This is a genomic window from Actinospica durhamensis (assembly GCF_018139695.1).
In the GTDB taxonomy this organism is placed as follows: domain Bacteria; phylum Actinomycetota; class Actinomycetes; order Streptomycetales; family Catenulisporaceae; genus Actinospica; species Actinospica durhamensis.
In genome coordinates this window covers 1-42,975 of the sequence record NZ_JAGSOG010000042.1, presented here as the reverse complement: position 1 = coordinate 42,975, position 42,975 = coordinate 1, and the positions used below count along the sequence as shown (strand labels likewise).

The 42,975-nt window shown below is 72.4% G+C and carries 37 protein-coding genes; 18 read left to right on the top strand and 19 right to left on the bottom strand.

Annotated features, from left to right (window positions below):
- Positions 1-67 precede the first annotated feature (67 nt).
- The 5 genes from KDL01_RS11550 (at position 68) to KDL01_RS11530 (ending at position 5,515) form a co-directional block, all read left to right on the top strand.
- Positions 68-601, top strand: a complete 534-nt coding sequence (locus KDL01_RS11550) for a carboxymuconolactone decarboxylase family protein (protein ID WP_212528422.1) — start codon at positions 68-70, stop codon at positions 599-601.
- Positions 602-659: 58 nt separating this feature from the next.
- Complete coding sequence (locus KDL01_RS11545; protein ID WP_212528421.1) at positions 660-1,925, top strand: neutral/alkaline non-lysosomal ceramidase N-terminal domain-containing protein; 1,266 nt, start codon at positions 660-662, stop codon at positions 1,923-1,925.
- Positions 1,922-3,178, top strand: coding sequence for a hypothetical protein (locus KDL01_RS11540; protein WP_212528420.1), 1,257 nt, complete (start codon positions 1,922-1,924; stop codon positions 3,176-3,178). The genes KDL01_RS11545 and KDL01_RS11540 overlap by 4 nt, the downstream gene beginning before the upstream one ends.
- A gap of 143 nt (positions 3,179-3,321) precedes the next feature.
- Positions 3,322-5,097, top strand: a complete 1,776-nt coding sequence (locus KDL01_RS11535) for a carboxylesterase/lipase family protein (protein WP_212528419.1) — start codon at positions 3,322-3,324, stop codon at positions 5,095-5,097.
- 109 nt (positions 5,098-5,206) lie between these two features.
- On the top strand, positions 5,207-5,515 hold the full coding sequence (locus KDL01_RS11530) for a DUF6199 family natural product biosynthesis protein (protein ID WP_212528418.1): 309 nt from the start codon (positions 5,207-5,209) through the stop codon (positions 5,513-5,515).
- 22 nt (positions 5,516-5,537) lie between these two features.
- Here the strand turns inward: KDL01_RS11530 and KDL01_RS11525 are convergent, their stop codons facing one another.
- The gene (locus KDL01_RS11525; RefSeq protein WP_212528417.1) at positions 5,538-6,161 is read right to left on the bottom strand and encodes a TetR/AcrR family transcriptional regulator; all 624 of its coding nucleotides are present in this window, start codon (positions 6,159-6,161) and stop codon (positions 5,538-5,540) included.
- A 126-nt stretch (positions 6,162-6,287) separates the two neighbouring features.
- Between KDL01_RS11525 and KDL01_RS11520 the strand changes: the two genes are divergently transcribed.
- From KDL01_RS11520 to KDL01_RS11510, 3 genes are all read left to right on the top strand, one after another.
- Positions 6,288-8,540: an MMPL family transporter gene (locus tag KDL01_RS11520; RefSeq protein WP_212528416.1), complete on the top strand. Its 2,253-nt coding sequence runs from the start codon at positions 6,288-6,290 to the stop codon at positions 8,538-8,540.
- Positions 8,541-8,923: 383 nt separating this feature from the next.
- Positions 8,924-10,180 (top strand): IS256 family transposase, encoded by a 1,257-nt coding sequence (locus KDL01_RS11515; RefSeq protein ID WP_438801957.1) that lies wholly within the window; start codon positions 8,924-8,926, stop codon positions 10,178-10,180.
- Between the two features lie 320 nt (positions 10,181-10,500).
- Positions 10,501-11,199 (top strand): response regulator transcription factor, encoded by a 699-nt coding sequence (locus KDL01_RS11510; RefSeq protein ID WP_212528414.1) that lies wholly within the window; start codon positions 10,501-10,503, stop codon positions 11,197-11,199.
- Between the two features lie 48 nt (positions 11,200-11,247).
- On the opposite strand, the gene rfbB is transcribed toward KDL01_RS11510, so the two are convergent.
- Complete coding sequence (gene rfbB / locus KDL01_RS11505) at positions 11,248-12,243, bottom strand: dTDP-glucose 4,6-dehydratase (protein WP_212528413.1); 996 nt, start codon at positions 12,241-12,243, stop codon at positions 11,248-11,250.
- A gap of 168 nt (positions 12,244-12,411) precedes the next feature.
- Here rfbB and KDL01_RS11500 point away from each other — a divergent pair, with 168 nt between their 5' ends.
- A complete protein-coding gene (locus tag KDL01_RS11500; protein ID WP_212528412.1) occupies positions 12,412-14,070 on the top strand; it encodes a serine/threonine-protein kinase in 1,659 nt (552 codons plus the stop codon).
- A gap of 27 nt (positions 14,071-14,097) precedes the next feature.
- On the opposite strand, the gene KDL01_RS11495 is transcribed toward KDL01_RS11500, so the two are convergent.
- From KDL01_RS11495 to KDL01_RS11460, 8 genes are all read right to left on the bottom strand, one after another.
- Entirely contained in the window at positions 14,098-15,291 is a 1,194-nt protein-coding gene (locus KDL01_RS11495) for a serine/threonine-protein kinase (protein WP_212528411.1), read from the bottom strand.
- Between the two features lie 50 nt (positions 15,292-15,341).
- Positions 15,342-15,890 carry a GTP-binding protein gene (locus tag KDL01_RS11490; protein WP_368861550.1) on the bottom strand — a complete coding sequence of 183 codons (549 nt, stop codon included), beginning with the start codon at positions 15,888-15,890 and terminating at the stop codon, positions 15,342-15,344.
- Between the two features lie 106 nt (positions 15,891-15,996).
- Positions 15,997-16,449, bottom strand: a complete 453-nt coding sequence (locus KDL01_RS11485) for a DUF742 domain-containing protein (protein WP_212528410.1) — start codon at positions 16,447-16,449, stop codon at positions 15,997-15,999.
- A gap of 14 nt (positions 16,450-16,463) precedes the next feature.
- On the bottom strand, positions 16,464-16,892 hold the full coding sequence (locus KDL01_RS11480) for a roadblock/LC7 domain-containing protein (RefSeq protein ID WP_307846248.1): 429 nt from the start codon (positions 16,890-16,892) through the stop codon (positions 16,464-16,466).
- Between the two features lie 4 nt (positions 16,893-16,896).
- On the bottom strand, positions 16,897-19,329 hold the full coding sequence (locus tag KDL01_RS11475; protein ID WP_212528409.1) for a sensor histidine kinase: 2,433 nt from the start codon (positions 19,327-19,329) through the stop codon (positions 16,897-16,899).
- 269 nt (positions 19,330-19,598) lie between these two features.
- On the bottom strand, positions 19,599-19,967 hold the full coding sequence (gene crcB, locus KDL01_RS11470) for a fluoride efflux transporter CrcB (RefSeq protein ID WP_212528408.1): 369 nt from the start codon (positions 19,965-19,967) through the stop codon (positions 19,599-19,601).
- Complete coding sequence (locus tag KDL01_RS11465) at positions 19,967-20,566, bottom strand: fluoride efflux transporter FluC (RefSeq protein ID WP_212528407.1); 600 nt, start codon at positions 20,564-20,566, stop codon at positions 19,967-19,969. The genes crcB and KDL01_RS11465 overlap by 1 nt, the downstream gene beginning before the upstream one ends.
- A 154-nt stretch (positions 20,567-20,720) precedes the next feature.
- The gene (locus KDL01_RS11460) at positions 20,721-22,763 is read right to left on the bottom strand and encodes a heavy metal translocating P-type ATPase (protein ID WP_212528406.1); all 2,043 of its coding nucleotides are present in this window, start codon (positions 22,761-22,763) and stop codon (positions 20,721-20,723) included.
- Positions 22,764-22,853: 90 nt separating this feature from the next.
- On the opposite strand from KDL01_RS11460, the gene KDL01_RS11455 reads away from it, so the two are divergent.
- Positions 22,854-23,261 carry an ArsR/SmtB family transcription factor gene (locus KDL01_RS11455; protein ID WP_212528405.1) on the top strand — a complete coding sequence of 136 codons (408 nt, stop codon included), beginning with the start codon at positions 22,854-22,856 and terminating at the stop codon, positions 23,259-23,261.
- 40 nt (positions 23,262-23,301) lie between these two features.
- On the opposite strand, the gene KDL01_RS11450 is transcribed toward KDL01_RS11455, so the two are convergent.
- Together KDL01_RS11450 and KDL01_RS11445 are read right to left on the bottom strand one after the other, a co-directional pair.
- Entirely contained in the window at positions 23,302-23,805 is a 504-nt protein-coding gene (locus KDL01_RS11450) for a hypothetical protein (RefSeq protein WP_212528404.1), read from the bottom strand.
- Positions 23,786-24,307 (bottom strand): COG4315 family predicted lipoprotein, encoded by a 522-nt coding sequence (locus KDL01_RS11445; RefSeq protein ID WP_212528403.1) that lies wholly within the window; start codon positions 24,305-24,307, stop codon positions 23,786-23,788. The genes KDL01_RS11450 and KDL01_RS11445 overlap by 20 nt, the downstream gene beginning before the upstream one ends.
- A gap of 394 nt (positions 24,308-24,701) precedes the next feature.
- Here KDL01_RS11445 and KDL01_RS11440 point away from each other — a divergent pair, with 394 nt between their 5' ends.
- The gene (locus KDL01_RS11440; protein WP_212528402.1) at positions 24,702-25,292 is read left to right on the top strand and encodes a TMEM165/GDT1 family protein; all 591 of its coding nucleotides are present in this window, start codon (positions 24,702-24,704) and stop codon (positions 25,290-25,292) included.
- Between the two features lie 46 nt (positions 25,293-25,338).
- Here KDL01_RS11440 and KDL01_RS11435 read toward each other — a convergent pair whose 3' ends face one another.
- Positions 25,339-26,361, bottom strand: a complete 1,023-nt coding sequence (locus tag KDL01_RS11435; protein WP_212528401.1) for a Ppx/GppA phosphatase family protein — start codon at positions 26,359-26,361, stop codon at positions 25,339-25,341.
- 166 nt (positions 26,362-26,527) lie between these two features.
- Here KDL01_RS11435 and KDL01_RS11430 point away from each other — a divergent pair, with 166 nt between their 5' ends.
- Positions 26,528-27,499: a hypothetical protein gene (locus KDL01_RS11430; protein ID WP_212528400.1), complete on the top strand. Its 972-nt coding sequence runs from the start codon at positions 26,528-26,530 to the stop codon at positions 27,497-27,499.
- Between the two features lie 36 nt (positions 27,500-27,535).
- On the opposite strand, the gene KDL01_RS11425 is transcribed toward KDL01_RS11430, so the two are convergent.
- From KDL01_RS11425 to KDL01_RS11415, 3 genes are read right to left on the bottom strand one after another with little or no spacing between them, the layout of a single operon-like run.
- A complete protein-coding gene (locus KDL01_RS11425) occupies positions 27,536-28,276 on the bottom strand; it encodes a succinate dehydrogenase/fumarate reductase iron-sulfur subunit (RefSeq protein WP_212528399.1) in 741 nt (246 codons plus the stop codon).
- Positions 28,273-30,213, bottom strand: coding sequence for a fumarate reductase/succinate dehydrogenase flavoprotein subunit (locus KDL01_RS11420; protein WP_212528398.1), 1,941 nt, complete (start codon positions 30,211-30,213; stop codon positions 28,273-28,275). Before KDL01_RS11420 ends, KDL01_RS11425 begins: the two co-directional genes overlap by 4 nt.
- Position 30,214: 1 nt before the next feature.
- Positions 30,215-30,928 (bottom strand): succinate dehydrogenase cytochrome b subunit, encoded by a 714-nt coding sequence (locus KDL01_RS11415; protein ID WP_307846245.1) that lies wholly within the window; start codon positions 30,926-30,928, stop codon positions 30,215-30,217.
- A 91-nt stretch (positions 30,929-31,019) separates the two neighbouring features.
- Here KDL01_RS11415 and KDL01_RS11410 point away from each other — a divergent pair, with 91 nt between their 5' ends.
- The 5 genes from KDL01_RS11410 to KDL01_RS11390 all read left to right on the top strand — a co-directional run bounded on the left by KDL01_RS11410 (position 31,020) and on the right by KDL01_RS11390 (position 36,397).
- The gene (locus tag KDL01_RS11410; protein ID WP_212528397.1) at positions 31,020-31,967 is read left to right on the top strand and encodes a LysR family transcriptional regulator; all 948 of its coding nucleotides are present in this window, start codon (positions 31,020-31,022) and stop codon (positions 31,965-31,967) included.
- A 106-nt stretch (positions 31,968-32,073) separates the two neighbouring features.
- Positions 32,074-32,874, top strand: a complete 801-nt coding sequence (locus KDL01_RS11405) for an NUDIX hydrolase (RefSeq protein ID WP_212528396.1) — start codon at positions 32,074-32,076, stop codon at positions 32,872-32,874.
- Between the two features lie 76 nt (positions 32,875-32,950).
- Positions 32,951-34,615 carry an AMP-binding protein gene (locus KDL01_RS11400; protein ID WP_212528395.1) on the top strand — a complete coding sequence of 555 codons (1,665 nt, stop codon included), beginning with the start codon at positions 32,951-32,953 and terminating at the stop codon, positions 34,613-34,615.
- Positions 34,616-34,690: 75 nt separating this feature from the next.
- On the top strand, positions 34,691-35,611 hold the full coding sequence (locus KDL01_RS11395) for a GNAT family N-acetyltransferase (RefSeq protein WP_212528394.1): 921 nt from the start codon (positions 34,691-34,693) through the stop codon (positions 35,609-35,611).
- Positions 35,612-35,890: 279 nt separating this feature from the next.
- On the top strand, positions 35,891-36,397 hold the full coding sequence (locus tag KDL01_RS11390; protein WP_212528393.1) for a hypothetical protein: 507 nt from the start codon (positions 35,891-35,893) through the stop codon (positions 36,395-36,397).
- Between the two features lie 42 nt (positions 36,398-36,439).
- On the opposite strand, the gene KDL01_RS11385 is transcribed toward KDL01_RS11390, so the two are convergent.
- Positions 36,440-39,616, bottom strand: coding sequence for a hypothetical protein (locus KDL01_RS11385; RefSeq protein ID WP_212528392.1), 3,177 nt, complete (start codon positions 39,614-39,616; stop codon positions 36,440-36,442).
- An 86-nt stretch (positions 39,617-39,702) separates the two neighbouring features.
- On the opposite strand from KDL01_RS11385, the gene KDL01_RS11380 reads away from it, so the two are divergent.
- A complete protein-coding gene (locus KDL01_RS11380; protein WP_212528391.1) occupies positions 39,703-41,112 on the top strand; it encodes a serine hydrolase domain-containing protein in 1,410 nt (469 codons plus the stop codon).
- Positions 41,113-41,148: 36 nt separating this feature from the next.
- Here KDL01_RS11380 and KDL01_RS11375 read toward each other — a convergent pair whose 3' ends face one another.
- Together KDL01_RS11375 and KDL01_RS11370 are read right to left on the bottom strand one after the other, a co-directional pair.
- Entirely contained in the window at positions 41,149-41,910 is a 762-nt protein-coding gene (locus KDL01_RS11375) for a carbohydrate ABC transporter permease (protein ID WP_368861549.1), read from the bottom strand.
- Between the two features lie 125 nt (positions 41,911-42,035).
- A partial coding sequence (locus tag KDL01_RS11370) for a carbohydrate ABC transporter permease (protein WP_212528389.1) occupies positions 42,036-42,975 on the bottom strand: 940 nt, incomplete at its 5' end.

Here is a 42,975-nt window from a genome sequence, read left to right as displayed (position 1 = left end):
CCCCCGAACCCCCGAGCACTCAAGCCCTGAGTCCCGAACCCCCGCCATCTCGAATCCGGAGAACCCCGTGCGCCTCAATCCCCTCGACGACGCCGCGCCGCCGGGCCCGCTCACCAGCCGGCCCGGCGGCGCGCGCGGTCCGTTCCAGGTCCTGTTGCGCAGCCCCGAACTGGGTGTGCGGATGGAGCAACTCAGTTCGTTCTGCATCACGGAGTCCGCGCTGCCGCCGCGGCTGCGGGAACTGGCGTTGCTCGAGGCCGCGCGCGCCTTCGACGCCCCGCACTCGTGGCACGCGCACGTCGGCAAGGGCCGGGAGGCCGGGCTGGACGGCGACGCGCTCGAGCGGCTCGGCCGGGGCGAGGAGCCCGGTTTCCCGCGCGCGGACGAGCAGGCAGTGCACGAATTCGCCGTGCGGCTGCTGCACCACCACGCCGTGGACGACGCGCTCTACGCACAGGCGCTCGGCCACCTCGGCGAGCATGCGCTGGTCGACCTGGTCGGCTGCCTCGGCACCTTCACCGCCCTGGCCATGCTGCTCAACGCGTTCGAGGTGGACCTGCCGGTCGGCGCGTCACCCGCGTTCGCCCGACCATCCGTTTGATATTCGATCTGTACGAAAGCGGCTGCCGCCCGTCAGCCACCGCACCCAGGAGCCACCCTTGCCCACCACTTCCACGACGCCCTCCCCCGAGCACCCCGCGCTGCGCGTCGGCGCGGCCAAGGTGGACATCACCCCGCAGGACCTGACCGCGCTGCACCCGATGGGCCGGCCGTTCGAGCGGATCCACGATCCGATCCACCTGCGCGCCGTCGTCGCCCACGACGGCACCACCGAGGTCGCGCTGATCAGCCTCGACCTGGTCGAGGCCGGCGACATGACGCCGGTGCGCCGGCGCATCGAGGACGAACTGGGCATCGCCTTCGCGCACATCCTCATCACCGCGACGCACACGCACAGCGCGCCGCGCATCGGCGAGGTGAGCCCGGGCGCACTGGCGCACGCCGGTTCGCCGGAGTCGCTGGTCTACACCGAGCGGGTCTACGACGCGATGCTCGCCGCGCTGCGGTCCGCGCGCGCCGCGGCCCGCCCGGCCCGGGTCGGCGCCGGGGTCGGGAGCGCCGACGTGAACGTGAACCGCGAGGCGTACCTGGGCGGCGGGTGGACCCTGGGCGTGAACCCGGACGGGCCCTCGGACAAGGCAGTGCGCGTCGTGCGCTTCGAAGACCTCGAAGGCCGGCCGATCGCGCTGCTGCTGAACTACTCCGTCCACCCCACCTCCGTGCTCGGCACCGGTGAGCTCAGCGCGGATCTGGCCGGGGCCGCGTGCCGCCACGTCGAAGAGTGCTTCGACGACGCGCTCGTCTGCCTCTGGACGCCCGGCACCATCGGCGACCAGGGGCCGCGGATCGACCTAGGGCTGCCCTGGGGCGCGGTGCCCGACGCGCGCCAGAGCGCCCGCGCCTACCGGGCGATGGAGGCCCAGGGGCTGATGGTGGGAGCCGAGGCGGTCCGGGTGGCCGAGGGCATCGCCGTCGGCGCGGGCGCGCACGCCGTGCGGATCCACGCCGGGCAGCGGGAGGTGGCGCTGCCGGCCAAGCCAGGGTCGGACGTGATGGAGAGCATGCGCCAGGAGCCGACCGAGACGGTGCCCTTGCGCCTGGCCGTGATCCGGATCGGCGAGATCCTGCTGGCCGGGGTCTCCGGCGAGGTGGTGACGGAGATCGGCCGGCGGCTGCGCGCCGCCTCGCCGTTCACGCACACGCTGCTGATCTCCATCGCCAACGACCGCATCGGCTACATCGCCGACGACGCGCGGTTCGACCGACCTGTGCACTCGGTGCGCGGTTGCCCGATCGTGCGCGGACACGCCGAGGACAGCATCGTCGAGGGCGTACTCGCGCTGGCCGCGGAAGGCGTCCGATGACGCTGCGGGCCGGGGCGGGCCGGGCCTGCATAGCCATTCCCGCCGCGGCTCTGCCCTTCGACGGCTTCCACGCCGTGCACGATCCCCTCTCGGCCCGGGTGCTCGTCCTCGACGACGGCCCCACCCGCGTCGCGCTCGCTGTGCTGGACCAGACCTCCGTGTTCGAGCACCAGCTGGCCCGGATGCTCACCCTGCTGCACGAGGTGACCGGCGCGGCGGTCGAGCACTGCCTCGTCGTGGCCAGCCACACCTTCTGCGCCCCGCACGTCTTCCCGCCCGGCCGGCTCGCCGGGGTCGAGGAGAAACGCAATGCCCTGATCAGCGCCGCGGTGGACGACGCGGTGCGGCGGGCCGCGGCGGACGCGGCCGCGACGCTGCGCCCCGCGCGGCTCGGTGTCGGGCACGGGGTGTGCCGGGTCAACGTCAACCGGGACGTGCCCACGCCCGAGGGCTGGTGGCTCGGCGCCGACGACGGCGGCCCGAGCGACCACACCCTCAGCGTGCTGCGCATCGACGACGCCCGCGGCCGCCCGCTGGCGCTGGTGTTGAACTACGCCGTGCAGTCCTCGGTGATGCAGCTGACCGCGCAGCCCGGCGGCCCGCGCGAGATCAGCGCGGACCTCGCCGGGGCCGCGTGCCGCGAGATCGAGGAGACCTACGGCGGCGAGGCGGTCGCGCTGTTCCTGCCCGGTGCGGCAGGCGACCAGGCCCCCTACCTGACCGCCGGCGATCCGGTCGCGGCGCGCGTGCTGTTGGCGGCGCTCGGATCCCGCCTGGCCCAGGAGGCGCTGCGGGCCGCCGAGGCCGTCACGACCGAGGACGCAGACTCGGGCGCCGACTCGGGCGCGGGCACCGGCGACGCGGCCGGCCCGCTGAGCGTGACCAGCGAGCGGATGCGGGTCAGGGCCCAGACTCCGCCGCCCGGACTGCACGCCCTGCGCCCCACCCGCGGCTACGACTACCGCCCGGACGGCGACACCGACGCGCTGGTCACGCTGCTGCGGATCGGCGATCTGACCATCGCGGGCCTGCAGGCCGAGCTCGGCGCCCGCACCGGTCTCGCGGTCAAGGCGGCCTCCACCGCCCCGGTGACCTGGATCGCCACGATGGTCAACGGCGGGGCGAAGTACATGGCGGATCAGGACAGTTACGACCGCTGCACCTACGAGGCGATGAACTCGCGCTACGCGCGGGGCACGGCCGAACTCGTCGCGGCCCGCCTCGAGGCGCTGCTGAGCGGCTCCGCCGGCTGACCGCGGCCGACCGCGCTCCCCCACGGCTCCGGGCGGCCTCGACCGTCCGGTGATCACAGAACCCTTATTTCCTTCGCAGGCGGGACCGGGCACAGCGTCGTGCGCGCGGCGTCCTTCCCTCCGCTTTCACCTGGGAGAAATCAGTGAGCTTGCGAAACGAATCCCCGGCCGAGACCCCGCCCGAGACCCCCTCGCTCGGCCGCCGCGGCTTCCTCGGCGGCGCCGCCGGGGTCGCGGCCGGAGCCGTGCTGTTCGACACCGCCGCGGCCGGACCGGCCTCGGCGTCCACCTCGACCTCTCACTCCGACCCCGCGGCCTCGCGCCCCGTGCGCACCGAATCCGGCTGGGTCAGCGGCGTCGCGGCGGGCGTGGCCGGAGTGAGCGTCTACCGCGGCATCCCGTATGCCGCCTCGACCGCCGGACCGAACCGGTGGCGCGCGCCGCGGCCCGCGCCGTCCTGGTCCGGCGTGCGCGCGGCGGACTCCTGGGGGCCGGCCTGCCCGCAGCCGGTCGACGGCATCCCGGCCGACCAGGTGCCCGAACTGAGCGAGGACTGCCTCAACCTGAACGTCTGGACCGGGTCCTCGAGCACTGATTCGGGCCCCGACCAGGGCTCGGGCGGACGGCGTCCGGTGTTCGTCTGGATCTACGGCGGGCGCAACTCCGCGATGTGGTCCGGGCAGCCGATCTACGACGGCGCGACGCTGGCGGGCAAGGGCGTGGTGGTGGTGACCTTCAACCACCGCGTCGGGCCGTTCGGCGACCTCGCGCTGCCGGAGCTCAGCGCCGAGTCGGGCCACGGCGGGTCGGGCAACTGGGGAGTGCTCGACAGCGTGGCCGCGCTCGCGTGGGTGCACCGCAACATCGCCGCGTTCGGCGGCGACCCGGACCGGGTGACCCTGGCCGGCTGGTCGCACGGCTCCTCGTTCACCAATATCCTGATGATCTCGAAGCTGGCCCGCGGCCTGTTCCACCGGGCCCTGCTCTCCTCCGGCGTGCAGTACACCAAGGACCCCTCGCTCGGGCACGTGGCCGGCGGCTACTCCACCCTCGCCTCCGCCGAGGCGAACGGCACCGCGTTCGCCGCGCTCATGGGCGCCGACTCGCTGGCCGGGCTGCGCGCGCTGAGCGCCGAGGACATCGTGCAGACGGTGTTCGCCCCGGGCGCGCCGAGTCAGGGCACGAACTTCGGCAACGTGCTGGACGGCTACGTGCTGCCGACGACCTACACCGAGGCCATGCACCCCGGCCGCGAGGTCGACGTCCCGGTGCTGACCGGCAACTGCAAGGACGAGAACGGCGCCTCCCCCACGTTCACCATCTCCGTCGCCGACTACCAGAGCTTCGCGGCGAGCACCTTCGGCGACCAGGCCGCGCGGTTCCTCGCGCTCTACCCGGCCGCGACCGACGCCGAGGCGGCGGAGCAGTACTGCCGGTACGCCGACGACGAGGAGCGGGTCTCGACCTTCCTGTGGGGCACCCAGTTCCGCCTCGACGCGCGCAACACCAGCCCGATCCACACCTACTGGTGGACCCAGGTCCCGCCCGGCACCGACACCACCAACCCGATCACCCCGGGCCAGGACGCCGCCGAACTCGGCGCCTACCACGGGTCAGACCTCTACTACATCTTCGGCGGCCTTTCCGGCACCGACCGCCCGTGGACGGCGAAGGACTACGAGGTCGCCGACGCGATGTCCACCTACGTGGCCAACTTCGCCGCCGCCGGAGACCCCAACACCCCCGCCCGCGCCGCGCACGGCCACGGCCGAGCCCTGCCCGCCTGGCCCGAGCTGCGCACCACCGTCCCGCAGGTGATGGAGCTCGGCACCGCGCTCGAGCCGATCGGCGCGGCGGACAGCGCGGCCAAGTACGCGTTCCTCAAGTCCTACCTGGAGTCGCAGACCACGGCGTACTAAGGCGAGTCTCAATACCGGTGCAGAGCCGGCCGTCGACGGCCGGCTCTGCACCGGCCGTCCCGCCGGCCAAGCCGGCGACGGCGGACCGGACGAGCCGACGGAGATGTCGGTGCTTGCCGATCTCCATGCGGGCAACTTGACCGGCATGATGGGAATGCTCGCCCAGGCGCGGCCCGAAGCGATGTCGATGCCACACACTCCGAGCGGCTGGCTCAGCTTCGGGGTGTGCTTCATCGCCATAGGGCTCATGCACGTCGTCTTTCCGCGCTTCATGTGGCGCATACGCGGGAACCGCCGGGGTCCGGACGTCCCGTTTCCGTCCGACGCCGCGCTCACCCGACACCGATGGCTCGGCGCCGCACTGGCCGCCGTGGGGGTGGTCGTCACCGTGCTCACGGCAAGCAACACACTGAGATAGACGCGAGCTGCCGGCAGCCGCCCTACGCGGGCAGCTCGGACGGCTCCGCCGCGTCCGTCCGCGCCGAGCGCATCAGGGTACGCAGAACGTGCATGAACTCGTCGTGCAGCTGCGGCTGCTCGGCCTTGTGCATGCTGGTGAACAGGTACTGGGTGAGCGCGGCCCCGGCGGCGGCGCTGATGACACCGCGCAGCGGGTGGCCGTCGGGCAGGCCCACCTCCGCCTTGAAGGCCGGGCCGGCGAAGGCCACCACCTCGCTGAGCTCGGTGCTGCCCAGCGACCGCAGGTCCGGGTTGGCCTCGAACATCGCGCTGTTGAGCGCGGCGAGCTCCGGGTCGAGGTGTTCGCGCTCGGAGGTGAGCCACCGGTCCACCGCGTCGGTGAAGTTCAGGCCCGGGTCCTCCTTGAACACCGCGAGTAGCCGGCCGATCACCTCGTTGGCCAGCGAGAGCGCGACGTCGGCCTTCGAGGAGAAGTACATCGTCACGGTACGGGGCGCGACCTCGGCCTCGGCGGCGATGTCGGCGATGGTGGCGTGGTCGTAGCCGCGCTCGGCGAACAGGCGCATGGCGGTCCGGCGGATCAGCTCCCGGCGCTTGGCCTTGGAGCGCTCACGCAGGGACGACATCGTCTCGGGGGCTGCCATGAGCACGATTATAGCCCGGGACGCAAATTTGCCATGGACTGCAATTAGACTATCGTGGGCATTAATGCAGTCCGTTGTCGAGCGCCTCGCGCCGCCGGATCTCCTGCCCGTGACTCTGGGGAGCCCATGTCCCGTTATCTCTACCGCCTGGCCCGGTGGTGCTACCGGCACCGGTGGACCACCCTGTCCGCCTGGGGCGCGCTCGTCATCCTCGCCGTGGTGCTCGCCAGCGCCCTCGGCGGCAAGACCACCGACTCCCTGACCATCCCCGGGACGCAGTCCCAGCAGGCCGTCACGGTGCTCGAGCAGAAGCTGCCCGCCGCGTCCGGCACGACGACCCAGGTGGTGTTCGCGGACGAGAACGGGACCGTGACCACGGCCGCGCACAAGGCCGGGGTGGAGGCGACGCTCAAGGAACTCAAGGCCCTGCCTCAGGTCGTGTCCGTCTCCGACCCCTACGCCACGGGCACGGTCTCCCCGGACCAGAAGGTGGCCCTGGCCACCGTCACCTACAGCGTCACCGGCCCAGGCGACGTGAAGTCCACCACCGTCGACGGCCTCGAGACCGCCGCGCACGACGCGCAGCAGGCCGGCGTCCAGGTCGCCTTCAGCGGCGCGGTCTACCCGCAGGCCGCAGCGGTCAACAGCGAGGCCATCGGCGTCATCATCGCCCTCGTCGTACTCGTGCTGACCTTCGGCTCGCTCCTGGTCGGCGGCATGCCGCTGGTCACCGCCATCGCCGGCGTGGTCATCTCGATGATGGGCGTCACGATCCTCGCGGCGTTCACCGACATCGCCTCCGCCTCGACCTCGGTCGCGACCATGCTGGGGCTCTCCTGCGCGATCGACTACGCGCTGTTCATCCTGTCCAGGACCCGCACCAACACCGCGGCCGGACACTCCCCCGAGGAGGCCGTGGGCCGGGCCGCCGGCACCGCCGGATCCTCGGTGGTCTTCGCCGGCCTCAGCGTGATGATCGCGCTGTGCGGCATGTCCGTCGTCGGCATCCCGTTCCTGACCGTCATGGGCCTGACCGCCGCGGCCACCGTCGGCCTCGCCCTGCTGGTCGCGCTCACCCTGCTGCCCGCGCTGATCGGCTTCTCCGGGAACCGCATCACCCGCTACAGCCGCCTGCCGCTGCTGCGCCGCGCCCGCACCGCCACGACGACGGCGGTGCGCGAGCCGGAGAAGCTCACCGGAACGCGCTGGGCGAACTGGGTGGTGCGCCGCCGCTGGCCGGTGCTCATCCTCGGCGTGCTGATCCTCGGCCTGGTGGCCCTGCCCTTCAGCAAGATGGACCTCGGGCTGCCGGGGGCCGACGCCCGTCCCACCACGGACACCTCCCGCGTCGCCTACGACCTGACCACCGAGCACTTCGGGGCCGGCTACAACGGCACCCTGACCGTGGTGGCCCAGGACGTGACCAAGCCCGCCACCGCCGCCGAGGTCGCCTCGACCCTGGCCAAGGTCGACGGCGTGGTCTCCGCGAAGGTCGCGGCCGTCACCAACGGCATCGCGGTCATCTCGGTGGTGCCCTCCACCGGGCCGAACGACGCCGCCACGGCAAACCTGGTGCACACCATCCGGGACGACTCGGGCGCGATAGCCTCGGCCACCGGCGCGCAGATCCTGGTGGGCGGCCAGACCGCCACCGACATCGACGTCTCGGCCAAGCTCTCCCAGGCCCTGCCGATCTTCCTGGGCACCGTCGTGGTGCTGGCGTTCCTGCTGCTGACCTTCGCCTTCCGCACCATCCTGGTCCCGCTCAAGTCCATCCTGGGCTTCCTGCTCTCCGCGGGAGCCGCCCTCGGCGCACAGGTCGCGGTGTTCCAGTGGGGCTGGGGCAAGCAGCTGCTGGGCATCGCCCCGACCCAGACACTCAGCTTCCTGCCGGTGATCCTGCTGGCCATCATGTTCGGCCTGTCCAGCGACTACGAGATCTTCGTGGTCTCGCGGATCAAGGAGCACTACACCCGCACCGGCAACGCCCGCGAGGCCGCGATCCACGGCACCGGCCAGTCCGCCCGGGTGGTCACCGCGGCGGCGCTGATCATGGCCTCGATCTTCGCCTCGTTCCTGTTCGCCAGCGACCCGATGATCAAGTCGATCGGCTTCAGCTTCGCCGTCGGCGTGCTCGTGGACGCCTTCGTGGTCCGGCTCGCCCTGGTCCCCGCGGTCATGGCCATCGTCGGCGACAAGATCTGGTACCACCCCCGCTGGTTCGCCCGCCTCGTCCCCGACGCCGACATCGAGGGCGAACGCCTCGAAGCCGAACTCGCCCAGGAGGCGGCTTCCGCTGCGGCCGCTGAGGCCGAGGCTGCTGATGCGGGCGTCCTGCTGCCCGGCCAGCGCGAGCAGACGAGCGACGTCGCCAGGTAGGCGCCACACCGCACCACAGCCGTCGTCCCCGGCCCGCTTACCTGCGGGTTCCGGGGACGACGGCTGTGGTGCGTTAATCCTTTGATTTACGAGGTGGCACCGGTTTGGAATGTCGTGGTGGTGGTGTTGGTGCTGGGGTATTTCTGGTCGGGGTCTATCAGATTCGCGGTGCGGTCCAACCTGTGATCGTTGGGTGGCGGAGGTCTGGCGTTATCTGGTGTTCGATTGCGTTGTGTGGGGGTCGTCGCATGCTGGTTGATAGGTGCTGGTGACTGTGTGTCAGAAAGGCGGCTGTCGGCATGGCGAAGACGTTTCCCTCTCCTCTGCCTCCTGTGCCTGTGGGCAAGGAGAGCCCGGCGGAGCGTAAGAAGCGGCGCGAGTCGATGGAGATGTACGGCGGGGGCGGTCTGCAGGGTGACCTGGACCGGATCGCGCAGCTGCTCCTCGAGCGGGCGCTGCGCGAGGGGCTGGAGCTGACCGGGCCCGAGGGGGTGCTCGGGAGACTGACCAAGTCCTTGTTGGAGACGGCCGGGCGCGCCGAGCTCGAGCACCACCTGGGCGCGGGGTGGCATGCGGATGAGGTGGACGGGTCGGGTAACCGGCGCAACGGCACCCGCCGACGCACGGTGATCACTGAGGCCGGGGCGATCGAGGTTCAGATGCCGCGTGACCGGGCCGGCACGTACGAGCCGACGATCCTGCCCAAGGGCGCCAGGCGCCTGGACGGGTTCGACCGGCAGGTCCTGGACCTGTACGCGAAGGGCCTGACGATGGGCGAGACCCAGGCGCACCTGGCCGACTTCTACCACACCGAGGTCTCCACCGAGCTGATCTCCGCGGTCACCGACGCCGTGCTCGAGGAGCTCAAGGACTGGCACAACCGCCCGCTTGACTCGATCTACCCGGTCCTGTTCGTGGACTGTATCCATGTCAAGGTCAGAGACGGCGCGGTCGCCTCCCGCCCGATATACCTGGTGATCGGCATCACCATGGACGGGGCGCGCGAGATCCTCGGGATCTGGGCCGGCACCGGCGGCGAGGCCGCCTCCTACTGGGCCCAGGTACTCGGGGAGGTCAAGAACAGGGGCGTGCGCGACGCTTTGATCGTCTGCTGCGACGGACTGACCGGCCTGGACCAGGCCATCGAGGGCACCTGGCCCCAGGCCAAGGTCCAGCGGTGCGTCGTGCACATCACCCGCGCCGCGCTGCGCTACGTCCCGGCCAACCAGATGGCCAAGGTCGCAGCCGGGCTGCGCACCGTTTATGACGCCGCAACCCTTGAGGCCGCCGAGATGCGCCTTTCCGAGTTCGCCGCCGAGTTCAGCCCGCTCTACCCGGCCGCCGTCGCGTCGGTACGCGACGCGTGGGCCGGGATGATCGCGTTCTTCGACCTGCCCCGCGAGGTCCGCAAAATGATCTACACGACAAACATGATCGAATCCTTCAACGCCAGGGTGCGTTCGGCCGTCACCCGCCACGGCCACTTCCCGAACGAGACCGCCGCCAGGAAGGTCGTCTACCTCGTGGTCAGAGGCCACGGCGGCTGGCCCAAGCGCTCCGACCCCGCCAAGCGCGTGAACAACTGGAAGATGGCCCTGAACCAGCTCGTCCTGCACTTCGGCGAACGCTTGACCCTGTAGCGACCTGTCGGCGCCGCAATTCACCACGGCCGGGCCGCGCCCTGACGGGCGCGGCCCGGCCGACGCATCTCACGGAACCATCTGTATACGAATCTCAAAAGTCGATCAGCATGCCGCCCGGTGAGCAGGCCGTTCGAACACACTGCGGCCTACTTCGTAACCACTCCACTCATCAGACCGCACCGCAGATCTGATAGACCCAAACCTTGTCGGTGCCCGAGAGCAAGCCCCGGCCCCGCCGCCGTGAGGGCGGCGGGTCGGGGTCTGCCGCGGTGCGGCCGGAGTCCACTCTCGAAGCGAAGGGAAGAAGGAGTACCCCGATGCCCAGGGTTCTCATCGTCGACGACGAGCCGCACCTGCTGAACGCGTTGCGCATCAACCTGGCGGCCCGGCACTACGAGGTCGTGATGGCGACCGACGGGCGCGACGCGCTGGCCGCCGCCGCTCGGCACGCGCCCGACCTGATCCTGCTCGACATCGTGCTGCGGGACATGAGCGGGCTCACCGTCATCCGGGGCCTGCGCGGGTGGACCAAGGTGCCGATCCTGGTGCTGTCCGGGCTGGCCGAGCCGCACGAGCAGGTGGCCACACTCGACGCGGGCGCGGACGACTTCGTCTCGAAGCCGTTCGCGATGGAGGAGCTCATGGCCCGGATCAGGGCCCTGCTGCGCCGGGCGGAGGAGCAGCGCACCGTCGCGCACGAGGTGATCGTGGGCAACCACGTCGTGGACATGGTCGCCAAGACCGTGGTGCGCGCCGAGGAGGCACCGGTCACGGCGCCGCCGACCGTGCACCTGACCAAGACCGAGTGGGCCGTGCTCGAGGTGCTGGTGCGCAACCCCGGCCGGGTCGTGCCCACCGTGAAGCTGCTCCAGGACGTGTGGGGGGCGGCGTACACGAAGGAGACCGGTTCGCTGCGGTTCTACATGGCCAAGCTGCGCAAGAAGCTCGAGCCGACGCCCGCCCGGCCTCAGCAGTTGATCACCGAGGCCGGTCTCGGCTACCGGTTCCAGCCCTAGCCCGGAACCGTGACGCGCCGGCCTCCAGCCCGGTTCGGAGCCGCCGGGTCACCTGCCGATCTGCGCGTACACCTCTTCGGTGGCGTGCTTCGCGCTCGTCCACCAGTCGCGGTGGTCGCTGTACCAGGCCACGGTCGCCTCGAGGCCGGCCTCGAGGTCCTGGTAGCGCGGGCTCCAGCCCAGCTCGTCGGTGATCTTGGACGGGTCGATGGCGTAGCGCACGTCGTGGCCGGGGCGGTCCGAGACGAAGTCGAACCAGTCTTCGGGCTTGCCCGTCACCCGCAGCAGCGCGCGCACGATGGTGAGGTTGTCGACCTCGCACTCGGCACCGATCAGGTAGGTCTCGCCGACGGTGCCCTTCTCGATGATCGCCTGCACCGCGCTGTTGTGGTCCTCCACGTGGATCCAGTCGCGCACGTTCGTGCCCGCGCCGTACAGCTTGGGCCGCACGCCGTCCAGGATGTTCGTGATCTGGCGCGGGATGAACTTCTCCACGTGCTGGCGCGGGCCGTAGTTGTTCGAGCAGTTGGAGATCGTCGCGCGGATCCCGAACGAGCGCGCCCACGCGCGCACCAGGTGGTCGGCGCTCGCCTTCGTGGCCGAGTAGGGGCTCGAGGGGCGGTAACGGGTCTCCTCGGTGAATCGGGCCGGATCGTCGAGCGCGAGGTCGCCGAACACCTCGTCGGTGGAGATGTGGTGCAGCCGGACGTCGTGCCGGCGCACGGCCTCGAGCAGGTTCCAGGTCCCGATCACGTTCGACTGCAGGAACGGCGTCGGGTCGTTGAGCGAATTGTCGTTGTGGCTCTCGGCGGCGAAGTTGACCACGACGTCGGCGCGGGCGACCAGCTCTTCGGTCACCGCGGCGTCCGCGGTCGAGCCCACGACGAACTCGATGCGGTCGGCCACGGGGTCCAGGCTCGCGCGGTTGGCCGCGTAGTTCAGCGAGTCGAGGACCGTGACGTGGGCCTCGGACTGTTCCGCGAGAGTCTGCAGAACGTAGTTCGAGCCGATGAAACCCGCTCCACCGGTGACCAGGACTCTCATGTCCGCGCTCCCTCACTGTGATCGTTGACCTGCGGCCGCACGATTCTCGCACAGCCGCCTGAGGCCGTCCGCCCGGGCACCGCTCCCGTGCCCGGGCTGCCATACTTGGCCACGCACATCCCGCGTCCGGAAATCCAACGAGCCGTCAGATACAAGGGGTGGGGGGCCGTGACCGCGCCGTTCGAAGGCTTCTCACAGCTCGAGCCGGGGGCACCGACCGAGGTGGGCCGCTACCAGCTCTACGCGCGGCTCGGCGCGGGCGGGATGGGCCAGGTGTTCCTCTCCTTCCTGCCGGGCGGGCGGCCGGTGGCGCTGAAGGTGGTGCGCGCGGAGTTCTCGGCGGACCCGGAGTTCCGCCGCCGGTTCGCCCAGGAGGCGCGCGCGGCCCAGCAGGTCAACGGGATCCACATCGCCCAGCTGCTGGACGCCGACCCGACCGCGGCCACGCCGTGGCTGGCGACGGCGTACATTCCGGGGCCCTCGCTGCTCGAGGCGGTCCGCCTGCACGGGCCGCTGCCGGTGGCCTCGGTAAGGCTGCTGGTGGCCGGGATCGCCCAGGCGCTCGACGCGATCCACGCGGCCGGGCTGATCCACCGGGATCTCAAGCCCGCCAACGTGATCCTGGCCGCGGACGGGCCGCGGGTGATCGACTTCGGCATCGCCCGCGCGGCCGACGCGACCACCGCGTCGCTGACCGGCAAGCGGGTCGGCTCGCCGCAGTACATGGCGCCGGAGCAGATCCGCGGCATGCCGGCGACGCCGGCGCTGGACGTGTTCGCGCTCGGCGCGCTCGCCTACTTCGCCGCGACCGGGCGGGCCGCGTTCGGCGAGGGCGAGGATCTCGCGGTGATCTTCCGCATCGTGCAGGAGGCGCCCGACCTGACCGGCGCGCCGCCCGAGCTGGCCCAGCTGATCGGCGCCTGCCTGGCCAAGGATCCGGCCGCACGGCCGGACACCGCCGCGATTCTGCGAGCTACCCAGGTCACCGCGGCGGAGGCGACGAACGCCGGGGCGACGGGGGCGGGCTGGCTGCCGCCGGTGCTGGCGCAGACGATCGTGGCGCGCACGAACGCGATCGCCGCGCTCGCCGCCCCGCCGCCGCCGGTACCGCAGCCGACCGTGCCGATGCCGCCGGGCGGGTTCGCCACCGGGACCCGGCAGCTGCCCGCGGCCGCCCGCCCGCTCGGCGCGCGGCTGAAGGTGGGCGCGATCACGCTCGCGTTCGGCGTGCTGATCGGGGCGGTGGCCGCCCTGGCCGTGTTCCGCTCGCCCGGCAACGGGAACACGGCCGATTCGGGCCCCGGCACGCCGACCCCGTCGATCTCCTCGCCCGCCGGCTCAGGTCCGGTGGCGACGGACGGATCCTCGACGCCGGCGACGCTCGCCACCGGGCCGCAGGTCGGCACGGGCGAGGCGCTGGGCACCGGATCCGCGCTGCCGAACGCGGGCAGCGACACGATCCAGTGGCAGGGTTCGATCACGTTCGGCAAGAACGGGGTGAGCTTCGACGACATCCCGCCGAACACCTCGCCCATGTACTCGGACCTGTCCTACGTGGACAGCTCCAACTCGTCCTCGGGCTACAACTTCGCCGCCTCCTGGGGGATGGCGCCGTGGACCGGCTCCGGAGTGCCGAGCCGCGCCCAGTGCGCCTCCCTGATCAACGGCTCGAGCGAGCAGGGCCTGGTCGCCCCGGACAATGCCCTGATCTGCGTCAAGTCCCTCGACTCCCGGCCGGCGCTGGTGCAGATCCAGAGCGTGGACACCACGAACGGCATCGTCTCGGCGTACGCGCGGGTCTGGGCGCAGCCGATGAACAACCAGTGAGTCCTGACCGGACCGTGCCCGGCCCGCTCAGCTGCGCGCCTGCTGGAACCGGCGCAGCGCCCGGACCAGTTCGTCGTGCGGTCCCAGCGCCTGCTCGGCCTGTTCGAGCAGCCGCACCAGGCGCAGCGCGCAGCTGACGCCCTCGCCGCGGGCGTAGCCGGCCCGCACCCGGCCGAACTCGGCGGCGAAGCGGGCGGTGTCCCGGGCGTAGCCGGCGGCGTCCAGGCTGCGGCCGACGGCGGCGAATCCCCGGTCTGCCTCGGCGTACCGGCCCAGGTTCAGCAGCTGCTCGGCCGCCTGCAACTGCGCCTTGGCCAGCGTCGGCGGCGTGGGCTCGGCATCCAGCGGCTCGGGGCGGGTGACGGCCTGGCTTTCGCCCGAACGCAGCTCGGTCAGGGACCGGCGCACCTCGGACACCCGGGGACGGGCGTCCCCGGACTTGTCCATCATGGCCTCGATCAGCGCGGCCAGCGGCGCGGGCACGTCCCGGCGCACCTCGGCGATCGGCGTGGCCTGCTCGTACTGCACCCGGTAGGCGGCCACGTCCCAGCCGCCCTGTCCGGCGAACGGGGAGCCGCCGGCCAGCATCGCGTAGAGCACGGTGCCGAAGGAGAACACGTCCCAGGTCGGGGCGGCGTCCTCGCCCCGACACTGTTCCGGGGCGGCGTAGACCGGCGTGCCGACCATCGCGCCGGAACGGGTGATCTTGGTCAGGTCGGGTTCGAGCACCGCGGCGATGCCGAAGTCGCAGACCTTGACCGTCTCCCCGTCCAGGACGAGGTTGGAGGGCTTGAGATCCCGGTGCACCACCGGTTCGGCGCGCTGGTGCAGGTACTCGACCGCCGCCGCGGTCTGCACGCCGTAGTCGAGCACCCGGCCGATCGGCAGCACCACCTCGGAGCGCTGCAGCGTGCCGAGGTCGGGGCCGGCCAGCAGTTCCATCACGACGTACGGGGCGTCCTCGTGCGCGCCGCGGTCGTGCACGGTGACGATGTTGGGGTGGCGCAGCGAGGCCATCACCCGCGCCTCCCGGTCGAACCGGGCGAAGAACTCGGCGGCGATGCGCTGTTCGGCGAACTCCGGCGCTCGCAGCACCTTGACGGCGACGGCCCGGTCCAGGCTCTCGTCCCTGGCCCGGTAGACCTCGCCGTAGCCGCCGCGCCCGATCCGCTCGACCAGCCGGTAGCGCTCCCCCAGCGCCAGGCCGACGCTCAGCTCCATAAGCCCGCATCCTACGCCGCCGCGCGGCCCGGGCCCCGGCCGAGCGGCCGTCAGCGCCGGTCGTACTGCAGCAGGATCTCGTCCATCAGCGCCACCAGCACGTCCTTGACCGAGGTGCGCAGCCGGGCGTCGCAGGTGATCAGCGGGACGGCGTCGTGCACGCCGAGGGCCTCGCGGATCTCGTCGCGGTCGTAGACCCGGGCGTCGGAGAAGTCGTTGACCGCGATCAGGAACGGCACCGAGCGGTCCTCGAAGTAGTCGATCGCCGGGAAGCAGGCCCCGATGTTGCGGGTGTCCACCAGCACGACCGCGCCGATGGCGCCCTCGACCAGGTCGTCCCAGAGGAAGGAGAAGCGGTCCTGGCCCGGCGTGCCGAACAGGTAGAGCACGATGCTCGGATCCAGGGTGAGCCGGCCGAAGTCGAGCGCGACCGTGGTGGTGGTCTTGTCCGGGTTGAGCATGCCGCCGCGCGCGTCCAGGTCCACTCCGACCGCGGCCTCGGTGATGGTGGCCTCGGTGGTCAGCGGGTCGATCTCGGAGATGGCGCCGATGAAGGTGGTCTTCCCGACGCCGAAGCCGCCGCCGATCACGATCTTCACCGAGGTGGCCCCGTCCACCCGGCCCGCGTCGCGGGCGCAGGAGCGGTAGGGCGCGTACGGCTGCGGCGTCCACGGCCGCGCGGCGGTGTCCAGACCGGCCGGGCCGTCAGAGTGCCTTGACAAGATCCCTGATCCTCTCGATGGTGGCGCGGCTGGTGCGCGCGGGCTCGTGGCAGATCACCGCTCGGGCCGCCACCAGGTCGGCGACCAGCACCTTCGCCACGCCGGTGGGGACGGCCAGGGACGCGGAGATCTCGGCCAGCGAGGTCGGGCGCTGGCAGAGTTCTGCGATCCGGCGGGACTCGAAGGCCAGCGGCGCGGTCAGCAGCGCCGGCAGCGCGCTCACCAGCGTCTCGAGCCGCAGGTCGTCGCTGAGCGGGGTGGTGCGGCCGCCGGTCACGATGAAGGGCCGCACCAGCGGGTCGTCCACGTCGTCGGCCTGCTGTCCGGCCGGCTCCGGCGCCTCGGTGCCGCGGCGCCGGCCCGGACCGGGGTCGGGCTCGGCGGGCGCGGCGGCCCACTTCGGGATCATCCGCGGATCCGGCAGTCTGTCGTCCACGTCGCGGCCCCGCTCTAGGAGGCCGGCAGCGCGGCGCGCAGTTCGGCGATGGTGGCCGGGGTCAGGATGTCCCCGGCCCGGTCGGCCAGCACCGCGATGCCGTAGCCGATCAGGCCGAGGTCGCCGTCCTCCTCGGCCAGCACGCCGACGCAGCCGCCCTCGGCGAACGAGGAGACCAGCAGGAAGCCGCGGTACATCTCCACCATGAGCAGCTTCATCCCGCCCATGTCGTAGCGGCGGGCCGCGCCCTTGGCCAGGCTGCTCAGGCCGGAGACGAGCGCGGCGAGGTGGTCGGCCTCGTCCCGGCTGAGCCCGGTGCTCATGGCGATCAGCAGTCCGTCCGCGGACACGGCCACCGCGTCGCGCACGGCGTCGGTCTGCCGGACGAAGTCCGCGAGCACCCAGTCGAAGGTGTGGGCCGTGGTGTCCAGGTTGGTGCTCACGTGTCTACTTCTCCATGCCGAGAGGGGATGCGGATGCTGATGCGGTGGCCTGCGCCGCGGCGGCCTCGCCGTCCGGGACCGCGCCGCCGCGGGTGTCGGTGCCCGTGGCCCCGCGCCGGTAGCCGCCGCTGAACGCGGTCAGCCGGGCCTTGACGTCCTCAGGGGAGCGCCAGGCGGGCAGTTCGGGCTGCGGGGCCTGGGCCCGGGCCGCGGCGCGTTCGGCCTCGCCCCTGGCCGCGCGCTTGGCCAGGCCGTTGCGGGTCTGGGTGGCGGTGGCGGGGGTCGGCGCGGCCCCGGCCGGACGCGGTGCGGCGTGGGCCGGCTGCGGGCGCTGGCCCGGGATCGGCGCGGCGGACGCGGGTCCGGGCGCGGGGGCCGGGGCGTCGGCGAACAGTCCGTCGGCGGCCAGGGTCTTGCTCGAGCCGACGGCCGGGAACGCCTCGGCGGCCGACACCGGGGCTCCCTGGCCGGAACCGGTGAGCGGCGCGTCGATGCCCACCCCGCTGACCAGTTCGGACGGAATCAGGATCCTGGCGGTCACGCCGGTGGTGGGCGAGTCGCCGACCTGGACCTGGGCGCCGAGGCGCTGGGCGAGCCGGCCGACCACGTAGTGGCCGAGGAAGCGGGTGGGGGCGACGTCGTAGCGCTCCTGCCCGCGCAGCCGCCGGTTGGCCCGGTCCATCTGCTCCGCGGTCATGCCGCGCCCGTAGTCGATCACGGCGATCAGGTAGCCCTTGCCGGAGACCCGGCCGAGGATCTCCACCTCGCTGTCCGGCGGCGAGAAGGTGAGCGCGTTCTCCAGCAGTTCGGCGAGCAGGTGCGCGAGTTCGGCGACGGCGCCGCCGGCGATCCGGGCCTCGTCCAGGCGGCGCAGGGTGACCCGGCGGTAGTCCTCCACCTCGGCGAGCGCGGCACGGACCACGTCGCTGGCCGGGACCGGCTCGGCCCAGCGGCGCGGGGCGCCCTCGCCGACGAGGACGAGCAGGGATTCGGCGTTACGGCGCATGCGGGTGGCCAGATGGTCGAGTTCGAACAGGTTGGCCAGCGCTGTCGGCTCGAGCTCGTCGCGTTCCAGCCTGCTGATGAAGCCGAGCTGACGGCGCACCAGGTTCTGGTTGCGCCGGGCCAGGTTCACCAGGGAGTCGCTGGAGTTGCGGCGCAGCGCGGCCTGCTCGGTGGCCAGGTCGATCGCGGACTCCTGCACCCGGCCGAGCGCGGCGGCCACGGAGTGGATCTCGGTGCCCGCGTGCGGATCGACCGCGACGGGGGTCAGGGCGGGGCGCGGCTCCTCCTCGGTGGCCTCGGCCACGGCGGCCACCGCCTCGGGCAGGCGGCTGCCGGCCAGCGCGTCGGCCTCGCGCACGAGCAGGCCGAGCGGGGCGATGATGGAGCGCAGCGCGCCGAGCGCGAGCAGGATCTCGGCCGCGGCGGCGAGCAGGGCGAAGGCGGCGAAGGTGACCACCCGCTCGAGGGCCTGCGACTGCAGCTGCGCGGCCCGCGCCTCGATCGCGGCGTCGAGGGTCTTCTGCACACCCCACATGCCGGTGATGTACGTGGTCATCTGGCTGTACCAGTTCTGCGGCACGGCCCTGAGCCGGTCGGCGGCGGTGAGGTTCTGCCCCGGACGCTGCCCGGCGGCCATGGCCACCGTCTCCATCGCGGCCACCCGCTTGGCCGCGGCGCCGGTGCGCACCGCGTTCAGCAGCCCGGCCTGCACCGTGGTCGCATAGCCCTGATACTGCAGCAGGTACGCCGTCTGCGACGCCTTGATCTGCAGCAGCTGCAGGTACTCCCCGGCCGGATAGCCGCCGGAGGAGAACACGCCGGTCAGCAGGGCCCGCTCGCGCCCGTTGTACTCCTTGAAGTGCCCGAGCGCGTACAGGGCCTCGAGATCGGTGTTGATCTGCGGGTCCTGCGACTGGTCGAGGCCAAGCGGGAGGTCGTTGAGCGCGGCGATCGCGTTCGCGAAGTAGGTCAGCGCGGCGGCCTGGTTCTCCTGGGCCGCGTCCGCGGTGGCGCGCTGCTTCGGCAGCTGGTCGAGCAGGCCCAGCGCCGCGGTGACCTGGGTCGCGTCGGGCGGGTCGGCGGCGAGCAGGGCGCGCAGCTGGGTGAGCGCCTGGTCCGTGGCGGTGCGCTGGGCCGGCAGTTCGGCCTTGAGCGTGGCCGAGCCGCCGAGTTCGCCGAGCGTGAGGCCGCGTTCCTTCTGCGCCTGTTGGATGACGTTCTGCACGTCGGCCACGAGGTCCACCGTGCGCGTGGTGTCCACCGCCGCGGCGTACGCGCGGATCTGGGTGTCCATGGCCGCGCCGAGCAGGATCAGCACCATCGCCAGTGACAGCACCAGGATGCGCGCGAGTTTCGCGCGGATCGAGCGCGCCCGGGGCAGGCGCAGTCGCACGCTCGCCTGTCGCGGTACGTGGGGGATCTTCGGCGCCATGTCCGGCCTCTCGCCTCGTGGAACCCGCGGCCACCCGTCGGTGGACCCGATTCGGAAAACCGCGCCGAGGCTAGGCGAAGAACGCGGGCGTATCGTCGCGTTGTGCGGAGTTCTTTACCGGCCCGTATCCGCCGCCGACCGGCCGAGAAGTCCTCACGAAATGCGGGTGGTGGTCAGGGTGCTTATATCCTGACTGGACGAGTACCGTGCGCGGCGGTAGCGCCGGACCGCGATCCCGACACGGTGCCGGAAAAAACCGGCGGGCCTGTTCAGACCGCGAGGGCCAGGCCGAGGCCGAGGGCCGCGGCGCCAAGGCCGCAGGCGAAGGAGCCCAGGATGTTGCCGACGGCGAGGCCGCTCGAGCCGTCCTCGGCCACCCGCAGCGTCTCGTAGCTGAAGGTGGAGAACGTGGTGTAGCCGCCGCAGATGCCGGTGCCGACGACCGCGAGCACCCGGGTGTCGAGGCCGTGGTGCGCGGTGAGGCCGGTCATCAGGCCGAGCACGAAGGAGCCGGTGATGTTGATCAGCCAGGTGCCGAACGGGAAGGCGAAGGCCCGGCGGCGGCTGACGGCCTGGTCGAGCAGGTAGCGGGCGATGGCGCCGAAGGAGGCGCCGAGGCCGACGAGGACGAAGAGCATCAGGCCCGCACCTGCCCCTCGGCCGTCGCCGGCGTCGCGGCGGCGTGTTCGGTCTGCTCGGGATGTTCGGCGTGTTCGGCCTGTTCGGCGTGCGCCCGGTGCCGGGCCGCGAGGACCGACCGGCCGATCGTGAGCCCGAGGCTGGCCGCGCCCAGGCCCGCGGCGAGCGAGCCGAACAGGTAGCCGAGCGCGGTGCCGGTGCGCCCGTCCGCGAACAGCTGGTCGGCGCCGACCGTCATGGTGGAGAAGGTGGTGAACGCGCCGCAGAACCCGGTGCCGAACAGCGGCCTGATATACGTCGTCGGCGGCCAGATCTCCAGCACGAAGATCATCAGCAGCGCCAGGATGAAGGACCCCGCGACGTTGATGCCGAACGTGGTGGCCGGGAAGGTCCCGTGCGCGGTCGGGAAGGCGAGGCCGAGCTCGTACCTGGCCACTCCCCCGGCGAAGCCGCCGAGCGCGATCACCGCCAGTACCTTCGGCGCGGGCGCGGCCCGGCGCGGCGGGGAGTCGGGCCCCGGTTCCTCGAAGGGGGACGCCTCGCCGAGGCGCTCGTCGTCCGGGGTCTCGGCCGCCTGCTCGGTGCTGGGCTGCGTCACGGCACACTCCTCCTACTCGTCGTTGCATCACCGTGTGTGCATCACTGTGTATGCGTGGTGCGAGTAGGGACTGTTGGCCGCGCGTGGCGACGGTTAACGGTGAGCCCCACCACCGAGACGGCCATGATAGCCGAACCCGGCGGCGAAATCAGGCTCAGCGCGGTGCGGTGCCCAGCGCCCTGGTCCACGCGGACGCGCGCAGCAGGCGCAGGCCGTTGAGGCCGACGATCACGGTGGAGCCCTCGTGCCCCAGCACGCCGAGCGGCAGCGGCAGGTGCCCGGCCAGGTCCCAGGCGACGAGGCCGAGGATGATCACGGAGGCGATCACCAGGTTCGCCCGCACCACCGTGCGGGCCCGGCGGGAGAGGCTGATCACGGCGGGGACGGTGGCGAGATCGTCGCGCATGACGACGGCGTCGGCGGTGTCCAGGGCCAGGTCCGATCCCGCCCGGCCCATCGCGACGCCGATGTGCGCGGCGGCCAGCGCCGGGGCGTCGTTGACGCCGTCGCCCACCAGCAGGACCCGCTGCCCGTCGGCCTCGAGCCCGCGCACGGCCGCCACCTTGTCCTGCGGCAGCAGTCCGGCGCGCACGTCCCGGATGCCGGCCTGGGCGGCGAGCAGGTCGGCGGCGCGACGGTTGTCCCCGGTCAGCAGCACCGGCGCGGTGCCGGTGACGGCGGTGATGCGGGCGACGGCTCCGGCCGCGGCCGCGCGCAGGCGGTCGGCGACGCCCAGTACCGCGACGGGCTCGCCGTCGATACGCACCAGCGCGGCGGTGTGCCCCGATGCTTCGAGTTCTGCGATGACCTCGGCCGCGTCGACTGCTGCGCCGGCGGCCGGATCGGCGGCCTCGCCGAGCAGCCAGCCCGGGCTGCCGATCTCCACGTCGTGGCCCTGGACCCGGGCACGCACGCCCTGGCCGGGGATCGCGGCGAACTGCTCGGGGTGCGCGAGCACGTGCCCGGCCTCGCGCGCCGCGTCCACGACGGCGCGGCCCAGCGGGTGTTCGGACGGGATCTCCGCCGCGGCGGCGAGGGCGAGGATGCGCGGCTCGGTCAGCGCGGCGTCGGGCAGGACCCTGATGTGGGCCAGCCGCGGCGTGCCCTCGGTGAGGGTGCCGGTCTTGTCGAACGCGACGCGCGTGGTGGAGCCGAGCCGCTCCATCACGACGGCCGACTTGACCAGTACTCCGTGCCGGCCCGCGTTGGCCATCGAGGCGAGCAGCGGCGGCATGGTGGCGAGCACGACGGCGCAGGGCGAGGCCACGATCATGAAGGTCATCGCGCGCAGCAGGCTCGGCTGGAACGCCGCGCCCGCGAGCATCGGGATCGCGAAAAGCAGCAGCGTGGCGGTGACCATGCCGATCGAGTAGCGCTGCTCCACCTTCTCGATGAACAGCTGCGTGCGCGCCTTGGTCTCCGAGGCCTCCTCGACCATCGCCACGATCCGGGCGACCACGCTCTGCGCGGCCTCGCGCTCCACCCGCACGCGCAGCACGCCGGTGCCGTTGAGCGTTCCGGCGAACACCCCGTCGCCTTCGCGCTTCGCGGCCGGCAGCGGCTCGCCGGTGATCGTGGCCTGATCCACCTCGCTCGCGCCGGACAGCACCCGTCCGTCCGCGGCGCACCGCTCGCCCGGGCGGACCAGGATCACCTCGCCCACCGCGAGATCCGCGGCATCGACGAGCTCTTCCACGTCCTCCGGGCCCACCAGTCGCACTGCACGCTCCGGAGCGAGGTCGAGCAGCCCGCGCACGGCCTGGGCGGTGCGGTGGGTGGCCACGGCCTCGAGCGCGCCGGAGGTGGCGAAGATGACGATCAGCAGGCCGCCGTCGAGCACCTGCCCGACCGCGGCCGCACCGAGCGCCGCGAACACCATGAGCAGGTCCACGTCCAGGGTCCGCTCGCGCAGCGCGCGCAGCCCGGCCAGGCCGGGCTCCCAACCGCCCGCCGCGTAGCAGGCGAGGAAGAGCGGCCAAGCCGGCCAGCCGGGCCCCGGCGCGTAGTGCACGGCCAGGCCGGCCAGGAACAACGCCGTGGCCAGCGCGGCCCAGCGGACCTCGGGCAACGACCGGACGCCGGACGCACGCAGGCGGGCGGGTTCGGCGCCGGCGGGTGCGCCGGATTCCTCGGGGCTGGCAGGTCCAGCGGGTCCGGCCTGGGCGGCGGGCCGGAGGCGGGTCAGATCGGTGGGCATCGCGGATCCTCGGTCTCGGGAAGCTACCCGCCCACTGTACCGGAACACATGAATAAGTCTTCATGCCGACACTGCTGGTACGCTGCTGACATGGGCCATGTCAGCGCCGGGACCGGCGGCCAGGAGAACGCGCCGCGTGAGCGCGCGCCGCAGGCGGTCCTGGACGCCGCCTCCGCCGCGTCCGTGGCCGAGACGCTCCAGGCCCTGGCCACACCGAGCCGCCTGCTGATCCTGGTCCGGCTGCGCCGCAGCGCGTGCGCGGTCACCGAGCTGGCCCACGAGATCGGCATGGAGCAGTCCGCCGTCTCGCACCAGCTGCGGCTGTTGCGCCACCTGGGCCTGGTCGCCGGGACGCGTCAGGGTAAGAACACCGTCTACGCCCTCTACGACAACCACGTGGCCGCGCTGCTGGACGAGGCGGTCTACCACAGCGAGCACCTGCGCCTCGGCCTGCGCGATCAGGTGAGCGGCCAGCCGTCGACCGAGACAGTGGCCTGACGAACCGGCTGCCGCGCCGGATCGGCGCGCGCCCGACGGATCAGCTCGTGTCGGGGGCGGGCAGGTGCAGTTGGACGCGGATGTCCCTGACGGCGTGCTCCACCGGGGCGTTGGCCGCGGCCAGCCGCAGCTGGTAGGCGGCGAGCTGGGCCGGGGTGGTGCTGTCGGCCGCCTGTCCGGTCAGGGCGGCGCGGGCCTCGTTCGCGCTGATCACCGTGCCGGCCGAGACTTCCGGGCCCGGCGGCAGGGTGAGCGCGCTCAGGCGCTCGTCGAACAGGTGCTCCGTGGCGGCGATGTCGCGCAGGTCGCTCCGGGCGGCGGGCAGATCGGTCCGGTCCGGGCCGCGCAGCCGGTCGAAGTCCTTGTCCAGCCGCTTGTTTCCCGCCTGCGCGATCGCCAGGTAGGCGGCCGCGGGGTTGCGCGGCGGGGCGGGGGACTCGGCGGTCGTGCCGGGGCCGACGAACAGCATCGCGCCGAAGGCCGCCCCGGCCACCAGAACCGCCATCACCCAGGCCCGCAGGTGGTCAGTAGCCGTAGCCGCCACCGGATCCTCCGGAGCTGCTCGGCGCGGGCTTGGTCATGTCCGCGCTGCCGGAGGGACTGACGGTGAACCAGGTCCCTTGGACGCCCTGGCCGTTGACCTGTCCGGCCGCCGAGTCACCCGAGTAGTAGTAGAGCGGGTGGCCGTCGAAGGTGACCTGCGTGGTGTGGTCCGAGCGGGTCAGAGTGCCCAGCATGGAGGCGTTCACGCCGCCGGCGGCCGTGGCCTTGCTGCTCACGGTGTCCGGCGGCCAGGTGGACGCGCACGAGCCGTTGCAGGTGGACATGGTCCCGGTGTCGGTGTTGAGCAGGTACAGGGTCCGGCCGTTGCCGTCCGTCAGCACCTGGCCGACCGGGGTGCTCGCGGTCTTCACGACGGTGCTGGTCGTCTGCGCCTGGCCCGACGAGGTCGTGCCGGAGGACGAGGAACTGCCGGAACTGCCGCAGCCGGCGGCGACGGCGCCGAGCGCGCCCGCGCCGAAAGCGAAGAGGACAAGGCGATTCATGATGGCTCCCTTGGCTGGAACTGGAACACCGCGCGCCCGCCGCGCATCCGCTGCGTGTCCGCGCGGCACAGCAGTCCGTCCGATTCCGCCCGTAGGCTCCTTCGCCTGGTAGCACGTAGGCCCGCGCCGGCCGGTTCGATCGCGCGGGTTCGATCGCCGGTTCGATCGCGATCCGGCGCTGCTGCTACGATCGCGGGAGCGAAGGGGAGTAGCCCCGCGCCGGGACGTCGACATACTGGCCAACCGCCCTCGGGCGAGGCCCGGCCCCCGGGGGCGCCGTGAGGCGCTGGGCGAGACCTTCGGCACCACGCAGCGCCCTTGACCGCTGCCGTGCCGAGGCGTCCCCTGTTCGCGGGCCGGTCCGGTACGGCCCGCCCCCGAAGGAAACCCCCTCGTGAGCCTCGCTCTGATCGCCACCGTCTTCGGCCTGGTCTTCCTGGCCGAACTGCCGGACAAGACGGCCCTGGCCAGCCTGGTGCTCGGCACCCGCTACCGGCCCTCGTACGTGTTCACCGGCGCGGCCGGCGCGTTCGTGGTGCACGTCGTCCTCGCGATCGCCGCGGGCAGCCTGCTCACCCTGCTCCCGCACCGGCTGCTGCAGAGCGTGGTCGCGGCGCTCTTCCTGCTCGGCGCGGTGCTGATGCTGCGCGGGCGGCACGGCGAGGAAGAGGAGGAGCACATCGACCTCAAGGACGGCGCGGCGCCGACCTTCACGCGCGTGGCAGCCACCGCGTTCGGCGTGATCCTGGTGGCCGAGTTCGGCGACCTGACCCAGATCCTGACCGCGAACCTGGCCGCGCGCTACCACGACCCGATCGCCGTCGGCATCGGCGCGGTGGCCGGCCTGTGGGCGGTGGCCGGCCTCGCCATCGTGGGCGGGCGCGGCCTGCTCAAGCTGGTGCCGATGACGGTGATCACCCGCGTGTGCGGCGTGCTGATGCTGCTGCTGGCCGGGCTGAGCCTGGTCGAGGCGATCCGCGGCTGAGGCCCGCGCGACCGGCTCGGCCCGACTCGGCCCGGTCGCGCGAAGCTCAGTGCACCCGTTCCAGCGGCGTGTGCAGCGCGTCGAGGGCGTCGATCAGGCGCGCGACCCGGGGCCGGCCGAGGGCCACGCGCGCGACCCGGTCGCCGTGGTCCGCGTCGAGGTGCAGCCGGTAGGTCAGCGCGATGCCCTCGCGCAGCGCCCACGGGCACACCGTGAGGGTACTGATTCCGAACGCGTTCATCACCGCCTCGGCCAGCACCGCCCCGGCCAGGATCTGCGGGGCCCGGCCGACCGAGACGCCGTCCAGCCGGGCCCGCTCGGCCCAGCACATCCCGGCCAGCCGCGGGATGTACTTGCGCAGGGCCCGGCGGGTGATCGCGGGGAGCCCGGCGTCGTCGCTCCCGCCGGTCAGCGCCGCCAACTGGGCCAGGGTCTTGGAGGTGGCCAGCACCTGGGCGCCCGCGGGCACCTGCGCGCGCTTGTCCCCGGCGACCGCGGCCAGCTCCCCGGCCAGGCGCACCCGCAGGCGTTCGACGTGCTGCGGCTTGGGCGGATCGCCCGGCAGCCGGGTACGGGTGAGCAGTCCGGCGCCGAGCGGGAGCGAGACGGCCCAGCGCGGACCCTGGGCGTCGCCCGCGGCCAGCTCGAGCGTGCCGCCGCCGATGTCGGCGACGAACAGCCCCTGGATCGAAGGCCCGGCCCACTCGCAGGCGCCGCGGTAGGTCAGCTGCGCGTCGACCTCGCCGGACAGGAAGCCAAGCCGGAGCCCGCAGGTCTCGGCCACGCGCGCGATCACGGCCTCGCGGTTCGGCGCGTCGCGGATGGAGGAGGTGCCGAAGGCCAGCACCTCGTGCAGCCCGGACCGCCGCGCGGCGCGCACCGAGCTGCCGATCGCCGCGACCAGGCGCTCGACCCCGTCCGGCGCGATCGTGCCGTCCGGGCCCAGGGCAGCGGCCAGCCCGGTCGGGCGCTTGACCACGGCCAACAGCTTCACCGGGCGTTCGGGCCGGAGCCGGAGCACATCGAGATGTGCGCCCTGCGAACCGACGTCGAGGATTCCTAGACGCATTCTGTCTAATTTAGTGGAACGACCTCAAGGATAGGCACTCAGGCTCCGGAAACGGCCGAAAATCGAGCCCTGTGACGTTCGGCGGAGCTCGCCGCGCGCCCCGGCCGGGGCCCGGCAACCCGCCCCGGCACCGCGCGCGTCCTGTCGGTCGGGAGGTACACGCCGTATGCCAGAGGTCGAAGATCAACGCCGGGCGGCACGTTCCTGGCTCGTCGACAGCCTCACGTTCGGGCCCGTCGCCGGCATGGCGCTGTCCGTCGGGGTCAACCACGGGCATCCGGGCCGCTCCGCCTACGGCGCCGTGCCGGTGCTGCTCCTTGTGTACGTGCTGCTCGTCTGGATCACGTGCCAGCACCAGGCCTGGTCGCGCGGCGAGACCGCGGTCCGGGTGGCGGCCCTGCTTATCGGCGGGAGCGCGCTGTTCGTCCTTCCGCGTGCGCTCACCCTGTCGGCCGGCGGAGGGCCTTGGGAGCCGAGCGTCCTGCTTCGCTTCCTGATCTGCTGCGCGCCGTATCCCCTGGTGGCGCGGCTGACCCGGTCCCGGCCGACGGCCGCCGAGGCCAGCGCGGCGTGGGCCGCGCTGGCCGTGATCGCGTTGCTGTGGCCGCCCACGCTCATCGGCATGCGACACGTGCTGGCCCAGCAGGTGCGCTACGAGCTCGGGGAGCCGTCTTCGATGTACCTCGCGATCGACGCCCCACCCGGCCGGCCCGCCCAGGGGTACATCCGTTCGGGCGCGGTGATCTGGATGCCCTACGACTCGGCCGGCGGCCCGCCCGCTTTCGGCGCCCCGGACTACAGCCCTGACGATCTCGACCTGTTCGTGTTCAGGGCCACCTCGGCCACCCCCTGCGCCGTCATCGGGCCGCTGGTGAGCAAGACGGTCGGGTCCGGCTCGCCCGCGCCGGGGCAGTGCAGCCGCCTCGCACCGAACCTCTGGTCGATCGCGAACGTGCTCGATGACGGGGCGGTCATCGACGTCGAGGACTACCACGGCTACTTCGTCGCCCTCAGCGTCGACCCGGATTCGAACGAGCCGCTGCCCGGGTCCGCCCTGCCCGCGCTCCTGGCCACCGTGCACCAGGCCGACGACGACGAGATCGCCCGCGTCGGCAAGTTCAGCAACCGGGGCTGGTGAACCGGCCGCGGGCGACGCCACCTGCGGCAGGCGACGTCACCTGCGCCGGGCGGCCCGCAGGAAGTCGCGGTTGAGGTCGACGATGCTCTGGAACGGGATGCCCTTGGGGCAGGAGCCAACGCACTCGCCGGTGTTCGTGCAGCCGCCGAAGCCCTCGGCGTCCATGGCGGCGACCATGTTCAGCACCCGGGACTCGCGCTCGGGCTGCCCCTGCGGCAGGGCATTGAGGTGGGCGGCCTTGGCGCTGGTGAAGAGCATCGCCGAGCCGTTCGGGCACGCGGCCACGCAGGCCCCGCAGCCGATGCAGGTCGCGTTCTCGAAGGCGGTGTCGGCCGCGGGCTTGGGCACGGGGGTGGCGTGTGCGTCCGGGGCGGTGCCGGTGGGGGCGGTGATGTAGCCGCCGGCCTGCACGATCCGGTCCAGCGCGGCCCGGTCCACCACCAGGTCCTTGATCACCGGGAAGGCCCGCGAGCGCCAGGGTTCGACGTCGATGACGTCCCCGTCGGAGAAGCTGCGCATGTGCAGCTGGCAGGTCGTGGTCTGCTCCGGGCCGTGCGGACGGCCGTTGATGACCGTGCTGCAGGCGCCGCAGATGCCCTCGCGGCAGTCGTGGTCGAAGGCGACCGGCTCCTGCCCGCCCAGGATCAGCCGCTCGTTGAGGACGTCGAGCATCTCCAGGAAGGACATGTCCGGGCTGACCTCGTCGAGGTCGTAGGCGACCAGCGCGCCCTGCTCCTGCGGACCGGCCTGCCGCCAGATCCGAACCGTGATCTTCATGCGTAGCTCCGTTGGACCGGGTGGACGTAGTCGAACTCGAGGGCTTCGGCGTGCAGTACGGGCTCCTCGCCGACGCCGGTGTACTCCCAGGCCGAGACGTACGAGAAGCGCTCGTCGTCGCGCCGCGCCTCGCCGTCAGGGGTCTGGCTCTCCTCGCGGAAGTGGCCGCCGCAGGACTCCTCGCGCACCAGCGCGTCAAGCACCATCAGTTCGGCGAACTCCAGGAAGTCGGCGACCCGGTTGGCCTTCTCGAGCTCCTGGTTGAGCTGCTCTCCGGTGCCCGGCACCAGGACCTCGCGCCAGAACTCCTCGCGCAGCCGCGGGATCCGCTCCAGCGCCTTGCGCAGTCCGGACTCGGTGCGGGCCATGCCGCAGTGGTCCCACAGCAGCGTGCCGAGCTCGCGGTGGAACGAGTCCACCGTGCGGGTGCCGCGGACCGCGAGCAGCCTGGCCAGCCGGTCGCCGACCTCTGATTCGGCCGCCCGCACCGCCTCGTGGCCTGGGTCCACCGGTTCGAGCGAGTGGCGGGCGAGGTAGTCGGCGAGCGTGGCGGGCAGCACGAAGTAGCCGTCGGCCAGTCCCTGCATCAGCGCCGAGGCGCCGAGCCGGTTCGCGCCGTGGTCGGAGAAGTTGGCCTCGCCGATCACGTACAGGCCGGGCACGTTGCTCTGCAGGTCGTAGTCGACCCACAGCCCGCCCATCGTGTAGTGGATCGCCGGGTAGATGCGCATCGGCACCTCGTACGGGTTCTCCGCGGTGATCCGCTGGTACATGTCGAAGAGGTTGCCGTACTTCTCCTCGATCGCCGCCCGGCCCATCCGCGCGATCGCGTCGCGGAAGTCGAGGTAGACGCCGAGGCCGCCGGGGCCGACGCCGCGCCCCTCGTCGCACTGGTTCTTCGCCGCGCGCGAGGCGATGTCGCGCGGGACGAGGTTGCCGAAGGAGGGGTAGAGCCGCTCGAGGTAGTAGTCCCGCTCGTCCTCGGGGATCTGCTCCGGCGAGCGCGTGTCGCCCTGCGCGGCCGGGACCCAGATACGTCCGTCGTTGCGCAGCGACTCGCTCATCAGGGTCAGCTTGCCCTGGTGCTCGCCGGTGCGCGGGATGCAGGTCGGGTGGATCTGGGTGAAGCAGGGGTTGGCCAGGAACGCGCCGCGCCGGTGCGCCCGCCAGATCGCGGAGGCGTTGGAGCCCTTCGCGTTCGTACTCAGGTAGAAGACGTTGCCGTAGCCGCCGGTGGCGAGCACGACCGCGTCGGCGAGGTGGGTGGTGACCTCCCCGGTGACCAGGTCGCGGGCGACGATGCCGCGGGCGCGCCCGTCCACCACGATCAGGTCGAGCATCTCGGTGCGCGCGTGCAGCTCCACGTTGCCGGCGTCGATCTGCCGGGAAAGGGCCTGATACGCGCCGAGCAGCAGCTGCTGCCCGGTCTGGCCGCGGGCGTAGAAGGTGCGCGAGACCTGGACGCCGCCGAAGGACCGGTTGTCGAGCAGGCCGCCGTACTCGCGGGCGAACGGCACGCCCTGCGCCACGCACTGGTCGATGATCTGGGTCGAGACCTGGGCCAGCCGGTAGACGTTGGACTCGCGGGAGCGGAAGTCGCCGCCCTTGACCGTGTCGTAGAACAGCCGGCGCACCGAGTCGCCGTCGTTGCGGTAGTTCTTGGCCGCGTTGATCCCGCCCTGCGCGGCCACCGAGTGCGCGCGCCGCGGGGAGTCCTGGAAGCAGAACTGGACGACGTGGTAGCCCTGTTCGGCCAGCGTCGCGCCGGCCGAGCCGCCGGCCAGCCCGGTGCCCACCACGATCACCCGGTGCTTGCGCCGGTTCGCCGGGTTGACCAGCTTGGCCGCGAAGCGGCGCTCGTCCCAGCGTTCTTCGATCGGGCCGCTCGGGGCGGCGGTGTCGGACAGCGGGGTACCGGTCGTGTATCCGAGGGTCATCTCAACGCACCAGACCTGTCATGACGCCGATGGGGACGGCGAGGAATCCGAGGGTGATCGCGGCGGCCAGCGCGCTGCCCACGACCCGCAGCGTCAGATCGCGGCCGCGCCGCCGGCGCAGGCCGAGGGTCTGCGCGGCGCTCCAGAAGCCGTGGTTGACGTGCAGGCCGACCATCAGCACCCCGACGACGTAGATCAGGTTGATCCACCAGACCTGGAAGTCGGCGACCACGTTGTGGTACGGGCCGTTCTTGTCGAAGTCCGGGTTGGCCACCCCGACGGTCAGGTCGAGGATGTGCCAGATCAGGAAGAGCCCGAGGGCCACTCCGCCCCAGCGCATCGTGCGGGTGGCGAAGCTCGCCCTGGCCCGTTGGCCGTGCGCGTAGCGGGTGGGTCGGGCGGCCCGGTCGCGCCGGGAGAGCTGGACGGCGCAGGTGACGTGCGCCACCAGCGCGACCAGCAGCACCGCGCGCAGGATCCACAGGAACCAGGCACCGTGCAGCACCGGCTCGCCGATGGTGCGCAGCCAGGCCGCGTAGCCGTCGAAGTCGTGCGGCCCGAAGAAGATCTTGAGGTTGCCGAGCATGTGCGCCAGCAGGAACGCCACCATGAGCAGCCCGGTGACCGCCATGACGGCCTTCTTGCCGATCGTGGAGCGCCATACGGTCTGGACCGCGGTCAGCTCGGCGGGACGCACCCGGATGTCGATAGCCACCCCGTCACGGTAGGACGCGCCCCAGCAGAGGTCAAAGAGATGGATTCTCTCATTTCCATAGGCTCTGCCTATGATGGCCTAGACTGGCGGCATGCAGCTGCATCAGTTGGCGTACTTCGTCGCGGTGGCCCAGGAGGGCTCGTTCACCAGGGCGGCCGAGCTCGCCAACGTGGCCCAGCCCTCGCTCTCCCAGCAGATCAAGGCGCTGGAGACGGACCTGGGTGCGCAGTTGGTGCACCGCGCCCGGGGCAAGGTGGGCCTGACCGCGGCCGGCGAGACGCTGCTGCCGGTGGCCCGCCGGATGCTCGCCGACGCCGAGACCGCGCGCCGCGAGATCCGCGAACTGGCCGCGCTCGGCCGCGGCCGGGTCCGGCTCGGCGCCACCCCGAGCCTGTGCACCGGCCTGCTGCCCGCGGTGCTGGCCGGCTACCGCCGCGACCATCCGGGCGTGGACCTCGTCGTGCACGAGAGCGGGTCGCGGGATCTGGAGAAGTCGCTGCTCGAGGGCACGCTGGATCTCGCGCTGGTGATCGACGCGAGCCTGGGCGACGATCCGGAGCTCGCCACCGTCCCGCTGCTGACGGAGGAGCTTGTGGTCATCTCCCGGCACGGCGACCCCGGCCCGACACGGCGGTCCCGGATGAGCATCGCAGAGCTCGAAGGCGTGCCGCTGGTGATGTTCCGGACCGGCTACGACCTGCGCGAGAGCACCGTGGCCGCCTGCCGCGCGGCCGGATTCGAACCCACCTTCGCGATCGAGGGCGGCGAGATGGACGCGGTGCTCGAGTTCGTCCAGGCCGGGCTCGGGGTCGCGGTGGTGCCGAGCACGGTGGTGCGCGGCCGGTTCACCGTGACCTCGATCAGCACGCCCGGCCTGCGTCGCACGGTCCTGCTGGCGCTGCGCCGAGGCCTGGAGCCGCCCCGGGCCGCGCAGGTCCTGATCGAGTCGTTGACCGAGTTCCTGCGTTCGACCGCACTGCCCGCCGCGACGGCGGCCGTGGCCGCCGCGAGCCCCGCTGCCAAGGGGTCAGCACGCTGACGGGCACGGATCAGGGTGCGGATCAGGGCACGGATCAGGGCACAGATCAGAGCCCGGGCCGGCCCGGATTGGCCCTCCGGCACGCGGGGACGGCATCATGGTTCTCGTGCCCGACGTACCGCTCAGCTCAGACGAACTCGACCTGTTCGCCACACAGCTCGTCGTCGCCCACGGATACCCGGCCACGCGGCTGTTCCTGTCCCACCCGGACGTGCGCCTGGACGGCACGACCCTGTGGATTCCGCCCGGGCCCTGGCACATCACCGACCACCACAACCGCCGCGACGCTCCGGCCGCGCTCAGCGATCCGGACGTACCCGGGCCCGACGGCGAGCAGGTCGACCCGGCCCTGACCGCCCGCTGGCGCGCGGCCGGCCTCCTCGTGGACCAGCACGGACGCCCGATACACCCGGATTGGCGGCTGCTGCTCGCGCACCCCCGCATCGGGCTGCCCACCGGCCTCGGGTTCTTCTGGCGCTGGGGACCGAACGCCACCGCGGACGCACTCGTCATCCGCCGCACGCACGGCCGGCCCGAGGTGCTGCTGGTGCGTCGGCGCGACCTCGACAAGTGGGCGCTGCCCGGCGGATTCGTCGACCGCACCGACGCCTGCGCGCAGGACGCCGCGGTCCGCGAACTGGCCGAGGAGACGGGCCTCGGCATCCCGCAACCCCGCACCGAAGTCCTGCTGGCCCGGCGCTCCCCCAACTCGATCATGACGCTGCACGCCTGGACGGAGAACACCGTCGTGCTCGTCGACGGCGACCCGGACTACCTGGCCGACGCCCCGCTCACACCCGCCGCCGCGGAGGTCTCGGACGTCGCCTGGACCGATCTGGCCACCGCCCGCACCATGGACATGTTCGACCGGCACGCCTCCTACCTCGCCCTGGTCGCAGAAGACTGATCGGCGCCGGATCCGGCCGCGACGAAGGCCGGCCGAGGGTGTGGCGGAGGCTCGATCGGTGCGGCATTCTCCTGGCATGGGTGAAACAGCGTTGTCCTACGCCTCGGGTGTGTCCGCCACCGCGCTGCTCGGCGAGACGATCGGCGAGAACCTGGAACGCACCGCGGCCCGGTTCCCGGACCGGGAGGCGCTGGTCGACCTCGCCTCGGGCCGGCGCTGGAGCTACGCGCAGTTCGACGCCGCGGTCGACGAGGTGGCGCTCGGGCTGATCGAGGCGGGCATCGGCAAGGGCGACCGGGTCGGCATCTGGGCGCCGAACTGCGCCGAGTGGGTCCTCACCCAGTACGCGACCGCGAAGATCGGCGCGATCCTGGTCAACGTCAACCCGGCCTACCGCACCCACGAGCTCGGCTACGTGATCGCACAGTCGGAGATGCGGCTGATCGTCAGCGCCGTGCGGCACCGGACGAGCGACTACCGGGCCATGCTCGCGGAGGTCGGGTTCGGGCAGTCGGAGCAGTCCCCGCGTGCGCAGCAGCTGGTCTTCATCGGCGAACCCGGCTGGGACGCCCTGGTGGCCGCCGGCCGCGCGGCCGACCCGGCCCGGCTGCGCGAGCGCGCCGCGACCCTCGGCTTCGATGACCCGATCAACATCCAGTACACCTCGGGCACCACCGGCTTCCCCAAGGGCGCGACGCTCTCGCATCACAACATCCTGAACAACGGCTACTTCGTCGGCGAGGGCGTGGGCTACACGGAGGCGGACCGGGTGTGCCTGCCGGTGCCGCTCTACCACTGCTTCGGCATGGTGATGGGCTGCCTGGCCGCGACCTCGCACGGTGCCTGCATGGTGCTGCCCGCGCCCGCGTTCGACCCCGAGGCCACGCTCGCGGCCGTGCAGTCCGAGCGCTGCACCTCGCTCTACGGCGTGCCCACCATGTTCATCGCAGAGCTCGACCACGCCCGGTTCGGCGAGTTCGACCTCTCCAGCCTGCGCACCGGCATCATGGCGGGCTCGCCCTGCCCGGTCGAGGTGATGAAGCGGGTGGCGGACAAGATGCACATGAGCGAGGTGGCCATCTGCTACGGCATGACCGAGACCTCGCCCGTGTCCACCATGACCCGCCGCGACGACAGCCTGGAGCGCCGCACCGAGACCGTCGGACGCGTCATGCCGCACCTCGAGGTCGAGATCGTCGCCCCCGAAACCGGCCTGCCGGTGCGCCGGGGCGAGCCCGGCGAGCTGTGCACCCGCGGCTACTCGGTCATGCTCGGGTACTGGGACCAGCCGGACCGCACCGCCGAGGCCGTCGACGCCGCCCGCTGGATGCACACCGGCGACCTCGCGACCATGGACGCGCAGGGCTACGTCAACATCGTCGGCCGGATCAAGGACCTGGTCATCCGCGGCGGCGAGAACGTGTATCCGCGCGAGATCGAGGAGTTCCTCTACCAGCACCCCGACATCGCCGACGTCCAGGTCATCGGCGTCCCCGACGAGAAGTACGGCGAGGAGCTGATGGCCTGGATCATCATGCGCCCCGACGCCGAACCCCTCACGGCGGACCAGGTGCGCGAGTACTGCCGGGGCCGCCTGGCGCACTACAAGATCCCCCGCTACGTCCACCTCGTGGATCACTTCCCGATGACCGTCACCGGCAAGATCCGCAAGGTCGAGATGCGCGAGCAGGCCCTGGACCTGCTCGACCTGCACTCCGCGGCCGCGATCCGGAGCGCTTGACCGGCGGCGGGAGAGCCCCGCAGCACGCCGTAATCCTCTCGCGCCCACTCGATCACGGGCTCTACCCTGCCGGACATGAGCTGGGTGACGAACGTGATCCTCACGACCGACCTCACGGACGAGGCCCGCGGCGAGGAACTGAGCCGCTGGCTTCGCGAGCAGGCGCCGACGCGGCACGGCGCGGGTCGGGGCGTGGGCGCGCTCGCCCGGACCACGTCCTGGGGCGGCTGGAAGCACCACGAGTGCACCGTGTTCACCGGTGTGCTGCACGTCGCGGACGTCGAAGCCGTCGTGCGGCACGTCGAGCGGGGGCCGTGGGCCTACCCCGAGTTCCTGCAACTGCTCATCCAGGATCAGGAGGACGTCTTCTTTCGGCTGTGCATGTTCCGAGCCGGCCGGCTGGTCGAGTTGACGCCGCCTCACCCGCAGGTCGAGGAGGAGGTCTGGCCCCGTGCCCTCAACGATCTGCAGTACGTCTACCTGCGCACGGCGCTGCCGGACGACGCGGAGTTCCTCACCGACATGCTCGTCGAGGCGGTCAACTGGCCCGAGGACAGGGCGCTGCCAAGGCGCCAGATCCTCGACGATCCCCGCAACGCCCACTACGTAGCCGACTGGAAGCAGGACACTGACATAGGCGTCGTCGCCGTCGGCGGCCCCACGCCCGGCACGTGGCCCACCGCCGAGGACGACCCGGGCGCCCCCGTCGGCGCCGCATGGCTGCGCTACCTGCCCGCCGACGATCCGGGCTACGGCTACGGCGACGCGGGCACACCCGAGCTGGCGATGGGCGTCTGCGGCCCCTGGCGCAGACGCGGCATCGGACGCGCCCTGCTACGCCGCCTCCTCGCCGACGCCGCCGGTCGAGGCATCACACGCGTCAGCCTGAGCGTCGGACCGGGCAACGCCGCCCAGCGGCTCTACGCCTCCGAAGGCTTCGCCGTCGTGGGCACCGATGCGGGTGGCTCGCTCACCATGCTGTGGGAACTGCCTTGATGTAGCTGCCGGGGCCGCGGTCCGGAGCGCTTGACCGGGCGCAGCAGGAACCCTTGGCTGCGCGGAGCGATGCGCGCTCGACGCGAAACGTCGATGATGTCTGATATACCGACCGATCGCAGCGAAAGGACGTGAAATGCCCGCATGCGCACCACTCGCCTGTGGCGCCCGGCCCGCACATCGGCACCGAGTTCCCGCGCGCAACGCGCGCCGCCGCCCGCCGCTCGACTCCGCGAAGGAGCAGCCCACGCCCCGCGCGCGGACGCGGGGGTGAGCGGGATGCCGACTTCCACGGACGGACCGAACCCGGCTTCTCGGCCGGGCCCCACCACCGCGGCGGGGCGCCTGCTGATCATCCTCGGCGGGGCCGGCCTCGCACTGTGGGCGCTGATCGTACTGCTGGGCCTGGCGGTCGCCTCGGCGCTCAACAGTCCGGACGCCGGCGGCACCGGGCAGCCGATCAGAGCATGGGCCTACCTCGTCATCGCGCTGCCCGCCGCCCTGTGCATCATGGAGACCGTCAGCGGAATCCTGGTCTTGCGGCGCGTCCGCTGGGGGCTGACAACCGCGCTGGTCATCAGTTCCCTGGCCGCAGCCGGCGGCATCATCGGTGTCGCGGCCCCGCTTCTGGGTGCCGGCGCGATCCACGAGTCCGCGACCGATGCCGCCCTTTTCTCCCTGTACGCCGGTATACACATCCTGACGATCACTCTGTTGGTGAACGACGACACCCGGCGGTGGTATCGCCCGGCTCGACCGCGGTCCGGCGCCGCAGGGTCGAACTGACACCCACAGCCTGAACACGGACGGGCTTTCGCCCCACCAGGCCTACTCGAAGTGGTTCTCCTCGGTCAGCTCGTCGGCGCGCTCGGGTTCGGCCAGCAGGACGGCGATGTGGTGGCGCCGGTCCCAGCGGCCGGCGGCCCAGGCCAGGGCGCGGGCCATGCCGTCGAAGGTGGAGGCGTGGGCGGTGCCGTCGATCACGCGCCATTCGACCTCGTACTGGTCGTCCAGGATCAGCTCGTCGTGCTCGATGTAGACCTCGGGGCACTCCGGGAGCAGGTCGCGCACGGCTTCGGGGACCGGGCGGGGCTCGCCTTCGGAGGTGACCGTGCCGTTGAAGGCCTCGGAGACGAGGTCGAGTTCGAGCAGGTCGGCCAGCGGCTTGGCGCAGCGGACCGGGACGGCGAGGTACGGGGTGCCCTCAAGGTACGACAGGAGGTCGGGGGCGTCGACCACCACGACGTCGGCGCCGTCCGCGACCAGGAGGGCGCCGTCCTTCCAGGCGCGCAGGGCGCGGGGCGGGTCCACCTGCTCGGGCGCGACTTCGCTCAGCGCCTCGTAGAGCGCGGCGAGTTGGGGGCCGCCGACCGGGCGGGACGGGTCGGCGAGGCGGTCGAGCAGTTCCTCCGGGCCGCCGGGGGCGTCGAGTAGGGCTTCGAGGGTGGTGCGCACGCCGAGTGCGACGAGGAAGTCCGGGTCCTGGCCTGCGGGCGCGGGATCGTAGAGGCCTGCGAGCAGGCCGCCGCCGGTGGCCAGGTCGGCCGGGCGGCGCCCGTCGAGGACCTGGTGCCGGCTGAGCCACCACGACGTGTACGAGGGCAGATGCACGGCCCGGCCCTCGCCCGGCAGCACCCTGACCTGCTCGGCCACGGCCGCGCGCAGTCCGGGCCCGGCGAGCAGTTCCAGGGCGCGCGGCCAGCGGGTGACCAGGTCGAGGTCGCGGACCGCGAGGAGTTCGACAGCGACCGGCGCGATGTCGCGGCCCGAGCGGTCGATCGCGGCCCTGACCTCGCTGACCCACTCCTCGATGCCGTCCAGGTCGAGCAGGTCCTCGTCGAGGGCGTCGATGTCGAGCAGTACGTGCTCGGCGCGCACCAGGGTGAGCGAGTCGAGCACGCCGACGGCGCGCAGCACCTCGACGCCCCAGCGCTGCACCCAGCGCTCGTCGACGAACCCGTATGCCTGCGGGTCGACCACCTCGGCCAGCGGCGAGGACGGCAGGAGCAGCTCCCGGGCCGGGCTGTAGCCGCCGCGGGCGTTGAGCAGCGGCAGTTCGCCCAGGTCGAAGCACTCGTGCGGACTCGGCTCGGCGGCGCGCACCAGGGTCAGCAGCGCCTCGGCGAGGCCGACCGGGTCGACGCCCGCATCGAGGCCGGTATCGGCCGACGGGCTTTCGTAGTCGTACCCGTGCGGGTCGGCGTCGCCCAGAGCCCTGATCGCGCCGCGCACGGACGGGTCATCGAGCAGCGCGCGCGGGTGCGCGGGGCGGGCGCCGAGGCGTTCGAGCAGCGCCGTCGCCCCGCTTCCGCCGCCGAGCACGTCCGGGTGCACGATCCGCAGGCCGAGCGGGCGCAGCGCGGCCGCGACCGACATGTCCAGCTGCGCGACCGGCAGCAGGCTGCCGCGGCCGCCGCGTACGGTCCGGCCGTCGGCGAGCGGCACCGGGAGGGCGGCGAGGCTCTCGCCCGCGGCGGGATCCTGGCCGAACACCGCGTACACCGCGGCGTAGAGCCGGCCCCACCAGGCCGGTCCCCGGTCGAGCCCGGCCAGGGCCTCGGCCAGTTCGCCCGCCCCCATCCGGCGCACCCCGAGCGCGTTCGCGGCGGCCTGGTCGCGTTCCCAGCCGGCCGGCAGCAGACCGGGCACCACCTCGCGCAGGACCTCGGCCAGCGTGGCGTCGCAGGGGTCGATGACGACCGCGTCGCGCGGGCGCAGCGGGGCCGGATCGCCGTTCGCGGCGGGCAGGAACGCCGTGTCGGGCAGCAGCGCGGCGACGCGGCGGCGCAGGCCGGCGTCGAGCGCCCCCTCGCCCAGCGGTCCGGGGACCAGGCGCAGCAGCGCGGGGGTGCGGTTCGGCCAGGCCGCGACCAGGCCGGCGTACGCCTCGGCGGCCCGGTCGAGCAGGAACTCGGTGAGCGGACCGGGCGCGACCCGGCGCCGGGTCGCCTCCAGCGGGAACGAGGCGATCAGCACGGCGGGGAGCCCGAGCGGCTCATCGGTGGGGGTCGGGGCGTACAGCACCGAGGCGGCGCCCTGCGCGCGCGAGGAGCGCGGATCGCCGTCCGCGTCGAGCGGCACGGCCCAGGTCAGCGACCAACGCAGCCTGTTGCGTTCCTCGACCGGGCGGTCGGCCAGCAGGTCCGGGTGCAGCGCGCCCTGGGCCTCGGCCAGCCGCCAGCGGGTCGCGCGGGGCCCGTCGGCGACCACGCACTCGCCCGGAGTGGAGCGGTCGGCGGTCAGGGTGCGGATCTCCCCGTCGAGGTCGACGACGATCTCAGTGAGCTGCGGCAGCGAGAGCAGCAGCGTGTCGTCCAGTTCGGCCAGCAGCCTGCGCACCAGGGTCACCGCCGCGTCGTCGCGCAGCGGCAGCACGACCGCGCCGTCGTAGCTCCACGGGGGCGTCCCCTCGGCGGCGAACGGCAGCCGCAGCGCCGGGACCCGTCCGCCGCGGCGCTCCAGCTCCGCCGCGAGCTCGGCGTTTCCGGCCGCCGCCTGGCGCACCGCGTCCCGCGCCTGCGCGGCGGAGAACCGCACGCCGCCGTCGCGCGAGAGCAGGCTCGGCTCGTCGCTCACCGCCAGCACGGCCGCGAAGCCCACCCCGAACCGTCCGACCGGAACCCGGTCGCCGGACGGATGCGTGTGTCCTTGCGCCCCTGTCTGATCGGCGCCCTCGGCCAGGTCCGTGCCGCGCTTGGCGGAGGCTCGGAGCGTGGAGAGGCTGACCACCCCGTCCGCGTCCAACGGCGCGCCGGTGTTGGCCACGGTCAGCACCGGCCCGTCGGGCGCGGCGGACTCGAGGGTCAGCCGCAGCCGGCCGGGCACGGCGGCCCGGGTCGCGGCGTCGGCGGCGTTCTGCGCCAGCTCGATGAGCACCCGGTCCCGGTATCCGCCCAGGAACAGGTCCTCCTCCAGGTTGGCGTCCTCGCGGAAGCGCACCGGCGCCGCCACCCACGACCCGAGTACCCGCTCACGGATCGCCGCGGTATGGAACTGATCAGTCAACGCGAGATCCTTCTGCCGACGGTAGTGCCGCCAGGCTACCGCCAGAGATCCGGCCCAGAACGCATGCGCTCTCTACGATCGTCGTCATGACGAGTCTCGACGATCTCATCCCCGAACTCCAGGCCCTCATCGACACCGAGCGCGAAGAGCAGCTGATACCCGCGGTGGTGCTCGCCGTCAGCCGCGGAGACGAGACGATCGAGCTCGCGAGCGGAGTGCTCAACCTCGACACCGGGGTCGAGGCCACGGCGGACTCGCTGTTCCAGCTCGGCTCCATCACCAAGCCGTACACGGCGACGCTGGTGATGCAGCTCGTCGACGAGGGCCTGGTGGACCTCGACGCGCCGGTGGTCCGCTACGTGCCCGAGTTCGCGGTGTCCGACGAGGCGGCCACGCAGACGATCACGGTGCGGCAGCTGTTGTGCCACACCGGCGGCTTCGACGGGGACGTGTTCGACGACTTCGGCCGCGGGGACGACGCGGTCGCGCGCTACGTCGAGGCGTTGGCCGGCCGCAACCAGCTCTTCCCGCCCGGCGCGCTCTTCTCCTACTGCAACGCCGGCTACTCGGTGCTCGGCCGGCTCGTCGAGCGTGTCAGGGACCTGCCGTCGTGGCACGTCGCGCTGCGCCGGCACCTGCTCGAGCCGCTGGGCCTGACCCACACCGTGTCCCTGCCCGAGGAGGCGCTGCTGCGGCGCACCGCGGTCGGCCACATGCCGGACCCGGACGCCGCCGAGGACGACAAGACCCAGCACGTCACCAAGGTCTGGCACCTGCCGATGTCGACGGCGCCGGTCGGGGCGACGCTCAGCGCGAGCGCCCGGGACGCGGTGGCCTTCGCCCGGATGCACATGCGCGAGGGCCTCGCCCCGGACGGCACCCGCGTGCTGAGCGCCGAGAGCGTGGCCGAGATGGTGCGCGAGCAGGTCACGCTGCCGGCGCTGGACGACCGGCCGCCGAACGGCTGGGGCCTGGGCTGGCGGACCTTCTCCTACGCCGGGCCGCACAAGGTGTTCGGGCACGAAGGCGACACGATCGGCCAGTCCGCGCTGCTGCGGTACGTACCCGACCTCGATCTCGCCTTCGCCGTGCTGACCAACGGCGGCGACCCCTACAAGCTCCTGTTCGAGGCGGCCGCCCTGCTGCTCGGCCGGCTCGCCGACGCCGAGGTGCCGCGACCCCCGCAGCCGCCGCAGACCCCGGTCGAGATCGACCACCGCAGGTTCCTCGGCCGCTACGAGACCGTCGCCGGCTTCTTCGAGATCGGTGAGGCCGAGGACGGCGGGCTCGAGGTCCGGACGGGCAACCTCGGCCCGCTGGCCGAGCAGTTCGGCGAGGACCTGCGCACCAGGCGGCTCGTCGGCTTCTCGCCGACGGTGCTGATCGTGGCCGAGCCGGAGGGCGGCCTCTACCAGCGCTTCTCCTTCCCCGAGGTGGACGACGAGGGCCGCGCCAGCTACCTCGGCGCCGGAGTGCGCGTCGCCCTGCGCGCCTGACGCACTCCGGGCCCTGACGGGTCCCGAGGCTCGGGCTCAGTCCTTGACGGACCCCGCGGTGATGCCGGCGGCGACGTAGCGTTGGGCGATCACGAGCAGGACGGTGGCCGGGATGGACGCGATCACGGCGGTGGCCATGATCGCGTTCCACTGCTGGTCGTTGTTGCCGATGTAGTGGTAGATGCCGAGGGTGATCGGCTGCTGCCCGCCGCCCGCGTCCAGGGTGGAGGCGAAGACGAAGTCGGACCAGGACCACAGGAACGCGAACAGCGAGACGGTCACCACGGCGTTGCGCGAGACCGGGAGCACGATCGAGTAGAAGGTGCGCACCCGCCCGGCCCCGTCGGTGAGCGCGGCCTGCATCAGCTCCTCCGGGATCCCGGACATGAACGCGGTGAAGATCAGCACGGCGAACGGGACCGAGATGGTGGAGTCCGCCAGCACCAGCCCAGGAACCGTGTTGATCCAGCCGAGCTGCAGCAGGATCGCGTAGAAGCCCATCGCCATGATGATCGAGGGGATCATCTGCGCGACCAGCAGCCCGAACGAGACCACGGCGCCGCCGCGCGGGCGCAGCTTCGCCAGCGCGAACCCGGCCGGCGCCGCGACCACCAGCGTCAGCGCGACCGTGGCCAGCCCGATCCCGAGGCTGGTACCCAGATACGGCAGCTGCTCGCTCAGCACCGCCCGGTACCCGGCCAGCGTGCCGCCGATCGGGATGAGGTCGGGCGGGGACTTGCGCATGTTCTGGTCGGTGGTGAAGGACTCGTTGATCATCCAGTAGACCGGGAAGAGCATCACCGCGGTCAGCACCACGCCCAGCACGGTCTTCGCCCGGCTGCGGGCCGCCTTCGAACCGCGGCGCGCGCGGGCTGACGGGGCGTTCGGGCGGCGTGGCGCGGAGGCGGCGGGAACGATGCGGCTCATACGTACAGCCTCCTTTGGATCCGGATGTAGATCAGGCCCGCGATCAGCGCCATGATCACCAGCAGGTTCCCCACCGCCGCGCCGAGGCCGAACTGCGGCAGCAGGTTGCCGAACCCGAGCCGGTAGGACCAGGTCGCGAACGTCGTGGACGAGTCCACCGGTCCGCCGCGCGTCATCACCCAGATGATGTCGAACACCTTGAGCGTGTAGACCAGCCCCAGCATCAACGTCACCGCGCTGACCGGGCGCAGCAGGGGGAAGGTGATCCGCCGGAACCGCGACCACCCGTTGACCCCGTCCAGCGCGGCGGCCTCGTACAGGTGCGCCGGGATCGCCTGCAGCCCGCTGTAGAGCAGCACCAGGTTGAACGGGATGCCGATCCACACGTTCGCGATGATCACCGAGACGAGCGACCAGTGCGGCGAGGTGAGCCAGTCCACCGGACCGATCCCGAGGAAGTGCAGGGCGTAGTTCACGATCCCCGAACCGGAGTCGAGCATCCACGACCACGTCGAGGCGGAGACGATCAACGGCAGCAGCCACGGCACCAGGAACAACGCCCGCAACACCGCGGAGAGGCGGAAGTGCTGGGCGAAGAACACCGCCAACGCCATCCCGAGCACGAACTGGAACGCGAGGGAGGCGAACGTGAACACGAGCGTGTTGACGAACGCGGTGGCGAACGTCGGGTCGTGGAACACCGTCGTGTAGTTGCCCCACCCGGTGAACGGCGCGCCCCCGTGTACGAACGTGTAGACCGTGTAGTTGCGCACGCTCAGATCCACGTTCCGGTACAGCGGATACGCGTAGAACGCCAGCAGGTACACCACCAGCGGCGCGAGGAATCCCCAGGCCGCGAGTTGGCTGGTGCCGGGCTTTCCGCGCCGGCGCCGGGGCTTGGCCGCGGTGGTGGCGGACGGGTGGTCGGTGGTGGGG

Bases quoted from the DNA above. Each gene is read 5' to 3' on its own strand.
- KDL01_RS11445 (WP_212528403.1), bottom strand. From the start codon at position 24,307: ATGAATCGCCTTGTCCTCTTCGCTTTCGGCGCGGGCGCGCTCGGCGCC.
- KDL01_RS11515 (WP_438801957.1), top strand. From the start codon at position 8,924: ATGGAGATGTACGGCGGGGGCGGTCTGCAGGGTGACCTGGACCGGATC.
- KDL01_RS11390 (WP_212528393.1), top strand. From the start codon at position 35,891: ATGCCGACTTCCACGGACGGACCGAACCCGGCTTCTCGGCCGGGCCCC.
- KDL01_RS11520 (WP_212528416.1), top strand. From the start codon at position 6,288: ATGTCCCGTTATCTCTACCGCCTGGCCCGGTGGTGCTACCGGCACCGG.
- KDL01_RS11460 (WP_212528406.1), bottom strand. From the start codon at position 22,763: ATGCCCACCGATCTGACCCGCCTCCGGCCCGCCGCCCAGGCCGGACCC.
- KDL01_RS11475 (WP_212528409.1), bottom strand. From the start codon at position 19,329: ATGGCGCCGAAGATCCCCCACGTACCGCGACAGGCGAGCGTGCGACTG.
- KDL01_RS11380 (WP_212528391.1), top strand. From the start codon at position 39,703: ATGACGAGTCTCGACGATCTCATCCCCGAACTCCAGGCCCTCATCGAC.
- KDL01_RS11525 (WP_212528417.1), bottom strand. From the start codon at position 6,161: ATGGCAGCCCCCGAGACGATGTCGTCCCTGCGTGAGCGCTCCAAGGCC.
- KDL01_RS11435 (WP_212528401.1), bottom strand. From the start codon at position 26,361: ATGCGTCTAGGAATCCTCGACGTCGGTTCGCAGGGCGCACATCTCGAT.
- crcB (WP_212528408.1), bottom strand. From the start codon at position 19,967: ATGCTCTTCGTCCTCGTCGGCCTCGGCGCCTCCTTCGGCGCCATCGCC.
- KDL01_RS11510 (WP_212528414.1), top strand. From the start codon at position 10,501: ATGCCCAGGGTTCTCATCGTCGACGACGAGCCGCACCTGCTGAACGCG.
- KDL01_RS11395 (WP_212528394.1), top strand. From the start codon at position 34,691: ATGAGCTGGGTGACGAACGTGATCCTCACGACCGACCTCACGGACGAG.
- rfbB (WP_212528413.1), bottom strand. From the start codon at position 12,243: ATGAGAGTCCTGGTCACCGGTGGAGCGGGTTTCATCGGCTCGAACTAC.
- KDL01_RS11410 (WP_212528397.1), top strand. From the start codon at position 31,020: ATGCAGCTGCATCAGTTGGCGTACTTCGTCGCGGTGGCCCAGGAGGGC.
- KDL01_RS11375 (WP_368861549.1), bottom strand. From the start codon at position 41,910: ATGCTCTTCCCGGTCTACTGGATGATCAACGAGTCCTTCACCACCGAC.
- KDL01_RS11540 (WP_212528420.1), top strand. From the start codon at position 1,922: ATGACGCTGCGGGCCGGGGCGGGCCGGGCCTGCATAGCCATTCCCGCC.
- KDL01_RS11495 (WP_212528411.1), bottom strand. From the start codon at position 15,291: ATGGAGCTGAGCGTCGGCCTGGCGCTGGGGGAGCGCTACCGGCTGGTC.
- KDL01_RS11400 (WP_212528395.1), top strand. From the start codon at position 32,951: ATGGGTGAAACAGCGTTGTCCTACGCCTCGGGTGTGTCCGCCACCGCG.
- KDL01_RS11425 (WP_212528399.1), bottom strand. From the start codon at position 28,276: ATGAAGATCACGGTTCGGATCTGGCGGCAGGCCGGTCCGCAGGAGCAG.
- KDL01_RS11455 (WP_212528405.1), top strand. From the start codon at position 22,854: ATGGGCCATGTCAGCGCCGGGACCGGCGGCCAGGAGAACGCGCCGCGT.
- KDL01_RS11430 (WP_212528400.1), top strand. From the start codon at position 26,528: ATGCCAGAGGTCGAAGATCAACGCCGGGCGGCACGTTCCTGGCTCGTC.
- KDL01_RS11420 (WP_212528398.1), bottom strand. From the start codon at position 30,213: ATGACCCTCGGATACACGACCGGTACCCCGCTGTCCGACACCGCCGCC.